Raw genomic sequence first — 57,671 nt, 5'->3', positions numbered from 1 at the left:
CATACAGTGAAGAAAAATTAAAAGAAGTTTTGGGTTCCATTATTGAATTCTGGACTTCAAAAAAAGATGAAAAAGCTGTAGGAAAAGAAAAGAAACAAAAACAGAACTTATAAAATAAACCCATCTAAAAGCTAGATGGGTTTTGTTTTATTTATAAATTTCGATCAGGATTTGTACCGTCTTCATCTTCTTCGTCAAGATCTTCCAGATCTGCATTATCAAATTCGTCGTCATCAAAGTCTTCATCATCGTCATCAAATTCATCGTTGTAGACTTCATCTTCATCAGATTCTCTTTTATCAAATTCATTGATTTCTAAATCATCTCCATAATCAGGTTCAGCATTATCAGATATTGGATGATCCGTTGTTGGAGGCATATCAATGTCCGGATCTTCGTATCGTTCTTTATTTTGAAAATTTTGATCTTCCAGATTGTAATTTTCTCTTTCTTCTAAGTTCATAATATTGTTTTTAAAAGTTAGTTTCAGTTTTATTCTGCAGCGGTAATATTTACTACATTTAATGCGATGTCGTTTAACAAACAGTCAGCTTCTTTTTCTTCTGCAAGAGTCTGCGTTAATAATTTAGCGGCATCATTTTCACCAATTGCTTTTGCAAATGCAGCTAAAGTTCCATAAGTAGCAATTTCGTAGTGCTCGATTTTTTGCGAAGCGGCAATAATTCCGGCATCTCTTACAGCGCCTGGTGCAGTTTCTTCAAGAATACTATCGCCTTCTTTTAATAATCCGGCCATAGCTTCGCATTTTTTTCCTTCGGCTTTTTCACCTAATGAATCAAAAACCTGTTCCAGTCTGGCTATCTGATTTTGAGTAACCGAAAGGTGCTCTAAAATAGCTCCCGAAAGTCCAGCTGCTGTAGCATTTGCGGCCATTTTGGGCAAAGCGCCTGCTAAGGCATTTTCTGCCCAATAAATATCTTTCAGACTGTCTATAAACAAACCTTTTAATTCTTGTGCAGCATCTGCGGCTGGTTCTGTAATATTGATTTTTTTTGCGTTGCTTTTTATCTCTTTTGACTGATTCGCTTTTGGTTGTGCGGCATTAGTCTGACCTTGTTTTTCTGAATTTTTCATTTTATGTTTTTTTTGATATTAATTGTATAAGTTGGGTTCGCGCTGCCAAAAACGGTGCATGGTCATAGCTGTAATAAATTCCTGAGCAAATGCTTCAGAAGCAATTTCGCTTGTAACAATTACGCCGGGATCATCATTTGTAATTTTTCCGGCAAAAGCTGCTCCGCTTATAATTGACGCAGCATCGCCGTCGGCACCAATTACTTTACAATGTTTATACGCATCATTTAAATATTCGATTGCATCTTCATTTTCTGCCAATGTGTTAAGGTCTAAACCATGCGGTACATAAACAGCATCGAATAATACAGATGAAGCGGTTAAGAAACTGAATTCTGCTGCAATAGCTGTGTCAGAATCTGTTTTTACCGAACCTAAATGCGGCGCTATGACGCATCCTTTTGCACCTTCTTTTTTAAGGGCACTTTTCATGTTCATGACAGCTGCTTCAGAAACGCCGTCTGATACCAGAATAGCTACTTTTCTCGATTCTATTGTAGGCGCGTTTGTTGGGTTTTTAATCATGCTTAATGCTTCTGATGAATCAACTGCCTGATCTATTGTTTGTGGTTCTTGTGTTCCGGCTTCTTCGGTTTCTGGCGAAACGCCTTTGTTTATTGGCTTTTCTATAATTGGCGGCACATTTGCCCCAAGACCCAATGCCACTTTTTCGGCAAGAGTTGTATCAATTTGAGATAAAAGTCCAAGCATTCGAACTCTAATTGCAGTAGTTTCTACTTTTCCAAGTTCAAATCGAAGGGCTTTTACAATATGGCTTTTTTCTTCTGGTGTCTGGCTGTTAAAGAAAAGTCTAGCCTGCCCAAAATGATCTGTAAAACTTTCGCTTCTGGCTCTCACTTTATGAGCGTCAACACGTTCGTTAAAACTGGCAAAACCTCCTTCAGCAATTTTTGCCTGATAGGGACAGCCGCCACCGAGAGAATTTGGGTGATAACTAACACGTCCTTTATTAATTTCCTGACGCATATGTCCGTCACGCTGATTGTTATGGATAGGGGCAACGCTTCTGTTAATTGGGATTTCATGAAAGTTGGGACTTCCTAATCTTGATAATTGGGTATCTGTATAAGAAAACAATCTTCCCTGCAAAAGCGGATCGTTTGTAAAATCAATTCCCGGCACCACATGACCCGGATGAAAAGCGATTTGTTCTGTTTCGGCAAAGAAATTATCTGGATTTTTGTTTAAGACCATTCTTCCAATAATGGTAACAGGAACGAGTTCTTCGGGAACAAGTTTGGTTGGATCCAAAAGATCAAAATCGTATTTATGTTCATCTTCACTTGGAATGATTTGAACCCCTAATTCCCATTCAGGGAAATTTCCTGTTTCAATAGCTTCCCATAAATCCTCTCGATGAAAATCAGGATTTTTACCTGAAATCTTTTGTGCTTCATCCCAGGCAACGGCATGAGTTCCTAATTTCGGTTTCCAATGGAATTTCACAAAAACTGATTCTTCCTGAGCATTTACCAGTCTAAAAGTATGAACACCAAAACCTTCCATCATTCTGTAACTTCTAGGAATAGCGCGATCAGACATGACCCACATAATCATGTGCATCGATTCTGGCATAAGCGAAATAAAATCCCAAAAAGTATCGTGTGCAGATGCCGCCTGTGGAATTTCGTTATGTGGTTCGGGTTTTACAGCGTGGATTAGATCAGGAAATTTGGCTGCATCCTGAATAAAAAATACAGGAATATTATTGGCAACCAGATCATAAATTCCTTCCTGAGTATAAAATTTAACGGCAAATCCTCGTGCATCTCTGGCAAGATCTGTAGAACCTCTTGATCCTGCAACGGTAGAGAATCTTGCAAAAACAGGTGTTTTTTGTCCTTTTTCCTGTAAAAATCCTGCTTTGGTTAATTCAGGAATTGGATTGGTTACTTCAAAGAATCCGTGTGCGCCTGAACCTCTGGCGTGAACAATTCTTTCCGGAATTCTTTCATGGTCAAAATGCGTAATTTTTTCCCTTAAAATAAAATCTTCTAATAAAGATGGTCCGCGATCACCGGCTTTAAGTGAATTGTTGTCATCGTTAATTTTTACGCCTTGATCCGTGGTTAAAAATTTGTTGGTTCCATCGGAGGTATTGATGGATAAATCTCTTTGTTTTTCGTCTTGAAAATTTTTCATGGTATTTCTTAATTAGTTAAAAACTCTCAATAAAATACAAGTTTACCTTTCGGGTTTACAGATAGTTATAGATCGTAAATTATTAAGTAATTCAAATTTAAATTTTCAATAAATGCCATTTTTATACAATTGAGTGCTGTTTTTTTCAGGATTGCCATGATGCCTTAAAAACAAAAATCTCCGTTTAAGGAGATTTTTGTTTTTAACTTAATGTAAAAGCGGGAGATATATAAAAACTGTTGTGCCCTTATTAGGCTCGCTGTCGACTTTGATGAAGCCTTTATGATTGTAAACAATTTTTTGTACTAATGTCAAACCGAGGCCGCTTCCGTATTGTTTGTCATCTGATCGAAGTTTGTAGAAAGGATTAAAAATAAGATTCTCAAAGTTTTTAGTGAAACCAATTCCATTATCAGTAATAAAAAGTTTGATATATTGAGTTTCGGCATCTGCTCCAAAATCTACCATTTCGTCTGGAGAAATTTCTTGTGTTCCAATTCTAATTTTTGGAATATCATTCTCTTTAGCATATTTCAAAGCATTCGAAATCAGGTGTGTAAATAACTGTTGAATCTGCGACGGAATAATTGGCAGAGTAGGCAGTAAGTTTATTTCTATGGTTGCTTTTTGCTGAGAAATGAGTGATTTTTGGCTTGTAATGGCTTTTTTCAGCAATACATTCAAATCTGTTTTTTTTAATTCCTTCTGACTAAAATTTATTTTCGAATATTCTATCAGATCTCCAATAAGCTGATTCATATTGACAGCCGAACTTAATAAACGATTTAAATTATGTTTTCCGGATTCTGAAAGGGTTTTTTCGGCATCTAAAATCTTTTTTCCAAACATGTAAATTCTGCGGATTGGTTCCAGTAAACTTTCGCTGGCAGAGTTTGTAAATGAAGCTAACATTTCAGTGTAAATCTGTAGCTCTTTATTTTTATTAGCTAAGGTTTTCTGGCTTTCTTCTAAATCTGTGACATCATCTAAGGTTATTAAAATTTTATCATTTTGTGCAGAATTCCCAATTAAAGATGCACTAATAAGCACTGTTCTTTTACCAAGATTTTCAAAACGGAACTGCATTTTAAAATTTTTAACCGTTTCGTTGCGACTCACTTTTTTTAAGACTGATTCGATAAAGGCGGGAATATTCCAATGCTCGCTTTGAATGTCAAGAATAGAGAATCCTTCCGTTTGTTCTTCTGTTGTTTTAAAATATTTGTAAAAAGAAGAATTAGCATTTTTAATGATAAAATTTTTGTCAACAATAAGCAATGGTTCTTTTATTGAATTAAAAATAGATTCGTAAAAATGGCGCATCACCTCGAGTTCTTCCCGATGGTCTTTGAGTTCATCGTTTACGCATGAAAGTTCCTGAGCATTTGACTGCAATTCCTGAGTAGAATTTTCGAGCTGCAGATTGATCATTTGTAATTCTTCGTTGGTGCTTACCAATTCTTCATTTGTAGTCTGCAGTTCTTCAAAATAAATCAGCTGTTCTTCATTAACTCTTTTAAAATCATCCCGCAGCTGCAGTAATTCTTTTTGTGAGTCTTGTGTATTGCTTTTATCTGCGTCTATTTCAGGATTTGTCTTTTTACTAAAAATAATAAGCAGTAATTTGGTATGATCTGGAAGATAAATAATTTCAAACGATGTTAGAAAAGGCTGTTTCCTGATGGCAATAAATTCTCCCGAAAAATTCTTTTTTTCGTTTCTGGCTTTTAAAATATAGTTTCTGAGTTCAAATGCTATTTCGTCCCGAACCATATTCAGGATATTAAAACTGGGCTTTCCGGATGAGGGCTGTAAAAACGGACTCGTGTTGCCATGAAAATGTACAATTTCTAAGTTTTCATTTATTAATACTGCGGCAGGTGAAAAATGTTCAAACAGAATACGTGAAGTAATTTTTGCGTAGTCATTTTCATTTTCAGTATGCTGTTTTAGTTTAACTTCATAATCGCCGTGCACTATTTTTTTTGACTGCAGCGGTACAATTGCTTTTCGGGTATATATTCTGTCGGGGTTGTTGACAGCTGTAAATAAGTGCGGAACGTTATACGCCCATTCTGATTTTCCAAGGAATAAATAACCATTTTCACGAAGCGCATAATGAAATGATGCCAGCACCTGATTTTGTAAATCGGCATCAAAATAGATTAATACGTTGCGGCAGGAAACAAAATCAATTTTAGAGAAAGGCGCATCTTTAGTCAAATCGTGAACGGCAAAAACGCACATATCCCGAATTGTTTTATTGACATGATAACTGTTGTCTCTTTTGGTAAAGTATTTTTCGAGTCTTTTCTCACTGATATTTTTGATGTCCTGCAATGTATAAGTCGCTAAGCGTGCTTTAGAAATACATTTCTCAGATAAATCCGAAGCTATAATCTGCACCTTGATATCTTTTCTGTTGATTTCTTCCAGATACCCATCAATGCACATAGCGAGCGAATAGGCCTCTTCTCCTGTAGAACATCCGGCAGACCAGATTCTTATAGTTCTATTAACAGCGCTTTCAACAAGAGAAGGCATTACATTTTTGCATAAATTATCAAAAGCTTCCTGATCGCGGAAAAAGTAAGTAACCGATATCAAAAATTCATCAAATAATACATCTTGCTCCTTGGGGCTGTTTCGAAGAAAAATGAGATATTTTTCTACAGTTTCATGTCTGGTTTCCACCATTCTTTTTGCGATTCTTCTTCGCAGTGTTGCATATTTATAATTCAGAAAGTTTGTACCTGTTTTTAAAAATAATATTGTTGCTATCTGGTCAAGCAGTTCCTGTTCGCTGGGCGTTGATTCTTCTTTTTCTTCATAAGAATGCGTAGCGAGATTACTGGCATGAATTTCTAAAAGCTTGTCTTCAATTTCATTTGGTGCCGTAAAATAGTCTATGTATTCTGCTGTTACAGGATTTGGTTTGATCCCGTTTTTAGAAAGCGCCGCGATAGTAAAACCGCCTGCTTCTTTTAGTTTTTTGAGTCCTGTAGAACCATCAAAAGGAGATTTCGTTAGAATTAAAGCTACAGCATAACTTTTATAGGCGTGTCCAACAGCTTCAAAGTACACGTCAAAACTGTTGTTTATTTTGCTGGTGCGGGTTTTAGATTCTAGTTTTAATATTCCATCTTCATGAAGCAGAAAATTATTTTCAGGAACGATGTAAATGTGATTAGGCTGGATATTCTGGATAGCAGCATGATGAACAATTTCTGTTACGGGGATTTTCGTCTGCGAAGCTAATTCGTCAGCAAGATTATGGGTTTGGGGAGCAGATAAACTTTCAAAAACAAGATAAGCTCTTCCAGAATCTAATACGAGATCAGAAACAATTTTTTTTAATAAATCAATTTCAGCAGCAGAACTTGCTATCGCTGTAACTTGAAAATGTGAATTATGAGGAGTTATTTTATCATTAGGTTTCATTTTGTGAGGTTTACGGCAATCTTAGTTTTAATATTTGGATTTTAAAAAGACTGCAGCACTTCTAAAATGGAATCACATTATTGGACCTCAATTTCGAAAAATCAAAAATAGAGCTGCATAAATGTAAAACTGTAGTAAAAGTAATGCAGATTTCGTTGCATTAAATATAAAACTGCTTCCTGAATTAACCTTTTACAATTGATATCAGGATTTTCATAATTCCCACAAATGGCTTTTAATTTTAAGAAGGAAGATAGATACTAATAGTAGTACCAAAACCAGATTTACTCAAAGCCTTTATAAATCCGTTATGGTTCGAAACAATTTTTTTTACGAGCGTTAAACCGAGTCCGCTTCCTGCATATTCATCTTTGCTGTGTAATCTAAAGAAAGGTTCAAAAATGCGGTTTTCATATTCTTTATTAAAGCCAATACCGTTATCAATAACATTAATTTTAATGTATTTTGTATCAGTATTACCGCCAAGATTTGTTATTTCTTCAGTAGAAGCTTTTGCTGTTTCTATTCTAATTTCCGGCGCAGTGTCTTCTTTTGAATATTTAACAGCGTTTAAGATTAGATTCGTAAGCAATTGCTGGATTTGAAAAGGAATGACATTCACTGTGCTCTCTGTAACTGCTGTTTCTATAACAGTTTTCTTTTCGTCAATAGAATCTTTAATATCTGTCAGTGTTTTTTTAAGAATCAGATTAAAGTCGGATTTTTTGAATTTCTTTTCACTGAAATTTAATCTCGAATAATTAATAAGATCCGCAATTAACTGGCTGGTAGTTTTTGCCGAATGCATGGCACGCTGTAAATTATGTTTTCCGTCTTCTGACAAAGATTTTTCTTTTTCAAAAATTCGATGACAGAACATATGAATTTTATTAAGAGGTTCCTGCAGATCGTGACTTGCTGCAGAAGTGAAGTTTTCCAACTGTTCGTTGTAAATCTGCAATTCAGCGTTTCTTTTATTCAACAGTTCATTCGACGCCAGAATATCGGTGATGTCTTCAAAAGCAAGCAGAATCATTCCTTCTGGTTTTGCATTTTGAATTAAACGTGCATTGGCGATGAGCGTCTTCTTTTCGCCATTGTAGAAAATTTCCAGTTTATAATCTTCAATAGTTTGTTTTTGAATTACCATTTTAAAGATCAGATCTTTAAAATTCGGAATATCCCATTGACTATTTCCAATTTCGAAAAACGAAAATCCTTCGATATCTTTTTCTGTAGTATTAAAATATTTATAAAAAGACGGATTTGCGCTTTTTACATTGTAATCGTTATCAATAATAATAAGAGGCTCTCTAATAGTCTGTACGATAGATTCTGCATAATGACGCATCGAAAGCAGTTGTTCCTGACGATCGAGAAGTTCTTCATTTGTACAGATAAGTTCTTGATTATTAGATTGAAGTTCTTCTGTTGAAGTTTGTAATTCTTCATTCATGACCTGAAGTTCTTCGGTACTGCTTAATAGCTCTTCATTTGTAGTCTGGAGTTCTTCAAAAGCAATCTGCTGTTCTTCGCTAACCCTTTTTATATCTTCACGTAAGTGCGATAATTCTTTTTCCAGTTCTGCAATTTTAAGTTTATCGGCATTTTTTTTAGAATTTTTTGATTCTAAATCTGTTTCCGGAAGCGGATTTTTATGGAAAAGAATCATAAGATGATTATCATCGTTTGGAAGCGTCAGGATTTCAAAAGAAGCCAGATAATTTTGATCTTTTACAGAAAGGTTTTCACGAATGATATTTTCTTTATTCTTATTGATTTCTACAATAGCATTACGAAGTTCAAAACTAATTCCTTCTCGCGCCATTTTAAGAATATTAAAATTTGGTCTTCCGGGTGCCGGTAATAAAAATGGAGAAGTATCTCCATGAAAATGAACTACTTCCTGATGTTCATTTATAATAACACTTGCAGGTGTATATCTGGAAAACAAAATATCGTCGGCAGTTTTCCTAAAGTCTGTTTCATGACTTGCACTGCCATACGTTTTTGTCCTAATGGTTAAGTTATTGTAAGCAGGCTTAAAAGCCTGAGGTACATAGCGGGCAGGAGTAAATTTTTTAGCGTAAATTTTATCCTGTTTAACAACTGCATCAAATAAATGCTGCACACTGTTTGCTGATTCTGATTTTCCAAGAAATAAAAAACCTTTTTCTTTCAGCGCATAATGAAATGAACCCAATACTTTTTCCTGCAGGAACGAATTAAGGTAAATCATTACATTTCGGCATGAAACCAGGTCTATTTTAGCAAACGGAGGATCCTTAATAAAGTTATGCGCAGCAAAAATGCACATATCACGAATTATTTTATTAAGATGATAATGTCCGTCGCGTTTTGTAAAGTATTGTTCTAAGCGCGTTTCAGAAATATGCTGGACATCCTGTGCAGAGTATACTGCCGATCTGGCTCTTGCAATAGATTTTTCTGAAATATCCGATGCGAAAATCTGAACTTTTAAATCTTTAATATTATGCTGTGCAAGATATTCGCAGATTACTATGGCGAGTGAATAGGCTTCTTCGCCCGTAGAACATGCTGCAGACCAAACGCGTAAAGTATTATTGGTACAGTTTTGAATTAACTGCGGCAGCACTATTTGAGAAAGAGATTCAAAGGAATCCTCATCTCTAAAAAAGTAGGTTACCGGAATTAATAAATCATTAAAAAGGAGTTCTTGTTCGTTTTTATTATTGCGGAGAATTGTATAATAATCGCTCATGGTTTCTTTGTTTAAAACAACCATTCTGCGTGTAATGCGCCTTCTTATTGCAGGTTTTTTATAATCAAAAAAATCATTTTCTGTTTTTTGCAGAATAAGATTTAATATCTGGTTAAGTACATCTTCTTCTTTTTTAGGAATGTGTTCTTCTTCGCTGTAAGCATAATTGTCGAGATAGCTTTTACGAATAGACACTAATTGAAATGCCATATTTTCCGGTGACAGAATAAAGTCAACAGTATCTGCTTCTACAGCATTTTGCGACATTGTTTTAAATTGAGCAGTGTCGGGATTCTGAATAATCGTTACACCGCCGTATTCCTTAATTTTTTTTAGTCCAAATGCGCCGTCAAATGCTGTTCCCGAAAGTAAAACAGCAATAGCAAAACTTTTGTAAATCTGGGCAACAGCATCAAAGGTAATATCAATATTCTGGGAGATTTTATCAATGCGTCTTATAACATGCATCTTTAAAATCCCATCTTCTGCTGCTAAATAATTGTTTTGAGGAATTATATAGATATGATCTGGCTGAAAATTAATTGTGTTTACAATTTCTACAACCGGAATTTTTGCTGACTTAGCTAAATTTTCGCTGAGATTATGAGAATTATTTGAAGATAAATGCTGAATAATAACATAAGCAATACCTGATTGTTCCGGTATTTGAGAAATTATTTTATTTAAAGCTTCTAATTCTCCCGCAGCACCTGCAATAACTGCAATTGGAAAATTTTGAGTAACAGGTTCGGTTTTATGGGTATTGTTTTCTAAAATCATTGTATATGAAGAAGCGTGTAATTCTTACATTAAAGATACTATAATTTTTAAGTTATGCGCCTTTATTTCGATTAAATACCTTTTAAAAGTTTTTTTACTCCATTTATATGATTTGTAAATGGGGTCTAATCTGCATACTTACGATATCACATCTTTTTGGCTGCGATAAACAGAAAAGAACACTCATGGCAATGTCTTCTGCTTCAAGCATTTCCATTTTTTCGATTTTTTCCTGCTGTACTTCTTTAGGATCTTCCTGCATGTCGCTTGTTACTGCTCCCGGTTCAATATGCGAAACTTTTATTCCAAGTGGATTTATTTCTTTGCGAAGTGCTGTACTGAAGCCTCTTATGGCAGTTTTAGTAGAAACATAAATGACGCCGGTTTTCTCTTTTACCTCAGCACTCATAGAACCAATGTTGATAATATGTCCTGATTTTTGTTCTTTCATTCTGTTAACGGCTTCTTTTGCAAAAGCGATATAACCTAAAACATTGGTTTCTAAAATATATTTCCAGTCTTCATATTCGCCTTCAATTATGCCTCTCGCGGGTAGAGCCGCGTTATTTATGAGGATATCAATACCGCCAAGAACGTTGTCGACTCTTTCCCAGATCATATCGATATCTTCTTTTTTGGTAACATCTGCATTAACTCCATAAATTTCTCCGGCTTTTGATTTTTCTTTAATATCGTCCATTGCATTATTAAAGTCATTTTCGTCTCTTCCAAAGATAAAAACACGACCGCCAAGCGAAACCAAAAGATCGGCAATTGCTTTTCCAATTCCTGTTGTGCCGCCGGTTATTACAATTCTTTTCTGAACGATGTTCTGACCAAAATATTCTGTTATATTATCCATGTTTTAAGTTGTTTAAAGGTATTTATTTAGTAGTTTTATTTAACCTGAATTTTGTGTAAATCATTTTTTGCAGGTCCGTTGGTTACTGTTCCGTCAGTTGCAAATCTTGAGCCGTGGCAGGGACAGTCGAATGTTTTTTCATCGTGATTCCATTTTACAATACATCCCAAATGCGGACAAATTGCCGAAAAGGCGTGAAGTGTATTATCATAATCACGATAAACCGCTACTTTTTTTAATCCGAAAGAAAGAATGCCGCCGTCTCCCGCTTTTAAATCGGCAGTATTATTAAGATCCGATGCTGTAATCCAATCTAAATACTGCGAGGCCATATTTCCGGCTTCTTTCATAAAATCGCCAATGGCTTTAAAAGTGATTCGTGACGGACTGTATAAATCTTCCCATTTGTTTTTTACGCCCGTAATTTGATCAGTAATAATCATGGCGCCAATTGTAGCGTGTGTCATACCGTTTCCGGAATCTCCTGTAATGATATAGATGTTTTTATCGCCGGGATTACGTCCCATAAAACCTAAGGAATCGTAAGGTTCCATAACCTGTCCCGACCATTTGTAGGTAATCTCATCGACCATTGGAAAATATTGTTTGGTCCAGACAGCAAGCCTTTCGTATCGTTCTGTTTCAGAAATGCCTTCTTCATCGGCTTGTCCCGTTTTATGATCTTCTCCTCCCGAAATCAATAAATCATATTCGTCATCAAAACTTTCTAAACGAACATAATGATACGGCTGTGAAACCCATTTTGATTTTGCATCTCCCGTATCCCACCACAAAGCATAGGGAAGGATGTCTTTCGGAATTTTAGCTCCTATTACGTATGTTCTGTAGGCATGCTGTTTGGTATGCATGGTCAAAACATCATTGATTGGCGTATTGGTAGCCACAACAATATGTTTTGCTTTAAAATCGAAACCGTTAACAGAAGCTCCATCTTTTGTAATATTTTCGGCATGTGCTTCAGTAAAAATGGTGCCGCCAAGTGCTGTTACTGCTTCGGCAAGTCCTTTTAAATAATGTAAAATATGAAATTGAGCCTGATCTCTAAATTCAATGGCTCTTTGATTTTCTGCTCCTGCTAAATGGGGTGTATTGTTGAGTAAAGAAGTATTTACTCCTGCATTTTGTGTTGCATTAAATTCCTCATCAAGATTTTTTTCTTTATCGCTGGGATGAAGAAATAAATAACCGCTGACTCTTTTAAACGAACAGTCAATATTTAATTCGTTAACTATTTTTTCGATTTCATCAATAGCTGCGGTATGGCTTTCGGCGGCAAGTCTTGCACTTTCTTTGCCAAAAGTACTTTCAAGGTAATAATAGCGATCGTCGAGTGCACAGGTTAAATGTGCAGTTGTTCTTCCTGTTTCGCCGCTGCCTAAAAAGCCGTCTTCAACCAAAACAACTTTTTTTCCTGCTTTTAATAATTTGTAAGCATTTGTGAGTCCGGCAATTCCTCCGCCAATGACAAGTACTTCTGTTGAAATATCTTGTGTGGCTTTATCGAAAGCTAAAATTGAAGTTGTGTCAATCCAAAAGGAAACATTATCACCAGAAGTAATGCTTCCTTCATTTATTTTGTCTGCTGATTTAGTCATTTTCTTGTAGTTTATATTTGTAAATCATTCTTTCAAATCTACTCACAAGAATCAGATTTTTTTTACAGTATAAATTTTGTGTTTTATAGGATTGCCAGTTGTGTTTTATGTAACGAAGTTAAAAAATAGTGTAAGTGTAACTCGTTTATTAATAGTTATTTGGCTGAAAATAATTTTTAAAAATTACCATTATGAAAGCAGCAGTTATACACGGACCGGGCTCTATTAAATATGATACGGTAGATGATCCAATTTTAAAAGAAAAAGATGATATAATCTTAAAAGTTACTTCTACAGCGATATGCGGATCTGATCTTCATATCTATTCTGGAGGATTTCCACAGCCGCGGCCAATGGTTTTAGGTCATGAATTTATGGGAATTGTAGAGGAAACAGGCTCTGCAGTTACACATTTAAAACGCGGCGATCGGGTCGTAGTTCCGTTTCCAATTGCCTGCGGAAATTGTTTTTTCTGTGATCATGATTCACCTGGAAACTGCGAGCACAGTAACCCCGAACATTATGGACCAGAAGGCGGTATTGCAACAGAGAAAGGTGGAGCACTTTTTGGCTACACAGATTTATACGGAGGTTACGACGGAGGTCAGGCACAATATGTTAGAGTTCCTTATGCGAATTATGGACCGAGAATAGTGCCGGAAGATTTATCTGATGAACAGGTTCTTTTTCTTACCGATATTTTTCCAACAGGATATACAGGCGTAGATTGGGGAGAAGTAAAAGGAGGAGAGACAGTTGCCATTTTTGGAGCCGGTCCCGTAGGGATCATGGCCGCTAAAAGCGCATGGCTTCGCGGTGCAGCGCAAGTAATTATTGTCGATACGCTTCAGTACCGATTGGATAAAGCAAGAGTTACAACTGCTTCTACAACAATTCTATGGAACGATGGGCATAAAGAAGTTGTGGAGCAAATTCGCGCACTTACCAAAGGACGCGGCGCCGACGTTTGTATTGATGCTGTTGGTTTTGAACCAGACAGAAATCTAGCTGATCGTATCAAAGCGACAGTAAATTTTGAAAAAGGTTCCATTAAAGTTTTGGAAGCCTGTATGAGTGCCGTAAGAAGAAACGGAATTGTATCGGTTTTAGGAGTTTATCCTGTTAATTATGATAACTTTCCGCTAGGTCAGTTTTTTGATAAAGGAATTGTTTTAAAAGGAGGACAGGCTCCTGCGCACAAACACATTGATAAACTTTTGGATTATGTAGTTCAGGGAAAAGTTAAACTGGATGACATTATTACGCACCGATTACCGCTTTCTGAAATTTCACATGGTTATGAAATTTTCAAAAAGAAAGAAGACAATTGTGTCAAAGTAGTTTTAGATCCATGGAAGTAATCTATATTGATTTAGAAATAAAGGTGAAGTTTCTCATTTGAGCTTCACCTTTTTTAATAATTACCAGCTGATTTTGATTTTAGCTTCGCCGATTATTTTATATTCTTGCATTTTTGCGTTTTTATTGAGGTACAGCAGCTGTAATTCATTTTGAAATACCTGCAAGGACTTAATATTCTGTTTAATAATGATTTTTAAACTGCACTGCATTTCTTTATTTCCGTCAATTTTTAGATAAACGGTATTCTTTCTCTTTATAAAACGGGTAACAGGGTAATCAGTAAAAATTAGAAAATCATCATTTATTTTAAAATATTGTCTTGGTACAACAGCAAAGGAAGAACCTGTACCATAAACTTCCTGACCAATCTGGCCGTTTTGTTCCCAGCCAGTGTATAAATCTTCGAGAGGTGCGAGTAAATCCTGTTGAATTTCACCAGTTTTAACCTCTTCAGAAAGCATTTCCTTTGGTAGCATTGCGGGATAATAATAAGGAATTCGGTTTATGGCATATTTTACAAACTCCGGAAGAAGTATTTTTAATCCCGGCAGGATATCAATATTTTCAGCCTGAATCATATACTCGGTTAGTGCCGTGTAAACTTCCATTTCTTCATAAGCTGCGGTATATGGCGCATCATTTAAAGGAAATATCGAAAAGAAATTACTATAATTTTTACCAAATCCATACTGGCAGTCCCAAAGCTGTACGTTTTTAAATAATCCGGCCAGACACATATAACTGGTTTCGAGATAAACTTTGTTCTGGGTAATTTTATATAATTCTAATAAAGCATTTGCTGAAAACGCCGTATTATTGGCCTGATAGAATATATCAAATCCACATTGGGTAAGCTGCTTGGCTGCTTTTTCTGCCTCTCGTAAATACCGTTTGTCTTTAGTCAGTTCATACGTTAAAAGCATTAAATGCGCATAGGCGCCCGGAACATCTTTTTCACCGCCTTTTCCGGGCTGTGTTTCTTCTTTTATAACTTCAAAAGTTTCGACGTTATAAAATACAGGCCATTTATAATCAAAATGATGTGCCGCTTTAATCACAAAATCAATAGAATCTAAAGCCAGTTTTTCGGCTTCTTTATCGCCGGCAATAGCAAGTCTGGTGAGGTTAATAAGCGGATGGTGCAAATACCAGGAATCCATTGTAGTATCTTTTTTTTGTTCTTCAGACTGATCCAGTTTATTATGCAGCGCAGGAAGCCAGCGCGTAATGCTTTGTATTTTTGAATCATAAAATGCAGAAATTCCTCTTCGTAAATCTTCCGATAAACGATACGATTCAGCATTCCATTTTTCGTACTCCTTAAGCGGAGTTAGAACCGCAAGCTGTACCATGCTCTCAGCCGGAGTTTCGTAATCACACAGATAGGCGTTTAAATACGGGATTCCGTTTGTCTGTGTCCAGCACCCTTTATTATATTCCAGATCAGTTATTGTTTTACAGGCAATTTCGGTCCAGTCGTGGTATTCTGTTTGAGGTTTGGGAATCAGTTTATAAATCTGAGCCAGACTCTCCAGATAGTCCATACATAATTTTGAAGGATTGTCTTTTGTTTCGTCACCAAGTAATACGTACGCATCGGAGATCACAAAAGATTTTTCTGCAGGAATTGGATTTTCAGCAGCTGCAGGAAGCTGAAAACCAATTTCAGGCCATATACCGCCCACTGTTTCTGCGACAGACGTTTTTGTTGCTTCACAGTATTCCGACAATGAACTCAGGTTTTGAAAATAGAACAGGGTGCTTTTTTTAGGTTTTTTGACACTGGCAAATAACAATCCTGTTCGGCTTCCTACTTGTCTTACGTGGATTTTCCCAGAGGTATTTTCCATATTGCCGTTTTGTGTAAGCGGAAGTATATCGCGCGGCCAAAACGGAATTAATAACGGGGAATGTGCTTTGAATGTAGTTTTATAATGCAGTAAGTGAGATTCAGGATCAGGAAAATCTATAACTATTTCATAAATGCCTAGTTCTGTCTGTAGTTTTACAACAATTTTAGCTGCAGTTTCGGATATGCTGTTAATTTCAAAAAAGCTGTTCAATGCGTAAGCAGCACGAAAAGCAATTCTTTCCTTTTTTGTTCCTATAGAAACAATCCAAAATGAATCTCTGGAGCAGTACAGCTCAAAAGTGTAGCCTGACTTTTCTACCGAGGTTAGAACGTTGCTATAGTCAATATCAGTCTGCGCATTGGCTGTCCAGGGCGAAATAGGATTCATATTAATCAGTTTAATTTATTACTTTCTTTATATTCAATTTTGGTTCAATTATTTTTAATTGAAATGAGGGTTGTTAACTAAAAAATTATCCTCCGGTTTCCATATTTGGAGCGTCGACAGGTTTGGATTGCGAAGAACCAATCTGACGCAGGTAAATTGATAACATGATAATAGCAAAGACAGAAAGGAATTCACTCTGCCAATTTTGGAAAGATTCAAACCAAAATCTTGAATCTGTTAAGTAAGAAGATGCTGTTTCCAATGGTTTTCCATTTCTTAAAAGCTGTTCATTTTCATCTTTTAAACTACCAAAGAAGTGAATAATAAAAGACATGATAAACAAAAGCAAAAGAACAATGGTGAGGGAATGTTTGTATATTTTGAGAATAAATCCACCTTTTTTAACCGGCCACGGCGCATCTTTTTTTGATGGATCCGGCTGGCGGTCTACTTCTTCGGGTTCGTCTATTTTTTTGGATTCTGATGAACCTTTTTGCTTTAGAAATATGGTGGCAGCGACAAATAATGCCATTTGTAGAAATTCACTTTCCCAGTTTTCAAAGGTAGACTGGAAAAAATGTCCCGAAGTAAAATAAGAGAGCAGATTTATTGTATTTGCTCCTTCATTAATAAGTTCTTTGTTATGTTCTTCAAAACCAAAAATAACTTGTCCTGAAAATGATGCTATAAAAAGAATTAAAAAGCAGATACACAAGCCGTTATTTTTAAAGAATGTCTTCATTTGATTTCTTGTTTTCTATCAAATTTCAAGAAAAACATCAAAAAAAAATTATATGATTTATCTTCTCTTTTATAGCTTTTTCATTGTCATTAATTTTATTAAGTGATAAATGCAATAAAAAACGCCTCTTTAACAAAAGAAGCGCTTTTCAAAATAAATAAAGAAAGATAGTATTAACGGTTGTCCTGATGAGATTCTAAATAGATTTTAAGGTTAGAAATATCATCTTTGACTAATTTTTCAAAATATGGGTTTAAAAGTTTAGCAGCACTTTCTCCCGCAACTCCAAGCGGTGCATGATATGAAATAGTTACATCTAGCTCTGTTGCTTTTCCTTTTGGTTTAAAAACAACTTTTCCCGCATTTTTTATTGAAGATCCTTCGATAGAATTCCAGCTTAGAAGCTTGTCTTTTTCATCTTTAATGATTTCTGCATTCCATGAAAGCTGTCCAATACCGCCTGGACCTTTTGCAGTCCATTCTGAAATTGTAGAACTTACGGTTTTAACAGATGCCAGATGATTCATGAATTTTGGTAAGTTTTCAAGATTTCTCCAAAAGGCATACACTTCGCTTACAGGTTTTTCTATTACGCTGTTAACCCTTATATTAACGTTTGATGCTTTATCGTTCATTAAATGATCGGCTGCATCATAAACCGGACAATATCCTGAAATTCCTCGTAAAAGCATGGCACCGCCTGCACCAGCCTGCGTAATGCTTTTATTTTCTTTTGATAAGGCGTTATAAAGTAAGTATGCCCCGCTTGTCACCATTAAAATTCGCTCCAGATTAGATACATTATTTTTTAATAATGGTTTTGAAGCTTTATTTTGTTTTGATAATACTGTTGTGTTCATAGCTGTTTGTTTTTGAATATAATTGAAAAATTCTCATTTCTAGCTGCGTCAAAGCTGGATAGTAAATTCTAAAACAAATTTCGGATAGTCTTTTAAGTATTTTTTACAATATTAAGCTATTGATTTACAGATTTTACATTTATATAAAGCTGATAACAAATGAGTTCTGTAACGTAATTGTAAAATTGTATAAGTTTACTGACAAACAGAGTTTTAGATTTGATTATAACTTAAAAAATTAATTAATTATGAAAACGCTTTTTAAAACCGCAGTAATGTTACTGCTTGTTACAGCTTTTGTATTTTCATGTAAAAAGAATGAAAATAACACTTACCCAGAAACAAATCAAGCAGATTCTATGGATATGTCTGTCGACACCATAGGTCCGGCAATAGATTCATCTGCAACATTAAATTCTGATCAAAATGGACAAAACGGAACAACAGGAGCAACAGGAGAAGGTTCAACGGGGTCAGGAACTGATGGTTCTACACAAAAAGGAAATCAAAATGTAAGAACGGATTCTCTTAAAAATAATAAATAATATTTTTAAATAAAAAACACTCTTATTAGGGTGTTTTTATTTTTTATATGATTTGTGGACATTATATAAGTTTAAGAAGTAATACTAAAATCGAAAGGAAAAATTCTTTAGTTAATTTGTAATTCATTGTTTATTAGTTTTTTATTGTTGAATTAAAAAATGTATTATGAGATTACCTAAAGAAATTGTCAATGGATTTTTAATATTTGTGGGAATTGCTTTGTTCTTCCTTTTAATGGAACTATTAAATCTCTCCAATTTATTTTACTTACGACTTTTAAATGTTCTTTTTATCTTTTACGGTGTAAACAGAACTTTAAAAATGAATCTTGCTGAGGGAAAAAATGAATTTGTTCCCAATGCAGTGTCAGCAATGGTTACATCATTTACTGCGGTAGTGATAAGTATTGTGGCGCTTCTTATTTATAGTTATGCCAAAGGCGGTAATAATTATGTCAAATCTTTGTCTGAAGCTTTTATGTTTGGAGGAGAACCTTCCGTAACTTCTTATTGTCTTTCTTTATTTTTTGAAGGAACAGCATCCTGCATTATTGTAACTCTTCTATTAATGTTGTATTGGAATAATAAATATGCAGCTGATTAAATTGAAGTGTAAAACGAAGAAAAAAAACAAATCCCGAAAAGAAGGTAATTCGCTTCTTTTCGGGATTTATTTTTTTAATTTCTGTAATGTTGTAAATGATTTAATAATCATCATCTTCGTCTTCGTCAGCTTTTGTTTCATCTAAAGTCCGTCTGTTTGCATCATTATCAAAATCTTCGTCATCTTCATCTTCACCTTTCAAGTCCTCGTCTAAGTCTTGTGCAATAGATGCATTTTTTTGAAAGAAAGGATCAGAAGTATCATTTTCGTCCTTATGAGTGGTAGATGCTTCATCTTCATTTTCATAATATTCAGGCATATGTTTGTGTCTTTGCGACTCATCCTCATGCTGGTTAATTGCAGGATCTTTTTTCTCCATAAGTTCTGAATTGATCGCGTCGCTGGCTGAGTGATCTGCAGCGTGATAAGTAAAATCTTCCTGATCGTAGTTATCATAATTTTCTCTTGACATAATATTTAATTTTAATTTGTTACTAATTGATTTATATAAAAAGCCAAAGGCTTAAATTTTATCCAGTTTTGACGGATCTGTTGCCTCATCAATACTTTTTCCTTCTGTGTTTCTATTCTTATTTTCATTTTCGATCTTTTTTTTAGTTTCTTCGTCTTCCTCAGAATAGTCATTTAATCGACCGGCTTCTCCGGTACTTCCTCCAGGCTGCATACTTCCGGATCCGCTGTATGAACTATTGGCGTTTTGATTTGTATTTTCGTCATTACTGTTTTCAGTTTGTTCTTTATCTGTTTTCATAATTATAAAGTTTTAGTGTTTTTTCTCGTGATGATTTTTCAGCAGTTCACGTGCCTGTTTGAGTCCGGTTGCAATAGCAATACCTTCTTCGGCACCATCCAGAAGAAGTGCATTGGCTATTTCAACAGCTTTTTCCCTAAGTTCTTTAGGCTGATTTTTATAAGATGGTGGATAATCTCCGTTGTACCAAGGCATGATTGTAGTTTTTAAATTAAACTTTAAAAAATCTTTTTTTTAAGGATTTCCTTCTCCGCCGCTCGAACCGTAAATTTGTCCGGTTGCATAACTTGCATCTTCGGCAGCAAGCTGTACATAGATTGAAGCAAGTTCAACTGGCTGTCCGGGTCTTCCCAGTGGAGTCTGTCCGCCAAATTGTTTTAGCTTTTCCATTGTTGCACCTCCGCTTACTTGCAGTGGTGTCCAGACAGGGCCAGGAGCCACACCGTTAACTCGTATTCCTTTTGGAGCAAGCTGTTTTGCCAGAGACTTTATATAATTAGTAGTAGCCGCTTTGGTCTGTGCATAATCGTATAAATCTTCGGTAGGAGCGTAGGCCTGAACAGAACTGGTTCCTATTATAGAAGAGCCGGGTTTTAAATGAGGAAGCGCTGCTTTTATAATCCAAAAAGGAGCATAAATATTGGTTTTCATGGTTGCATCAAAATCTTCGGTTAAAATATCCAGAATCGATTCGTGTGTTTGCTGTCTCGCTGCATTATTAATCACAATATCTAAACCGCCAAGTGCTTTTACAGCCTGATCTACCAGAGATTTACAAAAGCTTTCGTCACGCAGATCACCCGGAATGGCAATCGCTTTTCTCCCTTCTGCTTTAATTAATTGAATAACTTCTCTTGCATCTTCTTCTTCGGTAGGATAATAGTTTATGGCTACATCTGCACCCTCTCTTGCATACGCAATTGCGGCTGCTCTTCCCATACCAGAATCTCCTCCGGTAATAAGTGCTTTTCGTCCTTTAAGTCTTCCTGAACCTTTATAACTTTTTTCGCCGTGGTCAGGACGTGGATCCATTTTACTTACCAGACCTGGCCATGGCTGTTTTTGTTCTTTAAATGGAGGCTGCGGATATTTGGTTTTAGGATCTTCCGGAAGAACAGAAGGAGTTGTTTCATCAATTTTAAAATCGGCACCTAATACAGGGGTAAAAGCTGTAGTGAGGCAGATCGCACCCATTCCTGTAATGGCAGAACGTCTGGAAATATTCTTTTTATCGTTCATAGTAATAATTTTGAATTGTTGTTTCTGTTATTTAATAATTGCTAAAATTAACGAGCTTGATTATCAGGTTTTTATATTATTATGCCAACCTTTTACATAATACGAATAGACTTTCGGAACAATTACTTATTAATGAACTATTTATGAATTTAAATTATAGAACTTGGTGATTAAAAGATATAAAATACAAAGATGAAGTGAACGTGTTTTATTCGAGTCAGATAGATGTTTAATGTATAATTCGATGAATGAGATAAAGGTTGGAGGTAAAAGAAAATGTGATAAGAAGTAATTAATATTTGATTTTAATTCACATAAAAAAAAAAAACTCTAAATCATTGATTTAGAGTTTTTTTTTGCCGATAACGATGAAGTTAAAAAAGCGTTTATTTTAAATTATAATTTAAGAAGCCAGCAGTCTTAAATCTCATTCTCTTCAGTCATATCTATAGTTTTTGGATGCAGGCTCAACAGTTGTAAAGCGATAGCAGTAACTACAACAAATAATAGTAGTACAAAAACGTGTCTCATTCCTCCATTATCTGCTGCTTTTCCTAAAAACTCGGTGATTACAGCTCCGGCCGAAATGCCTACAAAATTCATAATGCCGTATCCGGTAGCTCTGTAACGAGGAGCAACAAACTGGCAAAGAATTGGCATATTGTTCGTGTCGTATATCCCAAATCCAAGTCCAAAAAGGATGGCGCCAAAAATAATAGCAGTTATATCACAACAGTAGCCAAATAAAAATAATGCCGGAATGGTAAGGAACAACCCAATTGCGCTCGTGTAAATTCTTCCTTTAAGATGTTTCATTACCCATTTGTCTGAAATCGCACCGCCAATTAAAACACCAAAAAAAGAAGACATTGAAATGGTTATCGTTGCAATTGGTCCTGCCAGAGACATATCTAATTGTAAAGTTTCGGTAAATAGGGTAGGTAACCAGTTTTTGGCCGCCCAGCCCGGTAAACTTGGTGAAGCGAAATAAAAGAGTAAAACCCAAAAGGAAATATTACCAAATAAGATTCCCAATCCTTTGAACATCTGCCTGAATTCATTGCCGACAGATGACTTTTTTGAAGGATCAAAAAAGTGGACTTTCTTTTCCTGTAATAAAAACATGAGTAATACACTATAAACCGCACCGAGTAAACCTACAGAGTGAAAGCTGAAATGCCACGAAAAATGCTTAGAAATAGTGGCTCCAAAACCGCCCAGTGCCTGCCCTAAGTAAATTCCGGTGGTGTGAATCGCAATAGCAAAAGAGCGTGTTTTTTCCTGATGATAATCTGCAATTAAGGATAATGCAGCCGGAATATAAAAAGCTTCACTAAAACCCATAATACCACGCAAAATATAAATCTGGTTGAAGGTTGCAGCATAACCCATTGCCATAGTAACGCCGGACCAGATAAAAAGACTTCCTATGATTATTCTTTTTCGGTTAAACCTGTCTGCTATAATTCCGGAAACAGGGCTCATAAGTGCATATATCCAAAGGAAAACAGCCATCAAAAGACCAAAATTTTCAGCTTTAGCCAATTCAGGAATGTCATTCATCATCGCTGATTTCATGGTTGAAAGCATTTGTCGGTCTAAATAATTCAATAAAGCTACAAACCACAACAAGCCAACAACAATCCATGGATAGGATTTTTTTTCATTCAATTTTGCAATCATTCTCTTTTTTCAAAATAAAGGCCGAATATACGAATTCAAACGTAACAGGGAATTGTTTTTTCATGTTATATGTGTGTTGGTGTGTGTCTTCATAAATTATTTTAAAGGGACTGAAATAGTGATCTATCTTTAAAGTCTTCGTTCCCAGAAGAAGATGCAATTAATTTCTTTAAAACAGCAGGAAAAAGTTAGTTACTGCCGAAAGATCGTGCAGTCTGCAACTGCTACAATTGGCTGGTTTGGTTGTATAGCGTACTTGGCGGATAGCCAAATTGCTTTTTGAATGCAAAGGAAAAATGGGAAAAATTTTCAAAACCCGTTTCATAAAAGACTTCCATTGGCTTTTTATTTTTTTGAGCCAGCAGATAATGTGCTGCTTCAAGTCTTTTTTTTGTAAGCCATCTTTGCGGTGTAGAACTGAAAGCTTTATAAAAATCACGTTTAAAAGTGGTGAGACTTCGGCCTGTAAGATATCCAAATTTTTCAAGAGGGAGGTTAAACATAAAATTCTTTTCCATAAAAGGCAGTAAATCAATTTTTCCAGGCTCTTCAAAATCGGCCAAAATAGCGTCTATGTCTTTTTCAATAGTTTTAAGTATCAAAACGGCTTCGTTGATTTTTAATGAAGCAATATGTTCAGGAAAGTTCTCCTGCATTTCAAAGTACGGAATAAGTGAAGCCAGACAGCTTTCTAAAAGCGGATGTTTATGGAAACTGAATATTTTTGACTGGGCGGTTTTGGGTCTTGCATTTTCATGACCATAAATTTCACGTAATCGTTCAGTCTTTAGATGCATCGCTACAGCCTTATGCGGTAGTCCGTCTTTTGGTTTGTTAATTATGGCGGCCAGCTGATTTCTGGGAATTAAGAAAGTGCTTCCTGCACCAAATTCAAAAGTTTCATCGGCCTGAATAATTTTAGTTTCACCTGAAATCAGCCACACCAGCAAATGATCATCAAATGCCGCTTCTGTTTTAAACAATTTACCGCTGTACTGGGAGAGTTTAATGTCTGGGTTTATATAATTTACTTGATAATCCATAGTACTGATGTGGTATAAAGATACAAATATTAACGTACAACAAATTTTATTCCGATTAGTTCCTCGCTTAATTTCCACAATCTTTCGGCATTCGCCTGATCCAGAGAATAAGGCTTAACTCCTCCAATAACAGAGACATCAGAACGCAATTCAGCTATATCTGCATGTTCGCAGTACACACCGCCAATTGTATTAAGTAACGGACTTACAGCAGCCCAGATTGTTGTAGCCGCACCTTGTTCAACGGTTTTTAAAGATGCGGCAACTTCCGGCAGTATATTACCTTCTGCATCACTGAAACCCAGTTTTTGAAATAGGTCAATTGGTGCTTCTCTTCCTAATTCTGTTCCTCCAACGGCTCCTGGACATAGGGAATAACTACGTACATTATATGATTTGCCACGGTTGTCTAATTCTAATGAAAAAAGATTAACCGCAGTTTTGGATTGTCCATATGCTTGAAGCGTTTCGTATTCACGTGCAAGGAAATTGGGATCTTCAAAATTAAAATCAGAAAACTGATGCCCGCCCGACGATACATTTACTACTCGTGCACCACCGTCTTTTTTTAATACAGGCCATAGTTGAGCAGTGAGCTGAAACAGCGCCAGATAATTTGTAGCCAGTTGTGATTCGTAACCTCGGCTGTCCCTGCGAAGAGGCACCCACATAATACCTGCATTGTTTATAAGGAGATCAAGTGATCTTCCCGAATCAAGGTACTTTTGAGCAAAGCTGCTGATAGACTCAGGATTCATCAAATCCATTTTTTCAATAATAACATTTGAAATTCCTTGCAGATTTCTTTCTGCTTTTTCTACATCTCTTGCAGGTACCACAACCGAAGCTCCTGCAGCCGAAAGTGTTTTTACGGTTTCTAAACCAATACCGGTATTTCCACCTGTCACAATAGCCGTTTTTCCTTTTAGATTAATTCCTTTTATAACCTCAGCAGCTGTAGAAGTCTTATTAAACCCTGAGTTGATAGATTTTTGTAAAGCGCCCTGATAATTATTCTGTTCCATTTTTTAAATTTTAATTATTTATAATGGACAAAGGTAAAAGGTATCCTAAAGGGTTATTTTGTTTAAACGTCGCAATGTACTTTGTTTAAACGTCCACAGCCAAATTCCGGATAAATTGTATAATAATTTCTATGAAAACAGAGAAAGATGAATATAGAAGATTTGGTTTTGCAGTGAATGATTCTAAATTCGGTTTAACTTTTTGTGTAAGAAATAGTATAAAGTTCTATTTAATGTTGGAATTATTTTATTTTTGTTTACCATTACAAATTTAAATCCGCATAACATCAATAATAGGAGTAAGTTAAGTCTATTGTAATCATGAAATATTTACAAAAGTAAGGGGGCAAAAATGCCCCTTATTTTTTTACAATCTCATATTTTCAAAAGAGACTTATGATATTATTGCAAAACAAAAAAGATGAAAAATGTTTAAAAATTGATACAGCAAGCCCATCAATTCTGTAAACACTACATTTGTAATAATAAAAAAAACGAAGGATTATGAATTTATTAAAAATAGCCGCTGCCGCATTTTCCGCTACTAATATAATGACAGCGTTTAGTTATTTGATGTCAGCTTGCTTTAAAAAACTCTTTCAGGAGCCTGTAATTATGGATTATTTATTGAAGCATTTAGGAATTAAGCTTGAAGGCAGATGGAATAAAGCAGCAGGCTGGTTTGCGCATTATATCATTGGATTTGTAATGGTTTTATGTTACGCTGTTTTATGGAGGTATACTGATATTGATTTTGGATTCATTTCGGGTATCGTTTTTGGTATGATCAGCGGTTTGATAGGTGTAGCCTTATGGAGAAAAATATATCGTACCTCGATTCATCGTGATGTTTCGGCAAGATATTACTATATACAGCTTTTTACTGCTCATATAGTTTTTGCAATTGTGGCGGTGATTGCTTTTAAGATATTCAAATATGACCCTATTTCAAAAATTCAACCTTATCTGCAATAATAGTTAGTAAATTAACTCATTGAAAAAAGAATTATACAGGTATTAAAACGTCATCCATAAACTTACCCGTAATTATTGTTCCTTGTTCGTCTTCCCACTGAGTTATTATATTTTCAATTAATTCGGGTTCAAAGCCTATTACTGTCATAATTGGTCCTCCAAATTCCTGTTTTACTTCTTGTCCTTTTTTAAATTTTGGTTTCATAAAATATACTTTAAGATTATTGTTACAGTAAATTTCTTAAAACTATTTCTTTATCTTTTATAGTTTTAAGCATTTGGTTTACAAAATTTATGGACTAGCCACTCGAATGCGATGATTCTGGGAATCATTAGCTTAGTAGTATATATAAGTATTTTAACCTGTCTAATGGCAATATTATAATAATGAGATGATTAAATATAAGTTTGATGTGTCTTTCTTTCTAAAATTTGCATCGAAACACATCGAAACTGTTTCATAATCAAATTGTTAATTAAATTAATTGTTATGAGAAATTTATTTTTAATTGGGTGTATGCTCTTTAGCTTCAGTTATGCATCTGCACAGGAAACCCCGCAAAAGAAAAGATCAACAACTAAAACTGACACTGTTCATAAACAGAACACCTCGAGATCTAAAACTGATACTGTTAATAAACAGCGTACAGAAAAGAAAAAAGGAATGTCTAAATCTACTAATAAACAGACTACGGCTCCACGTAAAGATTCTATTAATGGTACTAGACCATAATGCAGATTTTTTAAGTTATGTCCTTAACAAAAAAGGCCTGTTAGAAATAACAGGTCTATTATTTAAATTCTAATTTCAGGTTAGAATTTATTAGGTTTACTGACGTATATGTTGGCTTTTACAAAAAATCTCCAGGGCAGAGCCGCGTGCTCTTCTGCATAATCTACACCAACACGCGGAACACTTGCAATTAAATCATCACTGTATCGAATTCCATGATCTTCGACCCAAATTTCATCATGATTTAATTCTTTTTTATTAAAAGTGATGTCGATTCCCAAAGCCTTAGCTGCAGAACCCGGTCCTGATGAAATGCGCGGATTAGAAGCTTTTAGCCCTCGTCTTTTTTCGATAATGTCTATTCCTTTAAAAGGTTCTACACCACGGATTAAAACAGCATGAGGTTCTCCTTCACGAGCAGTCACAATATTAAACAAGTAGTGAATGCCATAACACAAATAAACATATGAAGTACCGCCCTGCAGGTAAAGAGTTTCTGTTCTTGCCGTTCTTCTGCCTCCATAGGCATGAGATGCTTTATCGACCGCTCCCATATAGGCTTCAGTTTCTACAATTATTCCCGCTGTAACCTGCCCATTAATATTTGTATAAAGTATTTTACCCAGTAAGTCCTGAGCAAGGAAAAGAACATCCTGATTTTGATAATACGAAAAAGGAAGTACAGCAGTTTTTAAAGTATGTGATTCTTTCATTCTTATATTAATGTTACGATTTATTATCATTACATGTGCTCGGGAATTCTTCTGTAAATGAAATCCGCAAGTTTTTTGTCGATATCGGGATCATTAGAAGCAGATGTGCGACTCTTTCCATAAAATCGAATATTATTATTTTCCATAAAAATAGCAATATCCTTAAGACAGTTTTCAAATAATGGGCGGGAAGTTTCTGTTGCCAGTCTGTCTGCTGTGCTTAAGTCTTCAAGACGAGCCAGGTAACGTGTAGAAGATATTTCTTCAACAATAGAAATAATAAGTTCAAAATCTGTATCCTGATCATTACATGATCCGGTTAAAAAATAAGATAAAGTCATATGAGTGATTTTAATGCGGATTTTGTATTTCTATTAAATTTACAAGATTAATAATTGAAAGATTTATAAAGTTTTATTAGATTTTTATATAATAAAAGGTTGCATATATTTTCTTTCTGCTAATTGTATAATTTCTGGTTACAATCTTATAAACAAGTACATTTTGAGAACTTATAAATTTGTCGCTCAAAATTCTTAATTAACTAAAATATATTAATATGTCTTATACAATCTATCATAAATCACAGGCTTTAATGGGATATCTCATTGCTTTATTTATGCTTGGGGTGCCATCATTGTTTAGATTATCTCATTTAGCAATAGAAGGTATTGTGCTTTATAGTGCTGCAGGTGCATGTCTGGTAAATAGTTTCGTTACAAGAAACGAGACAGGATTTATAAAGCTGCTCCCCATTAAACTGCATCAGTTGTTATATGTTTTAATAGGTCTTTTTTTGGCAATATCGCCTTGGCTTCTGGGTTTTTCTCATCGAATATTTATACCGCATCTTGTTCTTGGTTTAGGTTCCATAGTTCATGGATTAAAAGGCCGTTTTGAATTTGAATCAAAGAAAGTAAAGGAATGGAGGTACTAAACGGGGGTATGCTTATCACGAATGTCTCTTTTAATGTTGTTTAAAAAAAACTATCAAAAAGAAGGTTAATTTTTAGTGTAGTATGCATTATACATTCTTTTGTAAAATTACTTTATACTAAAAATTACATCTTTATCATTACTGATAATTATTGTGAAGTATCATCTTAAAGGCATTAATTTATATGTAAATAATTGGTGTTTAGCTGTTAGTAATAATAAAATTATAAAAGTTCACAGTTATTATGTAAAAATAGCTTTAAACGCTCCTGTAATTTTACCAATAACTTAAAAAACTAAAGATTATGAAAACGGCAACACAAAAAACAACAGCTGCTAAAAAAAGCACTACGGCTTCTAAAACAACTACAAAAACTCCTTCAAAAGCCAAAGGGACAACAGCATCTAAAAATGGTTCTGTGAAGGCTAAAGCATCTGCTGCAGATGGATTGAGAGAATTATTTATAGATTCTTTAAAAGATATTTACTGGGCTGAAAAAGCGCTTACCAAAGCATTGCCAAAGATGGCAAAAAATGCCACCTCTGAAAATCTTATAAAGACAATTAACGATCATCTCACAGTAACGCAGGAACAGACGGCAAGACTGGAAAAAGTATTTGCAGCGATAGGTGAGAAAGCTGCCGCAAAAAAGTGCGATGCCATGGAAGGTCTTATCAAGGAAGGAGAAAGTATTATGGAAGAAACGGAGAAAGGACCTGTACGTGATGCCGGTATTATTGCTGCTTCACAAAAAATTGAGCATTATGAAATCGCTACTTATGGAACTCTGGCCGCATTTGCAGCTACTTTAGGTGAAGATGATGCGGTGTTGCTGCTCGAGAAAACCTTAGCAGAAGAAAAAGAAGCTGATACTTTACTGACAGAAGCAGCTTACAATACCATCAATTTTGATGCAGCGGCTGAAGAAGAATAAAACAGCTGAAAAAACAGAGAAAGAACCTGTGTCATTTGATACAGGTTTTTTTGTATCTGCTAGTATTGAGCCGCTATACCGATAAATTGTCTTAAATTTTGCGGTTGTAAAACCGAGATATAAAATAAAATATGGTTTAGTTGTCAAGATCTGTCCGATCAGCAATCAGGCGGAAAAGTTTTTCATTTTTTCTGATCATCGGCTCCAGATTTGCAGCGGTAAGGGAAGGAAGAGTGCTGCCCTGAATACAGTACAACTTCTGATTTTTTACTACCAGAAACTGCAGCATTCTTATTTTCATAGTTCTGCCGCCAAATTCTATTAATTCTTCCACTTCCGCCATATATGCCGGTACTCCGTCAATGGAAACCGGTTCGGTTCGTATCAGATTACTTTGAGGCGAAAGAAAATTTGTGATTGTATTTGTATTAAGCTCCAATCGGCCGTAGTCATCCGAAAGATCATGCAATACCACAAAAATCTTTTCTGTGCCATTTCCGTTGCAGCTTGTAAACTGCTGAATGGTCTGCGGCATTGCTGTTTCTTCAGCCAGCCAGCTTGCCGGGATGGGAACACTTATAGAAACATTGTCTGCCTTTGGATGATCTTTGGTTTCGAAAATATTTACATGTCCGTCCAGTATTTCCTGATGAGGTTCATTATGATATTTAAAAGATAGTATTCCTTTTGACACTGCAGAGCCGTACATATTTTCTGGACGTTGAACGACTTGTTTCAGAAATTCTTTTGCATGGCTTTCTTTTTCAACAGGATACTGTAATTCAATATCGAGCAGTGAATCTATCTGCTTGTGAAATTTTTGTAATTGAGAGTATTCAAGTTCTTTTTTTAGATACTGATTAATATTATATTCCGCCTGACCGAAAGCTTTATCAAGTTTTTTTTCTGCCGCTCGTACATCAGCAGACAGCTTTGGAAACTGTCCGGCAACTTTTTCAAGCGCAGCGTCCTGTCCCTTTAGAAAAGCATAAGTCTCGAGCGCATAAGAAATCTTAGGATTAAAGCCTTCCTGCGCCAAGCAGAACGTTGGGATGTAAGATAGTAATATGATCAGTGGTCGAAGCATTATAAGCTGTTTTAAAATATCAAAAATCGAGAAATTGATAAATCGTATATTATAAAATTTAGCAATAATTTATTAAAATTCACACATCTTAATCTTCAAAACATTGAATTATATAAATACGAATTAACAGGATATAACAGCGTGAGGTGTAAATTGTAGAGATTTGTCAGTTTTGATCTTTTAATCATTGAGATACAGAATATGCATAAAGAGGTAAAATTGTTCTATTAAAGATAAAATGTTATGAAAAAATATAAAATAGGAATCATTGGGTATGGCGGTTTTGGGAAATTTCTGCATCATTGGTGGTCAAAACTTGAAAATGCTGAAGTAGCAGCTGTGGCCGACCATGGCACTCATATTCAGGAGGCAGAAAACTGCAGGGTATATAGTAACTGGAAAGACCTGATTAATGATTCCCAAATTGATATAGTGAGCATCGTTACTCCTCCGGGACTGCATGCTGAAATGGCCTGCGCGGCAATGGAATCTGGAAAGCATGTGCTTTTAGAAAAACCTTTATCAGTAACGGAAGATGAAGCACTTAGAATATTTGAAGTTCAGAAAAAAACGGGAAGAATAATTACCGTAAATCATATGATCCGTTACAATCCCATTATAAATGCAATTATTGATCTTGGAGAGAACGGGGTGCTGGGTAAACTTAGACACGCAACTGTAAATAACTATGCGCAGGATGAATCTCTACCTGATTCTCATTGGTTCTGGGATGAAAAGGTATCAGGAGGTATAATGGTAGAACACGGCGTTCACTTTTTTGATATAATAAATGCACTTGGAAAACAGAAATACACACAGGTCTGCGGTGTATCACACAGGCGTAACGAGCATCAGCGTGACCGCGTGGCAGCAACCGTCTTATATGATGGAGGTTTAATCGCTTCCTACTATCATGCATTTTCCGGTCCGGGATTCTTTGAGCAGACTACAATTAATCTTGTATATGACCTGGCACGTATCACAATCGAAGGCTGGATGCCAATGCAAGGAAATCTTAAACTGCTTGCTCATGAAAGAAGCAGAAAAGAACTGTCTATTATACCGGGATGGCAGGAAAGTGAGTCTTCGTACTTTGGAAAAATAAATGATGCTTCAAGAACTGAAGGATGGGGCGCATCAGAATCTGGTGTTAATGCTGAAAAAGATTCAATACTGATATCCGGCATACTTTATGAGGCAGACCAATTAGTTACAGGAACTTTCGGAATTTCCCAGACCAAAGGAGAAGTTTATGGGAACTGTGTACAGCAGATTCTTTCTGATCTTATACTTAAAATTGAGAAACCGGAACATAATCTCAAGATAACGCTACAGGATGCATTTGAAGCGTTAAAAACAGCATTGCTTGCTACAAGTTAAATAATTTGCCTTCTCTGAAAAGCAATGGCAGAATTATTCTTCTTAAATGCAAGATAGAATAAAGAAGCGGCAGATTGTATTATGCAATCTGCCGCAGTTATTTAAAGTTTTAGAGTAATATATCTAAGTTTTTACTTCTTAATATCCGGCATTTTTTCTGATGTACTGCACAGGGTTATACAGGCTGTACGGGAGTTGAACCGGTTTCAGTTTCCGTGTAGGAATCTGAAGTATTTATTTTTTCCTGAGGTGCGGGCTGATTAGTTACGGCTGACTTAATGGTATCTTTATATTTAGCAAGTCCAATTCCGATGATAGGGATTGCAAGTTTTCCAATTAAGGAAGATGCATCTGCATGCCCCGTTTTGTCAAGATAGGCTGAGAGAAGCAGCGAACCAAGTGCGCCGCATAAAATATAATGCCCGGGAATATCAGCAATTTTACTTTCAATTAGCTCTCTTATTTCTTCCAGGTTTTCTGAATTAATTAAATTTTCCATATCGTTGTTTTTTTTAGTTGATTAAGATCTTAAAGCTACAATAGTCTGTCATCGTTTCTTTATATAATCAAAAGAGCAGCTTATATAATTATCAGAAAGCAAAAAGCACAGATTAAATTTTGGCATTATGTTTTTTAAAATTTCCGCTAAGAAAAGCTTAAAAATTTCAGACCCTGAATTTCAAGGATTATTACGAGAAGCTTTGGAAATTTCGACCGTTGTTTTTTCATTAGCTCTGGCTGAAACCGTGGTTATTTGCGTTTTCTTATCAGAAGTTCTTGTGCTGTACACTACATTTTTATTATTTTGTGTATTCATAATACCTGCTTTAGAAGTTAAAATTAGCTACAGTGGTAACAATACGCTTTGTTGAGCTTGCTATCCTGTCTTTTGCATTTCAATAACCAGCTTTTGGTTGTCGATGCCGGCTCCTCTGAGTGGTTCTGCGGCACTATGATCTGATTTTTTCATCTATGAACTCATTGAGGATATTCTGTGTACAACGCTGCACATCACCGGCAATCAGATCTGGGGATTTAAGAAGATAGTCATCCACAAAAACCATCGCGGCCTTTTCAGTCTCATTATATCTTTCTGCTGTGTCCTGCTGTAGTGATAAATTATAGCGGAATTCCAGAAATGCTTTGAGTTCAGATTCAAATTTTTCGAGTAGATCCTTCATAAATTCTGTTTTAGTGATTATTCTCTTTGTGCTGTTGGTAACATCTTCGCAAGTTAGAATTAATATTTATACTGTATTTACAGCCTCACTGCCAGATATTTATAGAATTGCAATGCAGTTGGAAACGATATGTTGCTTACAGTCAAAACCTGTACATAAGCATATCTGAAAAAATAATCATTTCGCTGTAAACTTTCTCATCTATTTTTTATGAGTAGATACTGTTGACAATTAAAAGTGAAGATGCTTCACAGAAATCAAGTCCTGAATAGTCAGGATTATAACCTCCAATATATGGTACGGCCATAATATAGATTCTTTCATTAAAAGCACCATATTGATCTATAATCTGAAAATTGTCATTTATGGCAATTCCGGAAACTTTTAGCCAATAGCTTCCATCAGGATTTTTTTCAACTAATTGATTTCCTTCCTCTAATGCATGAGAAGCAGCCTTATCGCATTGAAATTTTAATTGTGCAGGGCTTATAGCTTTCTGATTGAGCAATGTAGCGAAAGGAAAATCTTGATAAGACAGATGAGGCTGACCTACGCAGTCAATAAAAGTGTTGAAATATTCTGATTTCTGATTCTGGTTTTCGTCAGTATAATGGTAAATAATTCCTCCGTTATGCTGCGGTTCTACAGAACTATCCTGATTTACCGCTGTAATATCCAGAACACCGGCATGATGAAGAGCCAGAAGCTCATTACAGGATTGCTGAGGCACAAAAGCAATGACAATTGAAATCAAAGGCATAAGAACTTTCTGAAGACGCTGCATATCTTCTGCAGAAAGATACTTAGCGGGATGATTCATGGCAAAACTCAAAACAGCCAGCATCTCTTTCCAATAAACAGACTGCTTTCTCTTTATAGATTTTTCAGCCTCGTTATACTCTGCCCTCAACAGCAGGAAAGGATCAAGACGTTCTCTGATCTCCATCATATCAGCAACAAATTCTTCAATAGTAAAGTCTTTTATCCGTTCATAAAAGTCTGGGTCCTTTTCTCGGAATATTTTCTTAAAATTATTTTTAAACATAAAGTCCAGAGATAAAAAACCTTCATTTTCTTTTCGATGCGCCTCTATTTCTTCGCGTGTAAGCAGTGAGTCTGGTCGAAGATGTGAATCTTCAAGATGGAAACGGACTGCTGGAAGCATCCCGCTTCTGGAATGTATGATTATTTTGAAATCAGGGCTTTCGTCCGCTTTTTCGTAATGCAGCATACCGTTTTCTCCTTTAATAAAGTTTCCGTTGCAGCGTGCCAAAGTACGAATGGCATCAATTGCAGTTAGAGATGATCCTCTTACCGCAACTGTATGGTTTAATTTTAAGGCAATCTTTGAGGGAGGATAAGGTGAATCATAATAACCTTTTACTTTTCCCTCATTACGTAAAGGCCATTTATGACCTGTGCATATCACAGCGTAATCATACTCTTCTTTTCTATTTTCGGTTACTACAGTGACGGTTTTTTCTTCTTTGTTGTAAATCAGGTCAGTAACATTGGTTTGATAGTGTATTACTGTTTTTATTCCTTTATGGGCTGCGATCTCCTGGAGCAATTCAAATTGCGAAGAAAGATAATAACCAAATAAAATTCTTGGGAGTACCTTAAATTCATTGAATTTATCAGGATTAATGTTAAATCTTTCCAACAGCTCCGAGGGTGCAGTCTGGATCCAGTCCTCAATTGAATTTACAATTGTCGGGATCTCATTATCAGAAACATTTGTTACATGTTCGTCATTGGCACCTTCTGAGCCATAGGGCATTCCTGCTCCAAGCATGCTTTTTCTTTCATAAATGGTTACTTCTGTCTCTGTACTGCCATTATCAATAAGTCTTTTGTACATGAAAAGTCCGCTGGGACCACCTCCCAAAATAGATATTCGTTTTTTATTTATATACTGATGCATTTTACAAATTTTACTCGAATTTAAATTTTATGCCGGTGTATATTTTACAGAATTTGTTGTGTTTGTTGTAGGATTTACCACAGAGACACATAGCGATTAAAAAAATAAGACACTGATTGACAATTTAGTGGACTGAAATTTTTTTTAGAGAGTTTTAAAACACGCATAAAAGTCAATTAAATTCTTTTGAAGAGAAAAGAAACATAATAAAAGATATTATCAGACTCGGGAATATAAATTTTATAAAAGTTTGTATATGTATCACTTGCACAAGGTTTTGGTATATTTGAAAAAATCATAATATATTTTTATACATTTATATATCGTACTATTATTCTATAAAGACTAACTAAAACTCATCGTTATGAAAAAGATTTCGGGAATATTTATGTTTACAATGGTATTATTAACAGCATTTTCTTGCAGCAAAAGTGAAGAAGAGCATATTGGAGACTGTTTATCGGACCCAATTTACAGTGAGCTGAAACACACTACTGATCCAGCTGATCCAAAGAAAATCAATTTTTCACTTGTATACACTGGAGAGAGAACACTCAGCAATGTAAAATGGACTTTTGGAGATGGACAGACAGCCTCAGGAGCAACAGTTTCTCATACCTATACAGCAGCGGGTACGTATGAGGTTAAAGCTGAATTAACCACTAAAGATGGAAATTCTTCAGAATGTTCGCATGCAAAAAATAAAAGTATAACGGTAAATTAAAAGCTGTTTACTGGAAGTTGCTTATTATTAACATCTTGAATTTCATATATCCTTAACATCTCAGTGATTTCATCTGATTAAAGAAATGTAATATACCTAAAAGAGATACGACTAAAATTGATAAAAGATTTGGATGCCCGACAGCCGCATAAAATTCTTAATGCAACTGTACAATCTGTATGTTTTATTAATAAGTATTTGTAATAAAAAAAGCTAAAACGAAAGTTTTAGCTTTTTTAAGAGTGACCTCGACTGGATTCAAACCAGTAACCTTCTGAGCCGTAATCAGATGCGCTATTCAGTTGCGCCACGAGGCCTTTTTTATAATCAATTAGCTATTTTTTTGTAGCTTTGTTGATTGCTTATTGCGGGTGCAAAGATAGACATAAATGTGAGATAAACAAGAGAAAAATAACATAAAAATAAAAAAAAATGAAGATTGAAAATTATATACGTGATATTCAGGACTTTCCTAAAAAAGGAATTTTGTTTAAAGATATCACTCCGCTGCTAAATAACGTCGAAGCGAGACAAGAATGCCTATCAATTTTAATAAATTCTTTAAAAGGACAGAAAATTGATAAAGTAGTAGGAGCAGAAAGTCGCGGTTTTTTCTTCGGAATGTTATTGGCGCAGGAACTAAAAGCTGGTTTTATTCCGGTTAGAAAACCTAAAAAACTGCCTTTTGATATTATTTCAGCTTCATACGAATTAGAATACGGAACTGACAGCCTTGAAATGCATACAGATGCTATTCAAAAAGGCGATCGTGTTTTAATTCATGACGACGTACTTGCTACAGGCGGTACTGCTAAAGCTGTTTGCGAATTAGTTGAAAAACTAGGGGGTGAAATTGTGCAATGCAATTTTTTAATGGAACTGACTTTTCTTAACGGACGAGAAAAAATTAAAGAATATCCAGTTTTTGCTGCATTAGCTTATTAGCTACACAAACACAATTTTGTGTTTTACGGCATATAAAACTAAACCTATTCTAGTTTTTATTTCAAGTTTGTCAAAAAGACATTCCCTGTAACCATCAATTGTTTTAGGGCTTAAGCACATTTCAGAGGCGATTTCTTTATATGTCATCTCTGTACAGGCATGTTTTATAAATACCAGTTCTTTTTCTTTTAAACTAATCTTTTTATTGTCGCTGTTGACTTTATTTAAAAGCATTCCCGAAACTAATTCGGTAAAATAAAATCCTTTTTCAATAACGCATTCAATAGCCTCTTTAAAAATTTCAGGAGAAGTATCTTTGAGCAGGTAACCTTTTGCACCGTTTGTAATCATCTTAATGATTATTTCTTCATCATCATTTACAGAAAGTGCAATTACTTTTAAGTCAGGCCGGTTTTCTTTTGCCCATTTCATTGTGCTTAAACCATCTAAAACAGGCATATTGACATCTAATAAAACTAGATCAATAACAGCTTCGGGATTTTCCTGAAGATATGAAATAAAGACTTTTCCGTTTTCAAAACGCTCGATGACATCATGATCTCCAAAACTTTTAATTAGAAGCTCTAAAGATTGGGAAAAAAGCTGATGATCATCGACGATAATAATTTTACTTTTAGTATTCGGTTTCATTGGTTGTAGTTAATGGGTAATCTAAAGTTACAGTTGTTCCTGATGAATCTGATTCCATGATTAATTGTGCGCCAATAAGTTTGGCTCTCAATTTCATGTTGGTTAATCCTTGTCCGGAATTTGCTTTATTTGTATCATAGCCAATTCCGAAATCCTTTAATTTTAGCTGAAATAATGTTTCAGTAGTTGCAATATTTACTTCGTATAAATCGCTGTGTGAATGTTTAAGGCTGTTATGTAAAGCTTCCTGAAAAATTCGGTAAATAAATAAATCGTGCTCTTCGTTGATCTTTGGAATTTCTCCGGTTAAATTATAACGATACTGGATTTTTTTGAGTTTTTTTACACGCTCAAGATCTTGTTTTATGGCTTCTATAAAATTACTCTGCAGTAAATTATCTTTATTAATTATTCTGGATAAAATTCTAAGTTCGTCCAGTGCTTTTGCCAGAACATCTTTAAGTTCTTTTAACTCTTTTACCTGAATGCTTTTGCTGCTAATAGACATATTGAGCTGCATTATGCCAACAGAAATAATCTGCCCAATATTATCATGAAGTTCTTTGCTGATTTCAGAAAGTGTCTGGTCTTTTATTTCGATTCTTGTTTTTACAAGTTCTGACTGGAAATACATTTCAGATTCCATTTTTTCAACCAGATAGTTGTTTTTTTTCTTTAAAAAATAAAAGAAAAGAACCACTACAATGGCCAGTAAGGTAAAAAAAACAATACCTAATGAAATGACTAATAATTGTATTTCTTTTCGCTCCATAGAAATCCGATTATATAACAGCTGTGCGCCAGAAAATTTAAAATAAATAATACAAGGCTGAAAATGGAATCGTCCTGCTTGATCAGAAACCAATTAATAGCCAGCATAAAAGGCGTAAAAGGAACATGAAAAACCAATATTCCTAAAATGTACCAGAAAAAAACAGATCGTTTAAAGTTTAAAATTTTGTCTGAATTAAAAATCTCTACCAGATATAAACACGATAGTATTAATACCAGTAATACTCCGATGGCAAAACTATAGGTAAAAGAACGGTTTGTGTCTTCTTTAAAATACATGATATTTAAAAAGAAAGAAACAATAAAGAGTATAAGAAAATAAACTGCGGTTAGTCTGTAACTTATCTTTAAGAGCAGACTTCGCAGCAGTAAAATGTAGGCTGAGAAACTAACGAACATATAGAAATTATAAACATAATAATTTAATAAGCCCGTTAAATACGTAAAATAGTATCCAACTAATTCTATTAGTACAGAAAACCAGATTAAAATTACTAAAAATTTAGCTTTCTTACCAGGTAATTTATGCATTGAAATTAATCCGATGCTTCCTGATAATAAAGCTAAATAAATGATATAAGATCTTAAAAATTCAAACATAAATTTAATTAATAGATTAAGCTTGGCGGTCTGCCGATGTTTCCGTAATTCATAGGTTCAAGACTTTGAATGTCAGCTGGTGCTGAATCCTGAACTAAAGCAAAACTTTGGATTTTTGCGGTGCTGCTTTCGATCTTTTTTCCTGTGGGCACCAAAAATAGGGTTGTTAATCCGGCTTTTTCTCCATGTTGTTCATCGTCTGGATATACACCAAAATAAAAGCGTATTCCATCTACTGCATATCCGTCTTTTGCTCCGTGTGTTTTAATGTAATGTATATAGCTTTCTAAAGCTTCTAATGAATACCAAATGGCATTTGCATCATCTTTTTTAGCTGCTTTTGCTGTTAAGGATGCAGTTCTTTTATTGTTATAATTAACATTCAATTGTTTTGCAAATTCTTTAGTTATTAACTGACTAGGTTTTGCGGGTGGATTTTTCATGATCATTTAAAATTAATTGGTTAATGATTTAGTTTTCAGCTTTTTTTAATTTGTTGCTGTGACAAAATTATTTTAAACCTAAAAATAGCACAAGGGGAAAAATACCCTTTTTTGTATAGGTAAAATTATTTAAAAAATTGGGTTAAATATCTGTTTTGTAGTATTTTATAAATAAATAAATTTACATCGCCAATTTTTTATAAAAAAAATCGACAGTTTAGTGAGTAACCATAAATAAAAAATTATGAGAACAATAAAATTAGGTGTAAAATCAAGCGAGGTTTATTACTTAAATGAACTTCTCTCAAAGTTGGGTTACAGTGTTGTGGTTTCAGATTATTTTGGAACTCCAACGGATACAGCAGTTAAAGATTTTCAATTAAACAATAATTTGGTTGTAGATGGAGTAGTAGGACTCAAAACGTGGTCGGCATTACTGGCAAAGAACGGGGATTTATTTTCTGCAAATTCAAAACTGCTTTCAGAACAAAACCTAATTGATTTTTCCAATCAGTTTGATTTAGAACTAGCCGTTGTGAAAGCTGTTAATGAAGTCGAAAGCAATGGAAAAGGCTTTTTAGTAGATGGCAGGCCAAAGATTTTGTTTGAAGGTCATACATTTTGGAAACAACTCGAAAAACGAAATATTGATCCGCGTATTTATGCAAATAGTTCTAATCAGGATATTTTATTTGAAAAGTATAACAAGAAATATTACGCTGGCGGAGCGGAAGAATATAATAGGTTAGAAAAAGCTGCACGTTTAGGATCTGATAAAAAATTTAGAGATGCTGCTAATTGCTCGGCCTCTTGGGGACTTTTTCAAATAATGGGATTTAATGCAGTGCCAATTGGTTATCAAAGTATAGATGAGTTTGTAGAAAAAATGTACCAAAACGAAGGCGAACATTTAAAAGCGTTTGGTTTGTTCTTAGAAAAAAATAACCTGATAAAAACCCTGCGAAACAAAAACTGGGCAGAATTTGCTTTGCGTTACAACGGTCCGGCCTATAAAACCAATAAATATGATGAAAAACTAATGCGTGCTTATTTGAAGTATTCGAGATAGAAGTTTTAAGTTCTAACTTAACTACAAAGCGAAAGTTAAAACATAAAAAACAAAACCCGATAAGATTTAAAATCCTATCGGGTTTAATTGTATATGGTAGAACTTTATCTTAAGCTTGCGCCTAATTCAGTTTCAAATGTCTGTTGTAATTTCGACATGATTTTATCGATTTGAGCATCAGTAAGCGTTTTAGTATTATCCTGAATGGTAAAACTCAAAGCGTATGATTTTTTACCTTCAGGAAGTTTGTTCCCCTGATAAACATCAAATAAATTAATGTCTTTTAAAAGCGCTTTTTCGGTTTGTTTTGCCAAATTAAAGATGCTTTCGTACGTTGTTTTTTCGTCGATTAACAATGCTAAATCTCTGCGTACTTCCGGATATTTAGGAATTTCAGTGTATTTGATTTTTCCAGTAATGATTTTTAAAACCAAATCCCAGTTAAAATCAGCATAATAAACATCTTGTTTAATTCCGAAATGTTTTAGGATTGATTTTTTTATCACTCCCATTTCTACTAAAGTATCATTGTTGTAACAGATAGAAGTTCCTTCAGAGAAGATATCAGAATGTACGGGAGCATTTGAGATTTTCTCAATTCCTAAACGCGTTAAAACAGCCTTTACATATCCTTTTAACAAGAAGAAATCTGTTCCTTTTTGAGGATTTGTCCAGCTTTCTCTGTTTCTGTTTCCAGAAATAGATAACGTTAAATGTTTGTGTTCTTCGTATCCGTTAAGATATTTATGGTATGACTTTCCGAATTCAAATAATTTTAAATCAGCATTTTTTCTGTTGATATTATATGAAATAGCTTCTAAAGCAGAAAATAACAAAGACTGACGCATTGTAGATAAATCGCTGCTTAAAGGATTTAACATCGTAACATTATGTTCTTCTTTTAAAACAGTCGATAATTTAGCATACGCAGCTGTTGTTAATGAATTCGCCATCATTTCATGAAACCCTTGAGAGTTTAATTGCGAAGCGATAACATTTTGTACTTTATAATCTTCCGTTCTTGGAGAATTTGATACCGTTGCATTGAATTTTTTAGAAAACTCAATATTATTGTAACCATAAACTCTAAGAATTTCTTCGATAACATCAATTTCACGCTGTACATCGACACGGTAAGCAGGAATTGTTAGTCCTAAACCAGTATCAGAAACGCTGTTTACTTTAATATCTAAAGAAACTAATATTTTTTTGATAGTATCTTTTGGAATTTCCTGTCCAATAATTTTAGAAACATGGCTGAAATTCAATAAAACAGAAAAATCTTCTACTTTTTTAGGATACACTTCTACAACATCAGAAGTAATTTTTCCGCCAGCTACTTCCTGAATTAAAAGCGCAGCACGTTTTAAAGCATATTCTGTAATAGTTGGGTCAATTCCTCTTTCAAATCTAAAAGAAGCATCGGTATTTAATTGATGTCTTTTAGCTGTTTTACGAACACTTACGGCATCAAAATATGCACTTTCCAGGAAAATACTAGTAGTGCCTTCAGAAACGCCTGATTTTTTTCCTCCAAAAACACCCGCAATACAAAGCGGTCCTTTTTCGTCGCAAATCATTAAATCATCTTCGTGCAATGTTCTTTCAACATCGTCTAAAGTTGTAAATTTAGTTCCCGCAGGTAAAGTTTTAACGATTACTTTTCCGTTAATTTTTGCAGCATCAAAAGCATGAAGCGGCTGTCCTAATTCGTGTAAAACATAATTAGTAACGTCGACAATATTATTTTTTGGAGTTAAACCAATCGCTTTTAAGCGATCTTGCAACCAGTTTGGAGAATCCTGAACAGTAATTCCGGAAATGGTTACACCGCAATATCTTGGAGCTAAAGTTGGTTCTTCAACATTAACATCTATTTTTAGCGTACGCATATCGACTCTAAAATTGCTTACAGAAGGTGTAATCAATTCTACGTTAACACCGCGTTGCAGCATTCCGGCTCTTAAATCACGGGCAGTTCCAAAATGACTCATAGCATCAGCACGGTTAGGAGTCAGACCAATTTCAAAAACTTCATCATTGGCAATCTGGAAAACTTCAGAAGCAGGAGTGCCGGGAACCAGATTTTCATCCAGAACCATAATTCCGTCATGACCAGTACCAAGGCCTAATTCATCTTCGGCACAAATCATTCCGTGACTATCCTGTCCGCGGATTTTACCTTTTTTAATAGTAAATTCAGCGCCTTCTTTATCATATAAAACAGTTCCAATAGTAGCAACCGGTACTTTTTGTCCGGCAGCAACATTAGCAGCACCACATACAATTTGTACAGGAGCTTCTAAACCAATATTTACTGTAGTAACTTTTAATCTGTCAGCATCGGGATGTTTTTCGCATGTAAGCACATGTCCTACAACAACTCCTTCTAATCCGCCTTTAATAGACTGGTATTTCTCGACAACTTCAACCTCAAGACCTAAATCTGTCAATAGTTCAGAAGTTTGCTCAGATGTCCAATCAGTTTTAATAAACTGCTTTAACCAGTTGTAAGATATTTTCATTTTAGTTTAATTCTTTTTATGAGGATACAAATATAAGAATTGAGAATTGTAGTAAGAAAGAATTTATTTGGTTTTTTCTCGCTGTCTTAAATTTATGAAAAAGCTTGCTATAATAGGTATTTTGTAATTTTCGTATTAAAATTTTGATAAAAAATCATTAAAAGAAACTTATAAAATCAAATGTGTAAAATTTGTGCTATTAGATGAATGAAAAGTGCTATTCTCTTTCACTTTATGAAAGTAAATTTGAAATAAATCAAAATTTACTAATTATGAGCACAACCACAAAAAGACCTGAATTTAAGGCAAAATACGACAATTATATCAATGGAAAATTTACTGCGCCAATTACAGGCGAGTATTTTGATGTAATCTCTCCAATCGATGGAAAAGTATTTACACAAGCAGCACACTCTGGTAAAGCTGACCTTGAAAAAGCGGTAGATGCCGCTCACGAAGCATTTCAAACCTGGGGAAAAACTTCTGCCACAGACCGAAGCATTTTACTGAATAAAATTGCGCAGAAAATTGAAGACAATTTAGAGTATATCGCAGCTGTGGAAACGGTTGATAACGGAAAACCAATCAGAGAAACTCTTGCAGCTGATATTCCTTTGGCTATTGATCATTTTAGATATTTTGCAGGTGTAATTCGTGCCGAAGAAAGTTCAATTGCTGAACTCGATTCGCAGACCGTTTCAATCGCATTAAGTGAACCAATAGGAGTTGTAGCACAGATTATTCCGTGGAATTTTCCAATTCTAATGGCGGTTTGGAAGATTGCTCCGGCGCTTGCAGCAGGAAATACAATCGTTTTAAAACCGGCAGAAAGCACGCCGATTTCTATAATGGTTTTGATGGAATTAATAGGAGATATTCTTCCTCCTGGAGTTTTAAATGTTGTAAATGGTTTTGGTGCCGAACTTGGTCGTCCGCTGGTTACAAACAAAAAAGTAACTAAAGCCGCATTTACCGGTTCAACCACTACAGGACGTTTGGTAATGCAGTATGCAACAGAAAATATTATTCCGGTTACTTTAGAATTAGGTGGAAAATCACCTAATATTTTCTTCCCGTCTGTAGCAGATCACGACGATGATTTCTTTGATAAAGCGGTTGAAGGCGCAGTATTATTCGCTTTAAATCAAGGAGAAATATGTACCTGCCCGTCCAGATTATTAATTCACGAAGATATTTACGATAAGTTCATCGCAAAAGTTATTGAAAGAACTGAAGCTATTATTGCCGGAAATCCGTTAGATAAATCTACGATGATTGGTGCGCAGACTTCTTTAGTTCAAAAAGAAAAGATCTTGTCTTACATTAAATTAGGAAAAGAAGAAGGCGCAGAATTACTAACCGGAGGAGATGTTAATCATTTAGGAGGTGATCTTGAAGGCGGTTACTACATTAAACCGACCTTATTTAAGGGTCATAACAAAATGAGAATTTTTCAGGAAGAGATTTTTGGACCTGTTTTGGCAGTAACGACTTTTAAAACGACTGAAGAAGCGATAGAAATTGCAAACGATACCATGTACGGTTTAGGTGCAGGAGTGTGGACGCGCGATGCGCACGAAATTTATCAGGTTCCAAGAGCAATTCAATCCGGCCGAGTTTGGATTAATCAATACCATTCTTATCCTGCCGGAGCTCCGTTTGGAGGATATAAACAATCCGGAATTGGCCGCGAAAACCATAAAATGATGCTGAGTCAGTATCGTCAGACCAAAAATATGTTGATTTCTTATGATAAAAAGAAATTGGGTTTCTTTTAAATAGTTGTTATTAATTGGTTTAAAAAGGTAAGTTTCCGGACTTACCTTTTTAATTTTAAATCAAAATGTCATGGTAAAAAGATTAGATGCAACACAGGAAGCAATAGAATTAATAAAAATTCTAAAGGAAAAACACGGCGATTTGATGTTTTATCAGGCGGGAGGATGCTGTGAAGGAACTCAGCCGCAATGTTTTGAAAAAGGCGGTTATTACCAGCGAATGGGAGATGTATGTATTGGAATTATTGAAGATACAGAATTTTGGGTCGATAAAGATTTATTCGAATATTGGAAACATGCACATTTTACACTCAAAGTTATTGATGCATTTGGTGTTGGCGGATTTTCTCTTGAAACGCCTTTAAAAAAGACTTTTCAAATTGAATATCGAATTTTTACCGAAGATGAAGAAAAGGATTTGGAGCCTGCACGTTTTTTTGAAGGGTAAAGGTTTGTTTTTAAAGGAGCAAAGGGACAAAGCAACAAAGTAACAAAGGAATAGAGGTTTATTTTTTTACCCCAATTTATTCGTAGAGACGCACTGCTGTGCGTCTACGCAAAGTATATCGACATTTTTTTAATCGTTTCGGATATGCTGGATGTAGACGCACAGCAATCGCGTCTCTACGATTATCTATGTGTCTTCTTTTCGGTATTATCAATTTTATTTAGCCCAATTTATATTTTATCAATCGTTGCGTATAAAAAAAATATTTACCCCAATTTATTCGTAGAGACGCACTGCTGTGCGTCTACGCAAAGTATATCGGCATTTTTTTAATCGTTACGGATATGCTGGATGTAGACGCACAGCAGTGCGTCTCTACGATTATCTATGTGTCTTCTTTTCGGTATTATCAATTTTATTTAGCCTAATATATATTTTATCAATCGTTGCGTATAAAAAAAATATTTACCCCAATTTATTCGTAGAGGCGCACTGCTGTGCGTCTACGCAAAGTATATCGACATTTTTTTTAATCGTTTCGGATATTCTGGATGCACAGCAGTGCGTCTCTGCGATTATCTAAATATTTACAATTTTTTTAAAAAAAATAGACAGACTTGTCTGTATGTATTAATAATTGTTTTATATTTGCACTATAAATCATTTACGATGTTACCAAAAGAAAGAATTTTAGAAAAGACTTTTACCTTATTTCATAAGCAAGGTTATAACGCAACCGGAATTAATCAGATTATTGAAGAGGCAAAAGTGGCAAAGGCTAGTTTTTATCAGCATTTTAAATCAAAAGAAGATTTGTGCGTGGCTTTTTTAAATAAGCGTCATGATTTTTGGTTTAACGAACTGCGAAATTTTACTTCGAATAAAGCAGATCTAAATTCTAAAATTCTGGCATCTTTTGATTTTTTGATATTTATGAATGAAAAGGAAAATTTTAGAGGATGCAGTTTTCTAAATATACTTTCTGAAATTCCTTCTGATAATAAGAAAATTCTAGATGTTATTCAAAGTCATAAATCTGATTTAAGACAATATTTCAGGGATATTTTGCCTGACGAACAAACAGCAGATCATGTGTATTTATTATTTGAAAGCTGTATCATAGAAAGTCAGTTATTTAAATCAAACGAGTTAATAGAACAATCAAAAAAAATAATTCAAACTTTAATTTTAAAATAATGGAACAGAAATTACCATTGCCGCCTTTCACTTTAGAAACGGCATTAGAAAAAATTCAATTGGCAGAAGATGCTTGGAATAGTCAGGATCCGGAAAGAGTTTCAAAAGCGTATACCGTAAACAGTGAATGGAGAAACCGTGATAAATTTGTAAACGGACGTGAAGAAATTGTTCCTTTTTTGACTGCAAAATGGAAAAAAGAGAAAAATTACAAATTGAAAAAAGAATACTGGGCTCATACTGATAACAGAATTGCCGTTCGATTTGAATATGAATATCAGGATCTAGACGGAAATTGGTTCAGGGCTTACGGAAATGAAAACTGGGAATTTGATGAGAATGGTTTAATGCAGAAAAGATTTGCCAGCATTAATGATCTTCAAATTAAAGAAGAAGACAGAAAATTATATTAATTCATGCTTGGCGGTTCTGGAATTTTAATTTTTCTCTTGATTTTTTTTACTATCAAAAGATAAAAAGTAATACCGCCTAAAATTATTAATAAAGCAATTTGAAGCTGTCCTAAACTATTGTTTTTGTTGTACATGGCATTTGCACTGGACAGCTTTGCTTTTCCTTCTTTTATTTGAATTTGAGATAAAGCTTCTAATGTTTTTAAGGCTTGCGCACTGGAACTGGCAATTTGGTTCCAGTTTTTATTTTCAACCTGTTTGTTGATTTCTTTGCAGGAACTCAAAAAAGCGTCGAAATACTGCTTTTCTTTATTGGTTAAAACAGTTTTGGCATACAAATCATCAATATTGTGAATAATATCGAGCGTATGAATGATTTCATTTTTTTTGATATTGTCGCTTAAATCAAGCTTTTCTGCTTCGGCCTTTATAAAATGTAACTGTTTGGAATATTGAAAAATATAATGTGCCACAACCAAACGATCTTTGTAAATCGCATTAATATTTTCGTTAACATTTTTAGAATTCCTTAGCGTATTAAAGTTTCCTAACAGAATAATAAGCATTACAATCAGCAATATAAAAGCAGCTTTGGTTTTATTGCTGTATTTTTTTTGGTCTCTCATAATGCTCTGCTTTAAGAAATTGAGTTTCTCAAAGATAGAAATTTGTTTCAGACTTTGATATTATTTAAAATCTGAAAATGTGTTTGTTATTTCGACCGAAGGGAGAAATCGCACTCGTAAATCGACAAAGATGATAAATTACTTTGCAGAATTTCTAGTGCGATTTCTCCCTTCGGTCGAATGACAATATTAATTTTTATTCTAAAACTAATTCCTCGTCATTTGGTTTTCCTTTAAAAAATAAGAATTGTAATAAAAGCGAGAGCACAATAGTTAACATTGCGCCAATAAAATTCAGCCATAAATAACCTAATTTTTCCTGACTGTAAATCATAAAATAATAGATTACAAAAATAGTCAGCTGGCTTATAATAGCACTGATAAACATTGGCTTTGCCTGAACTCTTTTTAAATAAAAACCAACAAGGAAGATACCCAGAACGGTTCCATAAAATATAGAACCAATAATGTTTACAAGCTGAATTAAGTTTTCAAACAAAGTTCCTACGCAGGCAAAAAGTATGGCTACAACACCCCAGAAGAGTGTGAAAAATTTGGTTGCATGAAGATAATGTTTCTCTGATTTTTCGGTTTTGAGGTTTCTTTTGTAAATATCAATTGCTGTTGTAGACGCTAAAGCGTTTAATCCAGAAGCTGTAGACGACATGGCTGCAGAAAGAATTACGGCAAGCAGTAAACCAATTAATCCTTTTGGCAGATAATGCAGGATAAAATGAAAGAAGACATAATCTTTGTCATTAGTTTCGCTGTTACTGTCGGCTTTTGAAATAATTTCTTTAGCGCGATCACGCAGATCTTTTTCTTTATTAGATAAGTTAACCAGTTCTTTACGAAGAATAGGATTGTCGTAATCCTGATTTAACTGATCAATATACAGCAGATTAATTACTTTTTTATCTTCTGAAAGTTTAACAAGTTTTTTTTCTAAAGTATTGTATTCGTCTTTATAAATTGATTTTTCAATTACAACTTTATTATTCGGGTTAAAGTTTAACGGAACTGGATTGAATTGAAAAAATACAAAAACCATAACTCCGGTAAGAAGAATAAAAAACTGCATTGGAACTTTTAAAAGCCCGTTCATGATTAATCCCATCTGACTTTCGGCAACTGATTTACCAGATAAATAACGTCCAACCTGCGACTGATCTGTACCAAAGTAGGCGAGGGCTAAGAAAAAACCTCCCGTAATACCGCTCCAAAAAGTATATTTTTCTTCGGGATCAAAAGAGAAATCTACAATATTCATTTTATCATTTGCACCTGCAATATGCAAAGCGCTTGTAAAAGTCATATCGTTTGGCAGATAATGTAAAATCAGGAAAAATGTGATAAACATTCCTGACATGATTACAAACATTTGCTGTTTTTGGGTAACGTTTACGGCTTTTGTTCCTCCAGAAAAGGTGTAAATAATTACCATTACTCCAATAATGATATTCATAATGGTAAGATTCCATCCTAAAAGTGCAGACAAAATAATGGCTGGCGCATAAATGGTAAGTCCGGTTCCTAATCCTCTCTGCACCAAAAACAGAATAGCGGCAAGAGAACGTGTTTTTACATCGAATCGTTTTTCAAGAAATTCGTATGCTGTAAAAACTTTGTATTTATGATAAAGGGGAATGAATGTTAAACAAATGACAATCATGGCAATAGGCAGTCCAAAATAGAACTGAACAAACCCCATTCCGTCATGATAGGCTTGTCCGGGAGTAGACAAAAAGGTAATGGCGCTGGCTTGCGTAGCCATTACCGAAAGCCCAACGGTGTACCAAGGCGTTTCGTTGTTTCCTAAAATAAAGTCTTCAACGTTTTTGCTTCCTTTGGTTTTCCAGGAACCATATCCAACAATGAATAAAAGTGTTACAATAAGTACGATCCAGTCAAATAGCTGCATAGGTTATGAATAAAATTGCATGATTAAGAAAAAAATCACAATATAAATTGCGTTAGCTACCAAAACATAGGTGTAGCTTTTTTTCCATTTTTTTGTTTTTTTAGCTTCCATATTGCGATTTTTATTGCTTAATTTCTTGTTTTGGAGCTTCAATTGGCTGTTTTAATGAAATGATATTGGAAAGCAATTTGTATGCTCCTGTAACACCTTCTGGTAATTCTCTAAAGAAACTTAAACCTGTATAGATGTAATATCCTTTTCCGTATGGTGCTACTAAAAGCGCACCTTTTTTTGCAGATTCTCCTTTATCATGTGATGAAATAATAGGAGTAAAGGCAGGATCAAATTCGTCTGGATAATATAAACCTTGTTCTTGTGTCCAGCCTTGAAAATCTTTTTCTGTAATTTTATTTGGCGTGTTTAAAACCGGATGATTTGGCGCCAGAAAAGTAACTTTTGCATTTTCTTCGGTTACACGATCGTTTGATAATTTTAACGGATAAGGTGCGATTTTATCGGTCACTAATTTCCCGTTTGTATTATATTGCACAATCATATTTTTCCCGCTTTTTACAAAGTTGAATAAAATATTCTGTTTGTTAGCCAAAGCATTTACGGTGTTGTAAGCACGGATTCCGGTAATAACAGTGCTGAAAGAATCTAGTTTTTCAGGAGTGATTTCTTCTGGTTTTAAAATAGAAACTTTGTATCCCATTTGGGTTAAACTTTCAGGAACTTCGTCGCCTGCACCCATAATATAGGCAATAGCATCGCCGGAAGTTTTTAAATCAATTCTAATGCATTTAGATTCAGCCGGTTTTAATACCATTTGTTTTGTGATGTGATTAAAATCGATGATTGTCTGATCTCTGTCAAAACGTTTATTATCTGAAATTGCAATGCTTTTTACGGTTACTTCTTCCGGATTTACCGGCGGTGTAACTTCAAAATAAAAGATTTGTTCGGTTCCTTTTTTGTCTAAAGCAAACGGAATTTGTTTTGGTGAAACGCTCCAGCTTTTTGGAAGTTCTAATTGTAAATTTCCTTTTACATCGTCTTTTCCTGCTCTAACTTTTACCGGAACCATTTTGCTTTTTGTATCTCTAAAAACAAGGACTTTTTCTAAGATTGAAGTTGTAACTTCTGGAACTATATCCAGAAAATTATACATTTCGCCTTTTACTCCGTCATTATATTTATAAACAACAGTGCGCTCAAACGGAATTTCGACACCGCTTATTTTTACATTAAATACCACTTTTACTTCTCTTATAATATCAGGAACGCCAACATTTAATTGATTTGAAACGGTATACATGCCAACTGTTGCTTTTTCTTTTAACCAATACGGCTGCGTATATTCAATATTATTTGGAAGCTGTATTTGCAGATTGATTTTCTGATCGTTATTGTCTTTTAAAATACTGTTTTGTACCGTTGTTTTATTGTCCGGCAATGTTGTAATACTTGCCAATTGCATTTCAACAGAACATCTGTTAATAGCTTCAAGACTTAATTTTATAATGCTTCCCGGAGTCGCTTCCTGTTCGCTGGCAACAGCTTCAAGATATAAACCAGAGCAAGATGCAATAATATTTTTAATAGCTGCAGATTTTACATTTTTCCAGTGTGTATCTTCTAAAGCTTCAATCATAGAGTACGCTTTTACCAAATCTGGAATACTTGCAGAAGGATTATTGAAGTTGTATTTTTCGATAATCTGAGTAATTAAATCACCAATTGGTTTTCCGTTTTTTACACGATTCCAGCTTGTGTCGATTCCGTCGAATAAATTGTCGCGGTCTTTTGGCGCTTCACCGTTAATAAGTTCAAGATATTCGGTTTCTAAACCACGAACTCCGGTGCTTCCAAAACCTTGAGACTGATGTCGGCTTCGGCTTAAAGCAGCAATTTCCTGATTTGATTTTCCTGTTCCTGTGTAATAAACTCCTGTTTCTAATTTGGTAAATTTTGATTTGTTTGCGGCATCAAATTTTTCCTGGCTTCCGTAAAACCACCATGATGGATTAAAAAACTGACGTTTTACCTGCCACGGCGCAACATATTTAAGTTGTTCTGGATATATTTTAGGATCATTTGTTAGTTTAAAACTTTCTACACTCAGCATGGCTGATGATGTGTGATGTCCATGCGTAGTTCCCGGCGAACGATGATCGAAACGATTGATGATAATATCCGGCTGAAAATTTCTAATGGTCCAGACTACATCTGCAAGGACTTTATCTTTATCCCAGATTTGAAGTGTTTCATCTGGATTTTTTGAGAAGCCAAAATCATTGGCTCTTGAAAAAAACTGTTCTCCGCCGTCTATTTTTCTGGCTTCAATTAATTCCTGAGTTCGTATAACGCCAAGAAGTTCACGCAATTGTGAGCCAATTAAGTTTTGTCCTCCGTCGCCTCTGGTTAAAGATAAATAACCTGTTCTGGCATTCATTTCGTTTGCCAAATACGATATCATACGGGTATTTTCGTCATCAGGATGTGCAGCCAGATACAATACTGAACCTAAAAAATTTAATTTTTTGATTTGATTGTAGATTTCAACTGAATTTGGTTTTTGTGGCTGTTGTGCAAACGTAAATTGAAAACCTATAAAAAATAGAAGAAGAAATAAAACCTGTATTTTTCGCATGGCAGAGTTAGTTGTTTTTTTGAAATTGTCCCAAAAATACTAATTATTTTATGGAAGATTATTTAAATGAAATGTTAACGCACAATAATTATACCTTATTTTTAAGAATAAAAATAAAAAAGCTGCCAGAAATAATCTGACAGCTTTCAAGTATTTGTGTTGTTATAAGCAGTTTAAGCTGCTTATAATCCTTATTTTAATTTGTTTTCAGTATCTACGTAATTTCCTGTAATTGTAACGTTACTTCCTTTTGTAACTTTACCATAAATAGTGATAGATGAAGTACTGCCAATAAAGTTAATTTTAGCACCGCTGTTTAATCTTAAATCTCCCCAAATTGCTACAGAACCTTCAATGTTCAATACTGCATTATCATTAATGATAAGTTCTGTTGGGTTAGACTGCTGATATTTACCCTGAGATAAACTTCCTCTCATACTAAAAGTACCGCCGCTGTTTAAAGTCAAATTGCTTAAAACTGAAATAGCACCGCAATGTGTTAATGTTGCTCCGGAATTTACAATGATAGAATTGATTGAAGTTGCTCCCTGATAAGATTTAGTTTCATTTGAATTTAAAATTAAATCTTTACCCTGATTGTATAATCCATAACTAATGCAGTTTGCAAAAGTTGTGTTTGGTTTTTCCATTTTAATGATTTTCAAACCACCTGTTCCGCTGGCAACATAAATATAGTTTCCGCTTGATTTTACATAGTTTGATGACCCTGCGATTCCTACAGAACCTAATGCAGTAAGGTTTGTTGTTCCAGATTGGTAAACATTAAGACCTAAGGCTCCATTTGCAAGAAATGCATAACCGTCATTTACAGAAACCGCATTGGTAACATTATCTTCTCCTGCAGTTGGAATTGAAATAGTCTGCAATTTAGCGCCGCTGTTGATGTCGTAAACACCAAGACCTGCTGCACCTTGAGAAACTAAAAGTTTTGTTCCGTCAATATCCATTGTTCTTTTTGCACCGCTGATATCTGTTGATGTTGTAAAGCTTTTTTGTAAAGCCAGTGTAGACTGGTTGTAAATGTTAACTCCTTTGGTACCGCTTAAAGTTACTACTTTGTCGCTTGTTAGAGCAATTGAACGTAAATCTGCCATAGCAGTTTTTCCTGTAATTGCTTTTGTTGAAGTGCTTAGTTTAAATAAACTTCCGTTGTCTCCAGTTACAGCAAAATAGTTAGAAGCATTAGCTGCAACATCTGTAGTTACTCTGCTTTCTAAATAATTTGTAGTTAAGTTATTGGTAAGTAAACCTGAGCTTAACGGCATATTAAAAACGATAGCCGGATTATTACCAAGTAACGGATCTTTGTCTACATCTTTTGCAGCACCAATAATAAGGTTTCCGTTAGCGTATGTAAGTGAAGTAATATCTGTATTTGGAATTAAAGCAGATGTAACCAATTTTGGTTTGTAAGGATCTGTAACATCAATAACATCGATGGCTCCAGAATATACATCGCCTCTTGTGATATATGAAACGTAAGCATAATTTCCATTTACGGTAACATGGCTTGCCTGCAATGTTTTTCCGTTAGCATCTACCGGTGGTTTTACTTCAGCAATTTGAACTAAAGGAAAACTTGTAACTGTGTTTTCGGCCGTTTTGCCTGTTAAAGAACCATTTTCAACTGAAATTACTCCTGAATTTGTGTAATCAAGCCTTTGATTTAAAGTGTTTTGATCAGAATTAATAGTAATACCGTTTAATGATTGGTTGTCGTTTTTGTTATCATCACTGTTATCGCAGGAAATTAGCAATGATAATGCTAAAAATGAAAATAAATAGACATTCTTTTTCATAATTGTGTTTTTTGGATTTTGAAATTCGCTGCAAATGTATGTTATAAATCTAAAAAAACAAGATAATTTTGTTAATAAATCACTTAAAATCATTGAGTTAGGTGATTTATGTGAATAATGCACTGTTTTAACTAAAGTTATGAAAAAAATAATTAAAAAAAAGAGAGTATCAGTAATTTTGATACTCTCTTTTCTAGTAAAATCAGTTAATTTAGTATTATCTTCTTCCAGGACCTCTGTGATCATCATGGTCATGATCGTGTCTGTCATGTTTTCCGTGATGTTTATCGTGTTTATCGTAATGTCTGTGCTCATGACGAGGACCATTATATCCGTAAACCGGTCTTGGTTTGTAAGGTCTTTGTGCTGGGCCGTGGTATCCTCTGTAATATTTTACTTTATGACGGTCAAAATAAGTATAAGGAGTTCTTCCATGGTAATCTGTTAAAACTACTTTATATCCTCCGTATAAATCATAATTTCTGTATTGTCTTGGCAAATAAGTTGTTCTAACCCATTTTCCTCTTCCAAAATAGATGAATTGTGCGGCGCGTACATCATAATAAGCTTCAATATCTGGCAGGTAGTAATATTCCATTTCAGAATATCCTGCAGGTCCCCAAGCTGGAGGTGTTCCTATGTTAACATTAACCGATACCTGAGCTTGTGCGGCATTTGCAACCAAAAGAAATAATCCGGCGATTGCTATTTTTATTGTTTTCATCTTTTCTTGAATTTAATTGTTAATCTTGTTTAGAGATTTTCATATACCGTGCCAAAAATAAAAAACAATTGCATTTCGTCGAGAAAAATATGTGTTTTAACGAGTAAAAAAAGGATTGTTTATTGGTAAAATATTGATTTTTAGAGACTTTTAAAAAGAAATAAATAATGAAAAAAGAATCAAATATTTTTTGATTATTTATACTCGACGATTCTTGGTTTTGCAAGCTCAAAAGTCTGTAATCCATAATCTGTAGTTTCAAAAGTATTGGTTTTGTAGACGTTGTCTCCCTGAAGCGGAATACTTGGATAATATGACAGTGACAGCTGAAATGAACTAAATACTAAATAGTCATTACTTATTAATAATCCCAAAGTAATTTTTGAATACGATTTACTGTCGAACATAGCACTGTTTGGATTTCCTAAAAATGCTATTGAATAATTAAAAAATGGATTTAAACGAAAACCCCACAATGCATACGGAGAATAAGTCTGCGTTTGCAGTGATAAAACGGTTTTACTCGTTCCGTATAATGCGGTTCTAAATCCGGCCAGACCATTTTGTTCATTTACGTTAAGCTGGTCGCCTATAATATTTTCGTGATTTGCCCCAATAACTACTTTAGGGTTTACGAATTGTCTTATTTTCCAATTTCCTATACTATATAATTTGGTGAAATAATTGGCTTCAAATAAATATGATGTTTGATATGTTTTTGAGTCATGGAAAAATGTTCCGGCTTCAAAATTCATACTCAAGAAGCCTAAACGATAGTAATTTCCAAAAGAAAACTGCGCTCCGGCATAAGGCCGCCACATTTGATTTTTGTACTGATATCCAAATGTAACTCCGTAGATTCTTCCAATCGGGACGTCTTCAATTTGTCCGTTTCTAAAAATATAGCTGTCTTTAATAAATTTACGACGGTTAAGACCAACTCCCATTAAAAGAAGTTTTTCGTCTGAATAGAAATGAGTAGGATCATATAATGAATCCGGCGATTCGGTGTAATCGAGATTTAAAAATCGGGCAGAAGTAATTAAGTTGGTAATCGCTTCATTATCGTCTTCATAAACTTTTGTGGCTTTTCCTACCCATACATCCTGAAAGTTATTTTTAAAAGTTTGAAAAGCAAATGATTGGTCTGGCGCCTGTAGTGTATCTTTTCTAAAATTCTGTCCCACAAAAACACCGCCTGCCCATTTAGTTAACGGAGAATAGAAATCTCTTTCAATATCAATGCTTTTGGTATAATTATTATCTAAATCCATATTATAATGAAGTATGGTAGAGATATAAGTATTTTTGATATTCGGTACGGTATATGTAATATCGTTACCATTTGCACCATCGTCAAAACGGTTAGTAAAACGATATTCGAGCTGCTGGCCAGATCCAAAGAAATCTTTTTCTTTAAATCCTACAGAAACTCTGCTGCTGGATATTGAAAACCTCGGAATTGTACTCCATGAATCTAAAACCCTGATGGTAACATCTACAGAATCTGATGCCGGACTTGCCAGTTCGTTTGTAATTCTAACGGCTGTAACATATCGCTGGGCACGAATTAAACGTTCAGATTCCTGAACTTTATAAGTATCATAAACGCTGTTTCTTTTAAATAAAAGAAGATTGTAAATGGCAATTTTTTTTGTTTTTAAGTGAAGTCTGTTTCCGGTGCGTTCTCCCCAGTTTTTGGGTTTTGCCGCAGTATCTGTAATAGAATATCCAAACGGATCGAGCGTCACGATATTAATGTTACGGATAATTTTACCTTCATAATTTTGAGAATCTGTAGGTATAATGATTTCCTTTTTTTTCGGTCTTTTGGTTCTAAAAAGCAGTTTATGAAGCGTTTGTGTAAACTTGTTTTTTTTAGAATAGTTTTTAATTTTAGTATAAATTTCTGTTGAATCTTTTTTAGGAGGATTTTCTTTTTTTGTTTTATCTGTCTGAGCGCAAATGCTTTGAAAACAAAAGCATAAGGAAATAAAAACAATTATTTTTTTATTTAGTAACATTCAGATAGATTTAAAACTTTATTTTAAGGCTGATTATTCTATGAATTTAAGATAAATAACATAAATAATTCTTAAATCAGCGGATTATTTATTCCTGAGTTTTGGTTCTGCGGACTCTCCATGCAAATTTTCTCGGCACATGATTGCCCATTAAATATCCCCAGGGTTCGAGAGATTCAATTCGGTCAAAAATAATTTTTAGAATTGCTAAAAGCGGAATGGCAAGGAACATTCCTGAAATTCCGGCCGCAGCTCCGCCCACAATTATTCCCATAATCGATACAAAGGCATTGATTTCTACTTTTGAATTTATGATAAGCGGCACAAGCAGGTTATTATCAATAAACTGAACAATAATGTTTACAATCAAAATTCCAAGAATAACTGAAATTTCTCCCGATCCGGTTAATGAAGCCAAAACTGTAATAATTCCGGCAATTGTAATTCCGATATACGGAATAAGGTTTAATATACCCGTTATTAATCCCAATAATATGAAGTATTTAATCCCGATAATCCACAATCCTAAACTTGTTAATACGGCAACTACAATCATTTCTATGATTAAACTTACGATGTAGTTATTTATGGAAACTTTAATCTGGGAAAGTATATCCATTAACGCGGGGTGATTTTCTTTTTTAATCAGCTTAGCTAAAAACAACTTGAAATGTTCTTTGTAAATTAAAAATAGAAAGGTATACACAATAATAATCATACTGTCTAACAGAACATCACTTACCGATATTATAAATGATCCGAGTTTTGCCTGACCTGTTTTAACAGAATCTTTTGTAACAGAATCCAAGTATTTTTTTTGATCTCCAATACTTACCTGAAAGTTCTCTCTAATAAATTTATGAATTTCGATAATAAATGAATTTGCATTTTTCTTTATTGTATCAAAATCATTGGCCATATAGGTGACTTGATAGGAAATGAAAATCAAGATTCCAACAATAAAAGAGAGAAAAATAACGAGACATACTATTGCTGCCAGATGTCTGGGAAATTTAAATTTAGTATTTAAAAAAGTAAAAACCGGAAGCAGTAATACAGCAAACAAAAAAGCTAGTAAAACTGGTGTCAGGATATCTTTTCCTGTGCAAAAAATAAAAGCAAAACAAATTAAAGTAACAAGTATAAAAGATAGTTTTGCATAAAAAGGTAGAGTTATAGGCCGATTCATTTTTTTTTAGAATTAAACTGGATTTATAAAACAAATATTATACTTTATTTGCCTTTTTCTGTTCCAGCTTTTTTTTCCGGCGTTATAAAATTCCCATTCAAAAATTAGTCAAAAAATTCTTTCTCTTCGTAATGTGAAGGCATTATTGAAATTCCTTTTTGCAAAAGGAGGTTATTTGGAAAAATAATCTTTTCGCCTTCCTTTGTTCGAAGACTTACGTGAAAGGTATTAATGTCTACAATTTCGGCTTCAATAGGAAAATCTTTATCATGAATTTTTATGGTATCGCCAATTCTAAAAGGAAATGAAAAAAACAAAATCATTCCAGAAGTAACATTGCTCAAAATAGACCATTGTGCAAACATAGCAACTCCAATTACCGTTGCAATAGAAGAAATGGTAATAAAAATATCTTCTGTCTGAACTCCCCAGATTACGATTAAACTGGTT

General features: G+C 34.5%; 54 protein-coding genes and 1 tRNA gene (2 of these 55 only partly in view). 16 read left to right on the top strand and 39 right to left on the bottom strand.

What is annotated here, in order from left to right:
• On the top strand, nucleotides 1-113 hold the final stretch of the coding sequence (locus ABD859_RS02060) for a hypothetical protein (protein ID WP_345139562.1). Its footprint begins 337 nt before the window's first position; 113 of the gene's 450 nt are visible here — the last part of the coding sequence; its start codon lies beyond the left edge, outside the window; it ends in the stop codon at nucleotides 111-113.
• Nucleotides 114-151: 38 nt separating this feature from the next.
• Here the strand turns inward: ABD859_RS02060 and ABD859_RS02055 are convergent, their stop codons facing one another.
• From ABD859_RS02055 to ABD859_RS02025, 7 genes are all read right to left on the bottom strand, one after another.
• Complete coding sequence (locus ABD859_RS02055; RefSeq protein WP_345139560.1) at nucleotides 152-463, bottom strand: hypothetical protein; 312 nt, start codon at nucleotides 461-463, stop codon at nucleotides 152-154.
• A 29-nt stretch (nucleotides 464-492) separates the two neighbouring features.
• Nucleotides 493-1,095, bottom strand: a complete 603-nt coding sequence (locus ABD859_RS02050; RefSeq protein ID WP_345139557.1) for a YciE/YciF ferroxidase family protein — start codon at nucleotides 1,093-1,095, stop codon at nucleotides 493-495.
• Between the two features lie 18 nt (nucleotides 1,096-1,113).
• The gene (locus tag ABD859_RS02045; protein WP_345139554.1) at nucleotides 1,114-3,258 is read right to left on the bottom strand and encodes a catalase; all 2,145 of its coding nucleotides are present in this window, start codon (nucleotides 3,256-3,258) and stop codon (nucleotides 1,114-1,116) included.
• Between the two features lie 207 nt (nucleotides 3,259-3,465).
• Nucleotides 3,466-6,699: a CheR family methyltransferase gene (locus ABD859_RS02040; protein WP_345139552.1), complete on the bottom strand. Its 3,234-nt coding sequence runs from the start codon at nucleotides 6,697-6,699 to the stop codon at nucleotides 3,466-3,468.
• 241 nt (nucleotides 6,700-6,940) lie between these two features.
• Nucleotides 6,941-10,222 (bottom strand): CheR family methyltransferase, encoded by a 3,282-nt coding sequence (locus ABD859_RS02035; protein WP_345139550.1) that lies wholly within the window; start codon nucleotides 10,220-10,222, stop codon nucleotides 6,941-6,943.
• 103 nt (nucleotides 10,223-10,325) lie between these two features.
• Nucleotides 10,326-11,084, bottom strand: a complete 759-nt coding sequence (locus ABD859_RS02030) for an SDR family oxidoreductase (RefSeq protein WP_345139548.1) — start codon at nucleotides 11,082-11,084, stop codon at nucleotides 10,326-10,328.
• A 35-nt stretch (nucleotides 11,085-11,119) separates the two neighbouring features.
• Entirely contained in the window at nucleotides 11,120-12,700 is a 1,581-nt protein-coding gene (locus tag ABD859_RS02025; RefSeq protein ID WP_345139546.1) for an FAD-dependent oxidoreductase, read from the bottom strand.
• A 191-nt stretch (nucleotides 12,701-12,891) separates the two neighbouring features.
• On the opposite strand from ABD859_RS02025, the gene ABD859_RS02020 reads away from it, so the two are divergent.
• The gene (locus tag ABD859_RS02020; RefSeq protein ID WP_345139544.1) at nucleotides 12,892-14,061 is read left to right on the top strand and encodes a zinc-dependent alcohol dehydrogenase; all 1,170 of its coding nucleotides are present in this window, start codon (nucleotides 12,892-12,894) and stop codon (nucleotides 14,059-14,061) included.
• Between the two features lie 60 nt (nucleotides 14,062-14,121).
• Here the strand turns inward: ABD859_RS02020 and ABD859_RS02015 are convergent, their stop codons facing one another.
• From ABD859_RS02015 to ABD859_RS02005, 3 genes are all read right to left on the bottom strand, one after another.
• Nucleotides 14,122-16,302, bottom strand: a complete 2,181-nt coding sequence (locus tag ABD859_RS02015; RefSeq protein WP_345139541.1) for a hypothetical protein — start codon at nucleotides 16,300-16,302, stop codon at nucleotides 14,122-14,124.
• Nucleotides 16,303-16,387: 85 nt separating this feature from the next.
• On the bottom strand, nucleotides 16,388-17,044 hold the full coding sequence (locus tag ABD859_RS02010) for a DUF6766 family protein (RefSeq protein WP_345139538.1): 657 nt from the start codon (nucleotides 17,042-17,044) through the stop codon (nucleotides 16,388-16,390).
• A 173-nt stretch (nucleotides 17,045-17,217) separates the two neighbouring features.
• The gene (locus ABD859_RS02005; RefSeq protein ID WP_345139536.1) at nucleotides 17,218-17,904 is read right to left on the bottom strand and encodes an SRPBCC family protein; all 687 of its coding nucleotides are present in this window, start codon (nucleotides 17,902-17,904) and stop codon (nucleotides 17,218-17,220) included.
• 248 nt (nucleotides 17,905-18,152) lie between these two features.
• On the opposite strand from ABD859_RS02005, the gene ABD859_RS02000 reads away from it, so the two are divergent.
• Nucleotides 18,153-18,449 carry a hypothetical protein gene (locus tag ABD859_RS02000; RefSeq protein ID WP_345139534.1) on the top strand — a complete coding sequence of 99 codons (297 nt, stop codon included), beginning with the start codon at nucleotides 18,153-18,155 and terminating at the stop codon, nucleotides 18,447-18,449.
• A 166-nt stretch (nucleotides 18,450-18,615) separates the two neighbouring features.
• A complete protein-coding gene (locus ABD859_RS01995) occupies nucleotides 18,616-19,053 on the top strand; it encodes a hypothetical protein (RefSeq protein ID WP_345139532.1) in 438 nt (145 codons plus the stop codon).
• 100 nt (nucleotides 19,054-19,153) lie between these two features.
• Here ABD859_RS01995 and ABD859_RS01990 read toward each other — a convergent pair whose 3' ends face one another.
• From ABD859_RS01990 to ABD859_RS01960, 7 genes are all read right to left on the bottom strand, one after another.
• Nucleotides 19,154-19,525, bottom strand: coding sequence for a hypothetical protein (locus ABD859_RS01990; RefSeq protein WP_345139530.1), 372 nt, complete (start codon nucleotides 19,523-19,525; stop codon nucleotides 19,154-19,156).
• Nucleotides 19,526-19,576: 51 nt separating this feature from the next.
• On the bottom strand, nucleotides 19,577-19,825 hold the full coding sequence (locus tag ABD859_RS01985; protein ID WP_345139527.1) for a hypothetical protein: 249 nt from the start codon (nucleotides 19,823-19,825) through the stop codon (nucleotides 19,577-19,579).
• A gap of 12 nt (nucleotides 19,826-19,837) precedes the next feature.
• On the bottom strand, nucleotides 19,838-20,020 hold the full coding sequence (locus ABD859_RS01980) for a DUF2188 domain-containing protein (RefSeq protein ID WP_345139525.1): 183 nt from the start codon (nucleotides 20,018-20,020) through the stop codon (nucleotides 19,838-19,840).
• Between the two features lie 39 nt (nucleotides 20,021-20,059).
• The gene (locus ABD859_RS01975) at nucleotides 20,060-21,064 is read right to left on the bottom strand and encodes an SDR family oxidoreductase (protein ID WP_345139521.1); all 1,005 of its coding nucleotides are present in this window, start codon (nucleotides 21,062-21,064) and stop codon (nucleotides 20,060-20,062) included.
• 420 nt (nucleotides 21,065-21,484) lie between these two features.
• On the bottom strand, nucleotides 21,485-22,747 hold the full coding sequence (locus ABD859_RS01970) for an MFS transporter (protein ID WP_345139519.1): 1,263 nt from the start codon (nucleotides 22,745-22,747) through the stop codon (nucleotides 21,485-21,487).
• Between the two features lie 224 nt (nucleotides 22,748-22,971).
• Nucleotides 22,972-23,790 carry a helix-turn-helix domain-containing protein gene (locus tag ABD859_RS01965; RefSeq protein WP_345139517.1) on the bottom strand — a complete coding sequence of 273 codons (819 nt, stop codon included), beginning with the start codon at nucleotides 23,788-23,790 and terminating at the stop codon, nucleotides 22,972-22,974.
• 29 nt (nucleotides 23,791-23,819) lie between these two features.
• Nucleotides 23,820-24,815 (bottom strand): SDR family NAD(P)-dependent oxidoreductase, encoded by a 996-nt coding sequence (locus tag ABD859_RS01960; RefSeq protein WP_345139514.1) that lies wholly within the window; start codon nucleotides 24,813-24,815, stop codon nucleotides 23,820-23,822.
• 504 nt (nucleotides 24,816-25,319) lie between these two features.
• On the opposite strand from ABD859_RS01960, the gene ABD859_RS01955 reads away from it, so the two are divergent.
• Nucleotides 25,320-25,790 (top strand): hypothetical protein, encoded by a 471-nt coding sequence (locus ABD859_RS01955; protein WP_345139510.1) that lies wholly within the window; start codon nucleotides 25,320-25,322, stop codon nucleotides 25,788-25,790.
• A 31-nt stretch (nucleotides 25,791-25,821) separates the two neighbouring features.
• On the opposite strand, the gene ABD859_RS01950 is transcribed toward ABD859_RS01955, so the two are convergent.
• Nucleotides 25,822-25,995, bottom strand: coding sequence for a YodC family protein (locus ABD859_RS01950; protein WP_345139508.1), 174 nt, complete (start codon nucleotides 25,993-25,995; stop codon nucleotides 25,822-25,824).
• A gap of 285 nt (nucleotides 25,996-26,280) precedes the next feature.
• Here ABD859_RS01950 and ABD859_RS01945 point away from each other — a divergent pair, with 285 nt between their 5' ends.
• The gene (locus tag ABD859_RS01945; protein WP_345139506.1) at nucleotides 26,281-26,523 is read left to right on the top strand and encodes a hypothetical protein; all 243 of its coding nucleotides are present in this window, start codon (nucleotides 26,281-26,283) and stop codon (nucleotides 26,521-26,523) included.
• Between the two features lie 80 nt (nucleotides 26,524-26,603).
• Here the strand turns inward: ABD859_RS01945 and ABD859_RS01940 are convergent, their stop codons facing one another.
• Together ABD859_RS01940 and ABD859_RS01935 are read right to left on the bottom strand one after the other, a co-directional pair.
• A complete protein-coding gene (locus tag ABD859_RS01940; protein WP_345139504.1) occupies nucleotides 26,604-27,236 on the bottom strand; it encodes a DNA-3-methyladenine glycosylase in 633 nt (210 codons plus the stop codon).
• 29 nt (nucleotides 27,237-27,265) lie between these two features.
• Nucleotides 27,266-27,577: a hypothetical protein gene (locus ABD859_RS01935; RefSeq protein WP_345139502.1), complete on the bottom strand. Its 312-nt coding sequence runs from the start codon at nucleotides 27,575-27,577 to the stop codon at nucleotides 27,266-27,268.
• Nucleotides 27,578-27,795: 218 nt separating this feature from the next.
• On the opposite strand from ABD859_RS01935, the gene ABD859_RS01930 reads away from it, so the two are divergent.
• Both ABD859_RS01930 and ABD859_RS01925 read left to right on the top strand, forming a co-directional pair.
• Nucleotides 27,796-28,173 carry an SPW repeat protein gene (locus tag ABD859_RS01930; protein ID WP_345139500.1) on the top strand — a complete coding sequence of 126 codons (378 nt, stop codon included), beginning with the start codon at nucleotides 27,796-27,798 and terminating at the stop codon, nucleotides 28,171-28,173.
• A 304-nt stretch (nucleotides 28,174-28,477) separates the two neighbouring features.
• Nucleotides 28,478-29,107: a YciE/YciF ferroxidase family protein gene (locus ABD859_RS01925; RefSeq protein WP_345139498.1), complete on the top strand. Its 630-nt coding sequence runs from the start codon at nucleotides 28,478-28,480 to the stop codon at nucleotides 29,105-29,107.
• Nucleotides 29,108-29,243: 136 nt separating this feature from the next.
• On the opposite strand, the gene ABD859_RS01920 is transcribed toward ABD859_RS01925, so the two are convergent.
• Entirely contained in the window at nucleotides 29,244-30,194 is a 951-nt protein-coding gene (locus ABD859_RS01920; protein ID WP_345139495.1) for a hypothetical protein, read from the bottom strand.
• A gap of 243 nt (nucleotides 30,195-30,437) precedes the next feature.
• On the opposite strand from ABD859_RS01920, the gene ABD859_RS01915 reads away from it, so the two are divergent.
• Nucleotides 30,438-31,574, top strand: a complete 1,137-nt coding sequence (locus ABD859_RS01915) for a Gfo/Idh/MocA family protein (RefSeq protein ID WP_345139492.1) — start codon at nucleotides 30,438-30,440, stop codon at nucleotides 31,572-31,574.
• 175 nt (nucleotides 31,575-31,749) lie between these two features.
• Here the strand turns inward: ABD859_RS01915 and ABD859_RS01910 are convergent, their stop codons facing one another.
• The 4 genes from ABD859_RS01910 to ABD859_RS01895 all read right to left on the bottom strand — a co-directional run bounded on the left by ABD859_RS01910 (nucleotide 31,750) and on the right by ABD859_RS01895 (nucleotide 34,679).
• Nucleotides 31,750-32,073, bottom strand: coding sequence for a hypothetical protein (locus ABD859_RS01910; RefSeq protein WP_345139490.1), 324 nt, complete (start codon nucleotides 32,071-32,073; stop codon nucleotides 31,750-31,752).
• 180 nt (nucleotides 32,074-32,253) lie between these two features.
• Entirely contained in the window at nucleotides 32,254-32,391 is a 138-nt protein-coding gene (locus ABD859_RS01905) for a hypothetical protein (protein ID WP_345139487.1), read from the bottom strand.
• 133 nt (nucleotides 32,392-32,524) lie between these two features.
• On the bottom strand, nucleotides 32,525-32,755 hold the full coding sequence (locus ABD859_RS01900) for a hypothetical protein (RefSeq protein WP_345139484.1): 231 nt from the start codon (nucleotides 32,753-32,755) through the stop codon (nucleotides 32,525-32,527).
• Nucleotides 32,756-32,963: 208 nt separating this feature from the next.
• A complete protein-coding gene (locus ABD859_RS01895) occupies nucleotides 32,964-34,679 on the bottom strand; it encodes an FAD/NAD(P)-binding protein (protein ID WP_345139481.1) in 1,716 nt (571 codons plus the stop codon).
• 364 nt (nucleotides 34,680-35,043) lie between these two features.
• Between ABD859_RS01895 and ABD859_RS01890 the strand changes: the two genes are divergently transcribed.
• Nucleotides 35,044-35,403 (top strand): PKD domain-containing protein, encoded by a 360-nt coding sequence (locus ABD859_RS01890; RefSeq protein WP_345139478.1) that lies wholly within the window; start codon nucleotides 35,044-35,046, stop codon nucleotides 35,401-35,403.
• A gap of 243 nt (nucleotides 35,404-35,646) precedes the next feature.
• Here the strand turns inward: ABD859_RS01890 and ABD859_RS01885 are convergent.
• Nucleotides 35,647-35,720 (bottom strand) — tRNA-Arg (locus ABD859_RS01885).
• Nucleotides 35,721-35,835: 115 nt separating this feature from the next.
• Between ABD859_RS01885 and ABD859_RS01880 the strand changes: the two genes are divergently transcribed.
• Nucleotides 35,836-36,348 carry an adenine phosphoribosyltransferase gene (locus ABD859_RS01880; RefSeq protein ID WP_345139476.1) on the top strand — a complete coding sequence of 171 codons (513 nt, stop codon included), beginning with the start codon at nucleotides 35,836-35,838 and terminating at the stop codon, nucleotides 36,346-36,348.
• Here ABD859_RS01880 and ABD859_RS01875 read toward each other — a convergent pair whose 3' ends face one another.
• From ABD859_RS01875 to ABD859_RS01860, 4 genes are read right to left on the bottom strand one after another with little or no spacing between them, the layout of a single operon-like run.
• Nucleotides 36,349-36,999, bottom strand: a complete 651-nt coding sequence (locus ABD859_RS01875) for a response regulator (RefSeq protein WP_345139473.1) — start codon at nucleotides 36,997-36,999, stop codon at nucleotides 36,349-36,351.
• Complete coding sequence (locus ABD859_RS01870) at nucleotides 36,983-37,771, bottom strand: sensor histidine kinase (protein ID WP_345139472.1); 789 nt, start codon at nucleotides 37,769-37,771, stop codon at nucleotides 36,983-36,985. Before ABD859_RS01870 ends, ABD859_RS01875 begins: the two co-directional genes overlap by 17 nt.
• Entirely contained in the window at nucleotides 37,744-38,391 is a 648-nt protein-coding gene (locus tag ABD859_RS01865; RefSeq protein WP_345139470.1) for a hypothetical protein, read from the bottom strand. The genes ABD859_RS01870 and ABD859_RS01865 overlap by 28 nt, the downstream gene beginning before the upstream one ends.
• Nucleotides 38,392-38,399: 8 nt before the next feature.
• Nucleotides 38,400-38,834: a hypothetical protein gene (locus tag ABD859_RS01860; protein ID WP_345139468.1), complete on the bottom strand. Its 435-nt coding sequence runs from the start codon at nucleotides 38,832-38,834 to the stop codon at nucleotides 38,400-38,402.
• 244 nt (nucleotides 38,835-39,078) lie between these two features.
• On the opposite strand from ABD859_RS01860, the gene ABD859_RS01855 reads away from it, so the two are divergent.
• The gene (locus ABD859_RS01855; protein WP_345139465.1) at nucleotides 39,079-39,903 is read left to right on the top strand and encodes an N-acetylmuramidase domain-containing protein; all 825 of its coding nucleotides are present in this window, start codon (nucleotides 39,079-39,081) and stop codon (nucleotides 39,901-39,903) included.
• Between the two features lie 104 nt (nucleotides 39,904-40,007).
• Here ABD859_RS01855 and pheT read toward each other — a convergent pair whose 3' ends face one another.
• Nucleotides 40,008-42,428, bottom strand: coding sequence for a phenylalanine--tRNA ligase subunit beta (gene pheT, locus ABD859_RS01850; RefSeq protein ID WP_345139462.1), 2,421 nt, complete (start codon nucleotides 42,426-42,428; stop codon nucleotides 40,008-40,010).
• Between the two features lie 272 nt (nucleotides 42,429-42,700).
• Between pheT and ABD859_RS01845 the strand changes: the two genes are divergently transcribed.
• The 4 genes from ABD859_RS01845 (at nucleotide 42,701) to ABD859_RS01830 (ending at nucleotide 46,264) form a co-directional block, all read left to right on the top strand.
• Nucleotides 42,701-44,206 carry an aldehyde dehydrogenase family protein gene (locus ABD859_RS01845; RefSeq protein ID WP_345139460.1) on the top strand — a complete coding sequence of 502 codons (1,506 nt, stop codon included), beginning with the start codon at nucleotides 42,701-42,703 and terminating at the stop codon, nucleotides 44,204-44,206.
• Nucleotides 44,207-44,276: 70 nt separating this feature from the next.
• Entirely contained in the window at nucleotides 44,277-44,654 is a 378-nt protein-coding gene (locus ABD859_RS01840) for a DUF779 domain-containing protein (protein WP_345139457.1), read from the top strand.
• Nucleotides 44,655-45,323: 669 nt separating this feature from the next.
• Nucleotides 45,324-45,851: a TetR/AcrR family transcriptional regulator gene (locus ABD859_RS01835; RefSeq protein ID WP_345139454.1), complete on the top strand. Its 528-nt coding sequence runs from the start codon at nucleotides 45,324-45,326 to the stop codon at nucleotides 45,849-45,851.
• Nucleotides 45,851-46,264 carry a DUF1348 family protein gene (locus ABD859_RS01830; RefSeq protein ID WP_345139451.1) on the top strand — a complete coding sequence of 138 codons (414 nt, stop codon included), beginning with the start codon at nucleotides 45,851-45,853 and terminating at the stop codon, nucleotides 46,262-46,264. The genes ABD859_RS01835 and ABD859_RS01830 overlap by 1 nt, the downstream gene beginning before the upstream one ends.
• Here ABD859_RS01830 and ABD859_RS01825 read toward each other — a convergent pair.
• The 8 genes from ABD859_RS01825 to ABD859_RS01790 form a co-directional block, all read right to left on the bottom strand.
• Nucleotides 46,261-46,890 (bottom strand): MCP four helix bundle domain-containing protein, encoded by a 630-nt coding sequence (locus ABD859_RS01825; protein WP_345139449.1) that lies wholly within the window; start codon nucleotides 46,888-46,890, stop codon nucleotides 46,261-46,263. The two genes, ABD859_RS01830 and ABD859_RS01825, sit on opposite strands and share 4 nt — an antisense overlap.
• A 196-nt stretch (nucleotides 46,891-47,086) precedes the next feature.
• Nucleotides 47,087-48,811 (bottom strand): sodium:solute symporter family protein, encoded by a 1,725-nt coding sequence (locus tag ABD859_RS01820; RefSeq protein ID WP_345139447.1) that lies wholly within the window; start codon nucleotides 48,809-48,811, stop codon nucleotides 47,087-47,089.
• Between the two features lie 121 nt (nucleotides 48,812-48,932).
• Nucleotides 48,933-51,464: a PIG-L family deacetylase gene (locus tag ABD859_RS01815; RefSeq protein WP_345139444.1), complete on the bottom strand. Its 2,532-nt coding sequence runs from the start codon at nucleotides 51,462-51,464 to the stop codon at nucleotides 48,933-48,935.
• 191 nt (nucleotides 51,465-51,655) lie between these two features.
• Nucleotides 51,656-53,284, bottom strand: a complete 1,629-nt coding sequence (locus ABD859_RS01810; protein WP_345139442.1) for an LVIVD repeat-containing protein — start codon at nucleotides 53,282-53,284, stop codon at nucleotides 51,656-51,658.
• A 217-nt stretch (nucleotides 53,285-53,501) separates the two neighbouring features.
• On the bottom strand, nucleotides 53,502-54,008 hold the full coding sequence (locus ABD859_RS01805) for a hypothetical protein (RefSeq protein ID WP_345139440.1): 507 nt from the start codon (nucleotides 54,006-54,008) through the stop codon (nucleotides 53,502-53,504).
• Between the two features lie 194 nt (nucleotides 54,009-54,202).
• Nucleotides 54,203-56,032, bottom strand: a complete 1,830-nt coding sequence (locus ABD859_RS01800) for a BamA/TamA family outer membrane protein (RefSeq protein ID WP_345139438.1) — start codon at nucleotides 56,030-56,032, stop codon at nucleotides 54,203-54,205.
• A gap of 88 nt (nucleotides 56,033-56,120) precedes the next feature.
• Nucleotides 56,121-57,221, bottom strand: a complete 1,101-nt coding sequence (locus ABD859_RS01795; RefSeq protein WP_345139435.1) for an AI-2E family transporter — start codon at nucleotides 57,219-57,221, stop codon at nucleotides 56,121-56,123.
• A gap of 104 nt (nucleotides 57,222-57,325) precedes the next feature.
• Nucleotides 57,326-57,671: the 3' portion of a mechanosensitive ion channel domain-containing protein gene (locus ABD859_RS01790; protein WP_345139433.1), read on the bottom strand. 185 nt of this gene lie beyond the right edge of the window; the window shows 346 of its 531 coding nt (coding positions 186-531); the start codon falls outside the window, past its right edge; it ends in the stop codon at nucleotides 57,326-57,328.

Origin of the sequence: Flavobacterium ginsengiterrae (assembly GCF_039539785.1) — a bacterium.
Classification (GTDB): domain Bacteria; phylum Bacteroidota; class Bacteroidia; order Flavobacteriales; family Flavobacteriaceae; genus Flavobacterium; species Flavobacterium ginsengiterrae.
This window is presented reverse-complemented; position numbering and strand designations above follow the sequence as displayed.

Coding starts and splice junctions, on each gene's coding strand:
- ABD859_RS01890 (WP_345139478.1), top strand. CDS start 35,044: ATGAAAAAGATTTCGGGAATATTTATGTTTACAATGGTATTATTAACA.
- ABD859_RS02005 (WP_345139536.1), bottom strand. CDS start 17,904: ATGAACACAACAGTATTATCAAAACAAAATAAAGCTTCAAAACCATTA.
- ABD859_RS02010 (WP_345139538.1), bottom strand. CDS start 17,044: ATGAAGACATTCTTTAAAAATAACGGCTTGTGTATCTGCTTTTTAATT.
- ABD859_RS01815 (WP_345139444.1), bottom strand. CDS start 51,464: ATGCGAAAAATACAGGTTTTATTTCTTCTTCTATTTTTTATAGGTTTT.
- ABD859_RS01845 (WP_345139460.1), top strand. CDS start 42,701: ATGAGCACAACCACAAAAAGACCTGAATTTAAGGCAAAATACGACAAT.
- ABD859_RS01905 (WP_345139487.1), bottom strand. CDS start 32,391: ATGAATACACAAAATAATAAAAATGTAGTGTACAGCACAAGAACTTCT.
- ABD859_RS01975 (WP_345139521.1), bottom strand. CDS start 21,064: ATGAACGATAAAAAGAATATTTCCAGACGTTCTGCCATTACAGGAATG.
- ABD859_RS01825 (WP_345139449.1), bottom strand. CDS start 46,890: ATGAGAGACCAAAAAAAATACAGCAATAAAACCAAAGCTGCTTTTATA.
- ABD859_RS01985 (WP_345139527.1), bottom strand. CDS start 19,825: ATGAAAACAGATAAAGAACAAACTGAAAACAGTAATGACGAAAATACA.
- ABD859_RS02020 (WP_345139544.1), top strand. CDS start 12,892: ATGAAAGCAGCAGTTATACACGGACCGGGCTCTATTAAATATGATACG.
- ABD859_RS02035 (WP_345139550.1), bottom strand. CDS start 10,222: ATGATTTTAGAAAACAATACCCATAAAACCGAACCTGTTACTCAAAAT.
- ABD859_RS01835 (WP_345139454.1), top strand. CDS start 45,324: ATGTTACCAAAAGAAAGAATTTTAGAAAAGACTTTTACCTTATTTCAT.
- ABD859_RS01810 (WP_345139442.1), bottom strand. CDS start 53,284: ATGAAAAAGAATGTCTATTTATTTTCATTTTTAGCATTATCATTGCTA.
- ABD859_RS01995 (WP_345139532.1), top strand. CDS start 18,616: ATGAGATTACCTAAAGAAATTGTCAATGGATTTTTAATATTTGTGGGA.
- ABD859_RS01820 (WP_345139447.1), bottom strand. CDS start 48,811: ATGCAGCTATTTGACTGGATCGTACTTATTGTAACACTTTTATTCATT.
- ABD859_RS01800 (WP_345139438.1), bottom strand. CDS start 56,032: ATGTTACTAAATAAAAAAATAATTGTTTTTATTTCCTTATGCTTTTGT.
- ABD859_RS01950 (WP_345139508.1), bottom strand. CDS start 25,995: ATGAAACCAAAATTTAAAAAAGGACAAGAAGTAAAACAGGAATTTGGA.
- ABD859_RS02055 (WP_345139560.1), bottom strand. CDS start 463: ATGAACTTAGAAGAAAGAGAAAATTACAATCTGGAAGATCAAAATTTT.
- ABD859_RS01945 (WP_345139506.1), top strand. CDS start 26,281: ATGAGAAATTTATTTTTAATTGGGTGTATGCTCTTTAGCTTCAGTTAT.
- ABD859_RS01930 (WP_345139500.1), top strand. CDS start 27,796: ATGTCTTATACAATCTATCATAAATCACAGGCTTTAATGGGATATCTC.
- ABD859_RS01805 (WP_345139440.1), bottom strand. CDS start 54,008: ATGAAAACAATAAAAATAGCAATCGCCGGATTATTTCTTTTGGTTGCA.
- ABD859_RS01910 (WP_345139490.1), bottom strand. CDS start 32,073: ATGGAAAATTTAATTAATTCAGAAAACCTGGAAGAAATAAGAGAGCTA.
- ABD859_RS01870 (WP_345139472.1), bottom strand. CDS start 37,771: ATGGAGCGAAAAGAAATACAATTATTAGTCATTTCATTAGGTATTGTT.
- ABD859_RS01880 (WP_345139476.1), top strand. CDS start 35,836: ATGAAGATTGAAAATTATATACGTGATATTCAGGACTTTCCTAAAAAA.
- ABD859_RS01970 (WP_345139519.1), bottom strand. CDS start 22,747: ATGATTGCAAAATTGAATGAAAAAAAATCCTATCCATGGATTGTTGTT.
- ABD859_RS01830 (WP_345139451.1), top strand. CDS start 45,851: ATGGAACAGAAATTACCATTGCCGCCTTTCACTTTAGAAACGGCATTA.
- ABD859_RS02015 (WP_345139541.1), bottom strand. CDS start 16,302: ATGAATCCTATTTCGCCCTGGACAGCCAATGCGCAGACTGATATTGAC.
- ABD859_RS01915 (WP_345139492.1), top strand. CDS start 30,438: ATGAAAAAATATAAAATAGGAATCATTGGGTATGGCGGTTTTGGGAAA.
- ABD859_RS02030 (WP_345139548.1), bottom strand. CDS start 11,084: ATGGATAATATAACAGAATATTTTGGTCAGAACATCGTTCAGAAAAGA.
- ABD859_RS01855 (WP_345139465.1), top strand. CDS start 39,079: ATGAGAACAATAAAATTAGGTGTAAAATCAAGCGAGGTTTATTACTTA.
- ABD859_RS02045 (WP_345139554.1), bottom strand. CDS start 3,258: ATGAAAAATTTTCAAGACGAAAAACAAAGAGATTTATCCATCAATACC.
- ABD859_RS01920 (WP_345139495.1), bottom strand. CDS start 30,194: ATGCTTCGACCACTGATCATATTACTATCTTACATCCCAACGTTCTGC.
- ABD859_RS02025 (WP_345139546.1), bottom strand. CDS start 12,700: ATGACTAAATCAGCAGACAAAATAAATGAAGGAAGCATTACTTCTGGT.
- ABD859_RS01960 (WP_345139514.1), bottom strand. CDS start 24,815: ATGGAACAGAATAATTATCAGGGCGCTTTACAAAAATCTATCAACTCA.
- ABD859_RS01875 (WP_345139473.1), bottom strand. CDS start 36,999: ATGAAACCGAATACTAAAAGTAAAATTATTATCGTCGATGATCATCAG.
- ABD859_RS01795 (WP_345139435.1), bottom strand. CDS start 57,221: ATGAATCGGCCTATAACTCTACCTTTTTATGCAAAACTATCTTTTATA.
- ABD859_RS01955 (WP_345139510.1), top strand. CDS start 25,320: ATGAATTTATTAAAAATAGCCGCTGCCGCATTTTCCGCTACTAATATA.
- ABD859_RS01935 (WP_345139502.1), bottom strand. CDS start 27,577: ATGACTTTATCTTATTTTTTAACCGGATCATGTAATGATCAGGATACA.
- ABD859_RS01990 (WP_345139530.1), bottom strand. CDS start 19,525: ATGTCAAGAGAAAATTATGATAACTACGATCAGGAAGATTTTACTTAT.
- ABD859_RS02040 (WP_345139552.1), bottom strand. CDS start 6,699: ATGAAACCTAATGATAAAATAACTCCTCATAATTCACATTTTCAAGTT.
- ABD859_RS01965 (WP_345139517.1), bottom strand. CDS start 23,790: ATGGATTATCAAGTAAATTATATAAACCCAGACATTAAACTCTCCCAG.
- ABD859_RS01865 (WP_345139470.1), bottom strand. CDS start 38,391: ATGTTTGAATTTTTAAGATCTTATATCATTTATTTAGCTTTATTATCA.
- ABD859_RS01900 (WP_345139484.1), bottom strand. CDS start 32,755: ATGAAGGATCTACTCGAAAAATTTGAATCTGAACTCAAAGCATTTCTG.
- ABD859_RS02000 (WP_345139534.1), top strand. CDS start 18,153: ATGAAAACGCTTTTTAAAACCGCAGTAATGTTACTGCTTGTTACAGCT.
- ABD859_RS02050 (WP_345139557.1), bottom strand. CDS start 1,095: ATGAAAAATTCAGAAAAACAAGGTCAGACTAATGCCGCACAACCAAAA.
- ABD859_RS01925 (WP_345139498.1), top strand. CDS start 28,478: ATGAAAACGGCAACACAAAAAACAACAGCTGCTAAAAAAAGCACTACG.
- ABD859_RS01980 (WP_345139525.1), bottom strand. CDS start 20,020: ATGCCTTGGTACAACGGAGATTATCCACCATCTTATAAAAATCAGCCT.
- ABD859_RS01940 (WP_345139504.1), bottom strand. CDS start 27,236: ATGAAAGAATCACATACTTTAAAAACTGCTGTACTTCCTTTTTCGTAT.
- pheT (WP_345139462.1), bottom strand. CDS start 42,428: ATGAAAATATCTTACAACTGGTTAAAGCAGTTTATTAAAACTGATTGG.
- ABD859_RS01840 (WP_345139457.1), top strand. CDS start 44,277: ATGGTAAAAAGATTAGATGCAACACAGGAAGCAATAGAATTAATAAAA.
- ABD859_RS01895 (WP_345139481.1), bottom strand. CDS start 34,679: ATGCATCAGTATATAAATAAAAAACGAATATCTATTTTGGGAGGTGGT.
- ABD859_RS01860 (WP_345139468.1), bottom strand. CDS start 38,834: ATGAAAAATCCACCCGCAAAACCTAGTCAGTTAATAACTAAAGAATTT.